Below are 57671 nucleotides of genomic sequence, written 5' to 3' on the forward strand. Positions count from 1 at the left end.
TGGCCACCATCGGTGACGAAAACGTGGCCGTCCTTGGCCTTACGGAGCGCCATTTGCCCGGAAACGCCGGATTGCGCAAATGCCTTCTCGATCGCCCGCCGTGTCGCGCCAAGCCCGAACGGAATGACCTCCACCGGCAGCGGAAAACGGCCGAGCGTCGCGACCCATTTGCTGTCATCGGCAATCACGATCATACGATCGGAGGCAGCCGCGACGATCTTCTCGCGGAGCAGCGCGCCGCCACCGCCCTTGATCAGGTTGAGCTCGGGGTCGACTTCGTCAGCACCGTCGACGGTAATGTCGAGGTGGTCGATCTCGTCCAGCGTGGTCAGCGGAACGCCGCAACGGACCGCGTCGGCACGTGTGGCCTCCGAGGTCGGCACACCAATCACCTTGAGGCCGGCGCGCACGCGCTCGCCGAGCAGCTCGACGAAATGCTTGGCCGTCGATCCGGTGCCGAGACCGAGCTGCATGCCGTCGCGCACCTCTTCCAGGGCACGTGCAGCCGCCTGTCGCTTCAACTGATCCATGTCCACGTTCAGACCCGCCCTTTGTGTGTGTCTTAAAGGTCTCACTTGAAATCTCTTTGGCGAGACCGCCGGAAATAGGTCGTTTTCGGCGGCCTATCTAGCCCCGTTTTGGCCCGGAGAACAGGCCTGTGGAACGAGGTTATAAGCCGATCTTATGGCGGCTCCGCTTGCAGAAGCCCCACCTTGCCGGTAGCGCATGATCATGACCGCTCACACCATCGTCTTCGATCTCGACGGCACGCTCGTGGATACGGCGCCCGACCTGATCTCCGCGCTGAATCACGTGCTCGATCGCGAGGGCCTGCCGCCCGTGCCAGTGCAATCGGCCCGCAACATGATCGGCGCCGGCGCCCGCAAGCTGATCGAGCGGGGCCTGGAAGCCGAAGGCCGGATCGTGGGCGTCGAGGACATCAACCGGATGACGGCGGATTTCATCGCCTACTACGCCGACAACATCGCCAATGAATCGCGCCCGTTCGAGGGGCTCGAGTCCGCGCTCGACCACCTCGCGGAGCGTGGCCACCGGCTCGCGGTCTGTACCAACAAGCTCGAATGGCTCTCCAAGCGCCTGCTTGACGCGCTGGGCCTCTCCCCACGCTTTGCGGCCATCTGCGGCGCGGATACCTTTGGGGTCCAGAAGCCCGACCCGACCATCCTGCGCGAGACGGTGGCCCGCGCCGGCGGACAGCTCGCCGCCAGCATCATGGTCGGGGACGCCGGAACCGACGTCGGGGTCGCCCGGCGCGCCGGGGTTCCCGTGATCGGCGTGAGCTTCGGCTACACCGATGTGCCGATCGAGGAACTCAAGCCGGACCGCCTGATCCATCACATGCGCGATCTGCCGGCTGCGGCGACGAGCCTGATGGGGCGCCTGAGCGCCCTGGCAAGCAATTGATATCAATAAATAAATTATCCATTTCACCCGCGTTAACCATTTATTAACTATACGCGCCCGCCTGGTTGCGTGGCCCAACCGACGCCCATATGGTCCGCTCGGGATTGTGGCGGTTCGTCGCAGTGGTGGATGTCATGCGTCGTGTGATCGCGATTGCGTTTGCGGGGGTGAGCCTGGCCGGCTGCTCCTCGGTCTCGTGGGACATGCTCAAGTCGACGCCCCCTGCCGTGCAGGTCCGGCTCGAATCGAACCCGCCCGGCGCCGAGGCCGCCACCTCGCTCGGTCCGGGCTGCAAGACGCCCTGCGAGGTCTCGGTTCCGGCGCCCGATGCTCCCTTCACCGTCAACTACACGCTGACAAAATACCTGCCGGCCTCAGTGCCGGTGAACGTCATCAAGACGCCCGGCGATTTCTCCACGCCCGCTTCGGTGACAACAGACCCCAATCCGGTATTTGTCGAGTTGCAACCGGCCGTGCCGCCGAAACCGGTGAAGAAGCCCCATCGGCCGAAGAAGCCGAAGGTGCCGAAGGCGGCAGCGCCCGCTACGGCAGGCTCTCCGTTCCCCGATCCGAACTCGGCCCCGCCGCCTCCCGGAGGCCCCGCCCCCACGCGCTAATACGGTGCAGCGCACGATTGTCGGCGATGGCGGGGATGCTTAGATTGGATCCAAACGCATTGTCGCTGCGCAAAGCGCGGTGATCGCGATCGTGACAAGGCTTGTTGAATGAACGGACCTGCTGTGAGTCCCCTGTCCCCGCTGTCGAGCCCGATGACCGATCCGTTCGGCCGGACCATCACCTATTTGCGGGTCTCCGTCACCGATCGCTGCGACCTGCGCTGCTTCTATTGCATGTCGGAAGACATGACTTTCCTGCCCAAGGCGGATCTCCTGACGCTGGAGGAGCTCGACCGGCTCTGCTCGGCCTTCATCGCCAAGGGCGTGAAGAAACTGCGGCTGACCGGCGGCGAGCCGCTGGTCCGACGCAACGTGATGTCGCTGGTGCGCTCGCTGTCGCGTCACCTCGATACCGGCGCGCTCGGCGAACTGACGCTGACCACCAATGGGACACAGCTGGCCAAGCACGCAGCGGAACTCGCCGATTGCGGCGTCCGCCGCATCAACGTCTCGCTCGACACGCTCGATCCGCAGAAGTTTCGCGAAATCACCCGATGGGGCGAGATCGACAAGGTGCTGGAGGGCATCGAGGCCGCACGCGCGGCCGGGCTCGCGGTGAAGATCAACGCGGTGGCTCTGAAAAACCTCAACGAGGACGAGATCCCCTCGCTGATGCGCTGGGCTCACGGCAAAGGCATGGGGCTGACGCTGATCGAGGTGATGCCGATGGGCGAAATCGGTTCGGGCCGCATCGACCAGTATCTGCCGCTATCGCTGGTGCGCGCGCGGCTCGCCCAGCGATTCACGCTGACGGACTTGAGCGAGACGACCGGCGGCCCGGCGCGTTATGTCAGCGTCACGGAAACCGGCGGCAAGCTCGGCTTCATCACGCCGATGACCCACAACTTCTGCGAAGCGTGCAACCGGGTGCGCATCACCTGCACGGGCACGCTGCACACCTGCCTCGGCCATGAGGATGCCTCCGATCTGCGCAAGCCGCTGCGGGCATCCGCCGATGACGCGCTGCTTGCGGCCACGATCGACCGCGCGATCGGCCTCAAGCCCAAGGGGCATGATTTCATCATCGATCGCCGCCACAACCGCCCGAGCGTCAGCCGGCATATGAGTGTCACCGGCGGCTAGAGCATGATCGGGACGCCAGGGGCACGTTCGTGCGAGGCGTGAAGCGGTTTTCCCTCGCGACAAGCGCTGAACGCGTTTGCGCGGAGATCATGCGCAAACAATAATCCCGATCTCGAAGCGTAGAATCACGGCATCCTCGGTTACCCTAACCCCCTGACCGCGCGTCAATTTGCCCATTTTTCCGATTGACGGCGCGAGAAGCCGCTGAAATGGTGCATCCGCCTTGGCCGACCCGGCAGGATAAGCCGGCGCGCTTCAGCGAGCGCGATCAAGACGGCAAGGCACGAGGGGAGGACTTTCGCTGCAATCGCTCTGGACGTTGAGCCGTCAGGGTCGCGCGCTTCTTGCCCGCGCGCCAAGCGATGCGCGCGAATGCCCCCAATGAATTGCGCCTCAATGAATAAAGGCCGCGGCGGAGAAAAGTAAGATGCGTCCCTTGTTGGCGGTGAGCAACGCCATCGACCTCCTCAATGAAAAGATCGGCAACATCTGTAACCTGCTGGTTCTGCTGGCGTGCCTGGTGAGCGCCGCCAACGCCATGATCCGCTACGCTTTCAGCTACTCGTCGAACGGCTGGCTGGAATTGCAGTGGTACATGTTCGCCGTGCTCGTGATGTTCGGTGCGTCCTATACCTTCAAGCGCAACGAGCATGTCCGCGTCGAGATCTTCTATCTGATGCTCTCCGAGCGCGGCCAGCTCTGGCTCGACCTCATCGGCACGCTCTTCTTCCTGATCCCCTCCTGCCTCCTGCTCGCAAAACTCTCCTGGCCGTTCTTCATGCAGGCCTACGACGTCGGCGAGATGTCCGGCAATGCCGGCGGCCTGATCCGCTGGCCGATCAAGTTCGTGATCCCCGCAGGCTTCGTGATGCTTGCGCTGCAGGGTGTGTCCGAAGTCATCAAGCGAATCGCGGCTCTCAAGGGCTACGTGACGATCGACGCCAAGTACGAGAGACCGACTCAATGACCATTACGCTGGAGATGATGCCGCCGATGATGTTCGGCGGCCTGGTGGTGGCGATGCTGATCGGCTACCCCGTCGCGTTTACGCTCGCGGCGCTCGGCCTCTCATTCGGCTTTCTTGCGATCCATCTCGGCTTCTTCGACCTGAACTTCCTTCAGGCGATTCCGGGCCGCGTGTTCGGCAGCGTGCTTGCCAACGAGCTGTTGCTGGCGATTCCCTTCTTCACCTTCATGGGCGCGGTGCTGGAGCGGTGCGGGCTTGCCGAGGACATGTTGGATTCCATGGGCCAGCTCTTCGGCCCGATCCGCGGCGGCCTCGGCTACTCCGTCATCATCGTCGGCTTCATCCTTGGCGCCATCACCGGCACGGTGGCGGCACAGGTCATCGCCATGGCGCTGATCTCGATGCCGGTGATGATCCGCTACGGCTACAATATCCGCTACATCACCGGCGTGCTGGCGGCGTCCGGCACCATCACGCAGCTCGTGCCACCCTCGCTGGTGCTGATCGTGCTCGCCGATCAGCTCGGCAAGTCCGTCGGCGACATGTATCTCGGCGCCTGGGGCCCCTCGATCTTCCAGATCGTCCTGTTCGCCGGCTACACTTTCGTGCTCGGCATCATCAAGCCCCACCACGTGCCGGCGGTGCCGAAAGAGGCGCGCACGCTGAGCGGATGGGCGCTGTGGAAGAAATGCCTGCTCGGCATCATTCCCTCTGCCGTCCTGATCTTCGTGGTGCTCGGCACCATGATGCTGGGCCTTGCGACCCCGACGGAAGCCGGTGCAATGGGCGCGGTCGGCGCCATCGTCCTCGCCGCCATCCACCACAAGGACTTCTCCTCCACGGGACGCAAGATCCTGATCATCGGCGTCATCACCGCCGGCATCGGCACGATCGTCGCGATGCTGTTCAGCGAGAACATCGTCTTCAAGATCGCCTATGCGATCACCTACCTCGCGGTCGCCTGGATCTGCATCGAGGCGGCCCGCATCCCCGACCTGCGCGACCTGATCAAGCAGGGCTACGAGACGACCATGCGCATCACCTGCATGGTCACCTTCATCCTGATCGGCTCGACCTGCTTCTCGATCGTGTTCCTGGGCTGCAACGGCGGCGTCTGGCTCGAGCACCTGCTCACGTCACTGCCCGGCGGCGTCTGGGGCTTCCTGATCTTCATCAACCTCTTCATCTTCTTCGTCGCGTTCTTCCTCGACTTCTTCGAGATCGCCTTCATCATCCTGCCGATGATCGCGCCGATCGCACAGAAAATGCTGGCGCCGGTGGTCGGCCCCGACGCCGCGCTGATCTGGTTCGGCGTCATGCTCTGTGTGAACATGCAGACCTCGTTCCTGCATCCGCCCTTCGGCTTCGCTCTGTTCTACCTGCGCGGCGTCGCGCCGCGCTCGGTGAAGAGCTCGGACATCTATTGGGGCGCGGTGCCCTGGATCGGATTGCAGATGATCATGGTGCTGCTCGTGATCGTCTTCCCGTCCGTGGTGACGGGCCTGCTCGACAAGCCGGTCAATGTCGATCTCGACAAGGTGAAGATCGAAGTGCCGCAGATCGACCTGCCCCCGCTGGATCTGGGACCGCCGCAGAAGTAGCGCGCAAGCACGACTGCTTTCCCTTCTTCTAGGAGGGGAAAGGTGCAACGCTCTTGTCCGCGAGCTTGAAGCACAGCGTGAACTGCGCACCGCCGCCGGGGAGGTTTTCCACCGCGATGCTCGCGGCGTGATCCTCCGCGACGCCGCGCACGATCGACAGCCCGAGGCCCGCACCATCGCTGCGCTGTCGATCGGCGCGCCAGAAGCGCTGGAAGATCAGCTCGCGCTCGGCTTCCGCGATGCCGGGACCGCAATCGCGCACTCGCAGCACGCCCGCGTCGCTGACTTCGACGTCAACAGCGGTATCCTTCGCGGTGAACTTGATGGCGTTCTCCGCGAGATTGAAGATCGCCCGTTGCAGCATCTCGGAATTGCCGTGGATCAGGACCGGCGCATCGGTGCCTTTCAGCGCGATATCCTTGTTCTGGGCAAGCGCCAGCGGCGCGATCGAGCCGATCACCTCGGCGCAGACGGCACGCAAGTCCGCGGTCTCGCCGGGATCGAGCACCAGCGTATCGAGCTCGGCGATCTCCAGCAACTGCGCGACGATCCGGCTCATGCCCTCGATGTCGGCATGCAGTGCCTCCCTTGCAGCGCCGTCGCCCAATGTCTCGATCCGGGTACGCAGGATCGCAAGCGGCGTACGCAGCTGATGCGCGGCGTCCGCGGTGAACTGCCGTTGCACGCGAAAGCCATCCTCGAGCCGGTCGAGCGCCTGGTTGACGGCGGTGACCAGCGGCATGATCTCGCGCGGAATCTGCTCCGTCGGCAAGCGGATATCGGTGCGCGCCGGACTGATATTGGTCGCCTCCTCCGAAGCCTTCAGCAACGGCGAGATGGCGCGGCGGAAAATGATGATGTCGGTCGCGAGCAGGACCAGGAGGATCGGAATCGTGATCCACCCGACACGTCGGAAGAAGTTGGCGACGATGTCGTCGATGATGACGTCGCGATGGGCAAGATCCTCGGCGACCTGGATGCGCACGGTCTTGTCGTCGATGCTCCGCGTGACGCCGGCGCCGGAAATGGTCTCCGAGGCTGCCGCGCCGGTCTTCTTGTGCGAAGAGAACAGCACCCTGCCGTCGGCATCGCTGATGTCGTATTGATAGCGGCCATAAGCCTCCGAATAGAGGCCGCGCAGACTGTCGGGCAGGTTGAACGTGATCCTGCCGTCCGGCTGCACGGCGATACGTTCGGCGAGCACTTCGGCCTGCGCGCGCATGGCAGCGCGATGCAGCTGCCCGATCTCCGAATTCAGCAGCCAGAACAAGACCAGGGGCAGGAAGATCGCGACAACGGCGACCGCGACGATGTGCAGGAAGACGATACGCCAGATCAGCGATTTGAATATCGGCGACCTCAGGCGCAGCACGCTATTTCTCCTCGGCCATCAGGTAGCCGACACCGCGAATGGTATGGATCACGACTTTGGCGCCGTGCTCGGCAAGTTGCTTGCGCAGCCGCGAGATGTACACTTCCACGGCGTTGGAGGCGACCTCGCCCTCGAGCCCGAAAATGTGGTCCTCGACGTTCTTCTTCGGCACCACCCGCCCCTGCCGCCGCAGCAGGATCTCCAGCACTGATGTCTCGCGCGAGGAAATGATCCGCGGCTGGTCGTCGACGAAGATCTGCCGGCTTTCGGTGTCATAGACGAGGTTGGCAAGGCGCAGCGAACGACCGAGCAACTGGCCGGGACGGCGCAGGATCGCCTCCAGACGCGCCACCAGCTCCTCCAGCGCGAACGGTTTTGCGAGATAATCGTCGGCGCCGCTGCGCAGGCCGTTGACCCGATCCTGCAAGCCGCCGCGCGCGGTCAGCACCAGCACCGGCAACGGGTCCATGTGGCGCCGCAGCTCGCGCAGCACGGCAAGACCATCGCCGTCGGGCAGGCCGAGATCGAGGATCATCGCGGCATAGCTGACATTGCGTATCGCCTCGCGCGCCTCGGCCGCACTGCTGACGATGTCGCTCTCATAGCCTGCCGCGGTCAGGCCGTTCGCGACGAGCCGCGACAGCTCGACATTGTCCTCGACGATCAGAAGACGCATTCGTAAAATCCGCAACTGCAACAGGCCCGAATTGCCTGAGCCCCATGACCGGTGTCTCCCATCATTCGCTCTCTTCGGCCAGCAAAAAAGCTGGCCCTTTCGGCCTGCTGCGGCGCGTAAGGTGGGCGTCAGGCAAGCCTGATAACAGAGTTCCGCCTCTTGCCACGACCATCGCGTCGCCGCGTCTCCGTTGCACGGCGATGGTTTAGCCGTGAGCAAATGCATCCGGAACAACCAAGGTGGGCATCACAGTCATGGCATTTCGCATCAAGCATGCGGGCTTTGCAGCGAGCATTGCCGCGGCGGCCGTGCTCGCCGCCGGGGCGTGGCTATTGACGCGCACGAACGAGGTGCGTCCGGCCAAGGCCGACCAGCCGGCCGCCGACAGCGATGTCGATATCGCACAGCAAGCCGTAAACGTCACCGGCAAGCAAATCGAGGGCTTCAAAGTTCTGCCCGCCGAGCCGCGCGCCTTCCGCGTCATGAAGAATGCGGTCGGATCGATCGACTTCAACCAGAACATGCTGGTGCAGGTGTTCACCCCCAATGCAGGCAAGATCGTCGATACATTCTTCAATGTCGGCGAGACCGTGACCAAGGGGCAGACGCTGTTCACCATCGACAGCCCCGACCTGCTCCAGGCCGAGTCCACCTTGCTCGCAGCCGCCGGCGTGCTGGAGCTCCAGACCCGCACGTTGACGCGCGTGAAGCAGCTTCTGAAGACCGGCGGCGGAGCGCAGAAGGACGTCGACCAGGCGACCTCCGATCAGCAGACCGCCGAAGGTAACTACAAGGCCGCGCGCGATGCCGTGCGTATATTCGGCAAGACCGACGAGGAGATCGACCGCATCGTCGCCGACCGCAAGGTCGATTCCATCCTGATCGTGCCAAGCCCGATCTCGGGCCAGATCGTCGCGCGCAACGCGGCGACCGGGCTTTACGTTCAACCAGGCAACGCGCCCGCGCCCTTCACGCTAGCCGATCTCTCGACGATGTGGATGGTCGCCAACGTCATCGAGATCGACGCGCCGGCCTACCAGATCGGCCAGCCGGTTACCGTCAGCGTCCCCGCCTATCCCGACGAGGCGTTTCGTGGCCACGTCACCACGCTGGGGCTCAATATCGATCAGAACACGCACCGGCAGCTTGTCCGCTCGGTGATCGAGGATCCCACTCACAAGCTGCGCGCCGGCATGCTGGCGAGCTTCACCATCGAAATCGACGGCCCCAAACTTTCGGTCGCCGTGCCGTCGGACGCCCTGGTGCGCGAGGGTGACGGCACCATGACGGTCTGGGTCACCGCCGACCGGCACCGCTTCGAGCGGCGCAGCGTGAAGGTCGGCATCGCCCAGGACGGCTGGTGCCAGGTCCTCGACGGCCTGAAGCCGGGCGAGCTCGTCGCCTCGACTGGCGCCATCTTCCTCTCCAACAAGCTCGCCACCGCGACAACGGGCTGAAACGCCTGTCCGTCAACCGCGCCCTGCGGCGCCAAGTACAAGATCTTGGTCAAGAGCATCATCAATTTCGGCCTGACCCGCAGCGCGATCGTCGTGCTCGGCCTCGTCGTGTTCTGCGCCGCCGGGCTTGCCGCCTTCAGCAAGCTCAACATCGAGGCCTATCCCAATCCTGCGCCCGTGATCCTGGAGATCACCGCGCAGGCGCCAGGGCTCTCCGCCGAGGAGATGGAGAAATACTACACGATCCCGATGGAGGTCGGGCTTTATCCGACGCCCGGCGTCGTCAACATCCGCTCTACCTCGTTCTATGGCCTCTCCTTCGTCCGCGTCACCTTCCGCTACGGCGTCGACTACTATTTCGCGCTGACACAGGCTGCCAACAGCATCCAGCAGAACATCACCCTGCCCGGCAATCTGGTGCCGACCATCCAGCAGTCGAGCCTGGTCGGTGAGATCTTTCGCTACCAGCTCGTCGGCCCGCCGAACTTCGGCCTGACCAATCTGCGCACGCTGCAGGACTATGTCGTCACCCGCCGCCTGATGACCATTCCGGGCGTGGTGCAGATCAATTCCTGGGGCGGTACGACCAAGCAGTTCAACGTCGACGCCGACCTCGCCAAGCTCGAGGCCTACAACATCACCGTTCCGCAGCTCGTCACCGCGCTCGGCAATGCCAACGTCAATGTCGGCGGGCGCGAGATCGCGATCGGCCAGCAGTCGGTCAACATCCGAGGTATCGGCCTGATCGACTCCGGCGGCGCCGACGACATCACCAAGGGTTACAAGGTCGGCGACATCGAGAACATCGTTCTCACCCAGTCGGGCGGCCTGCCGATCCAGATCAAGGACGTCGCAAAGGTCTCGGTCGGCTACGTGCCGCGGCTCGGCATCGCCGGCAAGGACAAGGATGACGACGTTGCCGCCGCCATCGTCGTCATGGGTCGCACCCAGCACACCAACGACATCCTCCCTAAGGTCGAGGAAGAGGTCGCCAGGATCAACAGCGACGGCACCCTGCCGCCCGGCGTGAAGGTCGTGCCCTATTACGATCGATCTTCGCTGGTCGGGGTCACCACGCACACCGTGCTCCACAATCTGGTATTCGGCTGCCTGCTGGTGTTCGTGATCCAGTGGGTGTTCCTGGGTGACTTGCGCAGCGCGCTGATCGTCTCGGCCAACATCCCGTTCGCGCTGTTCTTCGCCATCATCATCCTGGCGCTGCAAGGCGAGGATGCCAATCTGCTGTCGCTCGGCGCGGTGGATTTCGGCATCATCGTGGATTCCGCCGTGATCATGATGGAGAACATCTTTCGCAACTTCCAATCGAGCCCGGAGAGCCGCGCGCGCGTGTTGCAAAATCTCGCGGAGGGTTATTGGGGCACCGATCCGACCGCTCCCGTCCATGGCCAGCCGTCCGCCGCGCGCTGGACCGAGCGGCTGCGGATGATCTTCGTGAGCGCGCTCCAGGTCGACAAGGCGGTGTTCTTCACCGCTGCGATCACCGTCACCGCCTTCGTGCCGCTGTTCACCATGCAGGGCGTCGAAGGCCAGATCTTTGGTCCGATGGCGCGCACTTATGGCTATGCGCTCGCGGGGGCCCTGCTCGCGACCTTCACCGTGACACCGGTGCTTGCCGCCCTGCTGTTGCCAGAGCATATCGAGGAGACCGAGACGGTCATCGTGCGGTGCTTGCGCAAAGCCTATACGCCGATACTGCGCTGGGCTCTGTCGAGCGTCAAGCTCGCGGTCATCGCCGGTGTCGTCTTCCTGGCCATCTCGACGCTCGCGGCGAGCCGCCTCGGCAGCGAATTCCTGCCCGCGCTCGAAGAAGGCAATTTCTGGATCCGTGCCGCGATGCCGCCGACGATCTCGCTCGATGCCGGGACCGAGGCGACGCGCAAGATGCGCGACATCCTGCTCCGCCACCCCGAGATCATCACGGTCGTCTCCCAGCACGGCCGTCCCGACAATGGCAGCGACGCCTCGCCCTTCTCCAATGTCGAGCTGTTCGCGCCGATCAAGCCGTTCGACGAATGGCCGAAGGGCCTGACCAAGGAGAAACTCACCGAAGAGCTCCAGAAGGAATTCGACGAGGAGCTGCCCGGCGTCATCTTCAACTTCTCCCAATATATCCAGGACAACGTCGAGGAAGCGCTGTCCGGCGTGAAGGGCGCCAATTCGGTCAAGATCATCGGCCCGAATCTGGACGTGCTGGAGCAGACCGCGACCAAGGTCATGGACGTGATGCGCGACGTCCGTGGCGTCGCCGATCTCGGCGTGTTTCACCTCGTCGGCCAGCCCAACCTCAACATCAGGGTCGTCAGAGAGAAGGCTGCGCGCTACGGGCTCAACACCGGGGACATCACCGCGGTGGTGCAGGCCGCACTCGGCGGCACCATCGCGACCAACGTGCTGGAGGGCGACCGCTCCTTTGCAGTGGCGATCCGGCTCGATCCGAAATTCCGCGAGAGCATCGACGCGGTGCGCGACCTCAAGGTCGCCTATTCGACACCGTCGGGCACCAATGCCTACATCCCCCTGAGCGAACTGGCCGACATCACCCTCGATACCGGCGCGCTGTTCATCTACCGCGAGCGCAGCCAGCGCTACATCCCGATCAAGTTCAGCGTGCGCGGCCGCGATCTCGGCGGCACGGTCGCCGAAGCGCAGCAGCGCGTTGCGGAAAATGTCCAGCTTCCACCCGGCTATCGCATCATCTGGTCCGGCGAGTTCGACAACCTCGAGGCGGCGAAGTCCCGCCTCATGGTCGTGGTGCCGGTGACGCTGCTCCTGATTTTCGTCTTGCTCTACAGTCTCTTCAATTCGGTGCGCGACAGCCTGCTCGCGCTCGCCGGCATTCCCTTCGCCGTCGGCGGCGGACTGATTGCGTTATACCTCGCCAATCTTGATTTCAGCATCTCCGCCGCGATCGGGTTCATCTCGCTGTTCGGCGTCGCCGTGATGGACGGCATCCTCAACATCACCTATTTCCGTGAGCTGCGCGCCTCCGGAATGAGCATCGCCGAGGCGGTGTTCAGCGGCGCGGAGCAGCGCATGCGGCCAATGCTGATGACCGCGCTCTCCGCCGGCGTCGGACTCTTTCCGGCGGCGCTGTCGCACGGCATCGGCAGCCAGGTGCAGCGGCCGCTTGCGACCGTCGTTGTCGGCGGCATGTTCATCGGCCCGCTGTTGCTGCTGGTGGTCGCGCCTGCGCTGCGCAAGATCTTCCTGTCGCGGGAAAGCTCCGTGCTGCACGAGAACGGCGCGCCTGCATCGCCGCCTGAAGTGGCTCATTAGGACGGTTGCGATGCGTAGCGTAATGATCAAAGCACTTTTCGCCGGCGCCTCGAGCCTGTTTCTCGCAAGCTGCGCCGTAGGGCCGAATTTCAGTCCGCCACCCGCGCCCGACGTCTCCCGCTTCACGCCGGAGCCCCTCGCCTCGCCGCGCGCCGATGCCGACGGGCCAAAAGTCCCGCGGCAGCAGTTCATGGAAGGCGCCGACATCCCGACGCGCTGGTGGGCGGCGTTTCGCTCAAAACCACTGAACGAGCTGATACGCCTCTCCGTCGAGCACAATCCCTCGCTGCAATCGGCCGAAGCTGCGATCAAGGTCGCGAACTTCAACGCGCTGGCGCAGCGCGGCCTGTTCTTCCCGCAAGTGGGCGTCAACTACACGCCGTCCGACCAGCAATTCTCCAATGCGACACAGTCCAGTCCGATGGACGCGCCGCAGTCGCGCTACACGCTGCACACGGTGCAGCTCAATATCAGCTTCGTGCCCGACATCTGGGGCCAGAACTTCCGCGCCGTTGAAAGCCTCGATGCCCAGACCGAGCAGGCCCAGTTCCAACTCGAGGCGGCCTATCTGGCGCTAACCGCCAATGTCGTCACGGCGGCCATTCAAGAGGCCTCGCTGCGCGGCCAGATCGCCGCGACCGAGCGCATCGTCAAGATCGAACGCGACATCCTCGGCATCCTCAAGACCCAGTTCGAGGCCGGACAAGCCGCGCAGGTCGACGTGCTCACGCAAGAGACCGCCCTCGCCCAGGCCGAGCAGACCCTGCCGCCGCTGCAAAAGCAGCTCGCGGTGCAGCGCGATCTCCTCACCGCACTCGCCGGACAGTTCTCCGCCGACGAGGTGCTGCAAAAGTTCGACCTCCAGCACCTCGTTTTGCCGGCCAACCTGCCCGTGAGCCTGCCGAGCACGCTGGTTGCCCAGCGCCCTGACGTGCGGGCAGCCGAAGCCAACATGCATTCGGCGAGCGCTCAGGTCGGCGTCGCGATTGCGGCGCGATTGCCGAACCTCACGCTGACCGGCAATCCGGGCACCAGCGCCTTCAAGCCGGCCGAATTGTTCACGCAAGGCACGCTGTTCTATACGGTGGCCGCAAGCGCGACGCAGCCGCTGTTCGATGGCCTCACGCTCTATCACAAGCAGAAGGCCGCCGAAGCTGCGCTCGACCAGGCCGAAGCGCTCTACCGCCAGGCCGTCATCACGGCGATGCAGAACGTCGCCGACGCGCTGCGCTCCCTGCAAGCCGATGCGCGCGCGGTGCAGGCAGCGATCAAGGCCGAGACCGCGGCCAAGGCGAGCCTCGACATCGTGCAGAAGCAGCTCGTGCTCGGCCAGATCACTCAGGTCACGGTGCTCAATGCGCAGCAGGCCTATTTCAACGCGGCGATCACCCGTGTGCAGGCCGAGGCGACGCGCCTCTCCGACACCGCGGCACTGTTCATGGCGCTCGGCGGCAGTTGGCCGGCACAATGCACGACGGCCATCTGGCGCGATTGTGTGTTTGCAGACCGGCCTGCTCCTGCCATGAAGGTCAGCGAAGCCAGGTTGTGGCCTCGGTGATGCGGCAAGGATCCGATACCTGATATGTCGGTGCCACACTGGTCTGGTCCACGAGGAAGCCGACCGCAAAACCGGGATTTCGCGATGGAAGCACGCATTCACGTCTTCAGGTTCGCACTCTTATCCGCGTTCTGCCTGATGGCGACGCTTGCCGAAGCGGCCGGGTTTCGTTTGATCGCGGTGCCAGCCGAGTCGGGTTTTCCAGAGATCAGAGCAGCCGTGTGGTCTCCCTGCCTGGGAAAGGCGGGCGAGGTGAAATTTCGCACGATGACCCTGCCGGCGACAGCGGACTGTGCTGTGTCCGGTGAAAAGCTCCCGCTGATCGTGATCTCACATGGTTACGGAGGATCTTTCGTCGGCCACCATGACACCGCCGAGGCGCTCGCGGATGGCGGGTTCGTCGTCGTCGCGCTCAACATCCGGTCGATGCAGGGGGCGGCGATATGAGCCGTGCAGACACTCTTGCCGCGTTCACCGAGCGTCCGGCCGATATCAAGAGATTGATCGACTACATGCTCGGCGCATGGCCTGATCATGCGAAGCTCGATCCGCAAAATATCGGCTTCTTTGGTTTTTCGAGGGGCGGCTACACCGGCCTTGTTGTTGCGGGCGGCAATCCCGATCTCCAAAAGGCTGTCGCATTCTGCCCCGAGGGTTCTCCGAAACCCGGCTGCGCAGAGCTGAGACGAAGCGAGATCCCGACACGAGCATTCGTGCATGACCAGCGCGTAAAGGCCCTTGTCATTGCCGATCCGGCTTTCGGTCCTTTGTTCGACCCGGACGGCCTTAAGAACGTGAAAATCCCGACTCAACTTTGGGCGTCGGAGCTGAGTGGAGAAGACAGAACCGGCGGCGAAGTCGCGCTAAACTATGTTTCAGCGATTGATCGCGACCTGCCGATCAAACCCGATGACCATCTTGTGCCGGGTGCCGGTCATTTTGCATTCCTTCCACCCTGCGCGCCGGATCTGGCGAAGAGGCTTCCCAATATCTGTACGGACAGACCGGGGTTCGACCGGGCCTCCTTTCATACGGAGTTCAACGCCGCCGTGCTGGCCTTCTTCCGAAAGCATTTGGCAAGAACCGATCGTCCCTGAGGGAGACGGGTCTCGGCCAGCGAACAGTTGAACGCCATCCATCGCTCTGTCTGCTGTAAGCTTCATGTAAGCATTGCGAATGAACGGCCGCCGCGATCTGATCTGCCCACGCGCGCCCGATCCTCTCGGCAGCTGACACCGACACGAATATACGGCATCCTGGATCCGGCATCGGTGCCTCATCGTCTCGTGTTGCGGTGATGCAGCAGAACTTCAGCAGACGAGTGCTCTTGATGGGGTAACTCATGAGACGGCGCGACTTTGTTCTCGGAACCGTCGGTGCGCTGGTATCTCCAACCTTCGTCGCTGCGGACTCGCGAAGTACCGTTCATAAAATTGGTTTTCTGTTTCCCGGCCCCGAGGACGTGTTGAAGTCACGCCGGGTCTGGCTGTTGGAGGGACTGAGCAGCGAAGGTTTTCGCGAGCCGGGCCAAATCATTCTTGTCACCCGGGCCAACGGCGCAGACGAAGCGAGCATCGTGCCGCTGCTCAAGGAATTGATTGCTGAGGGGCTCGACGTTCTGATTACGACCGGCCCGTCAAACATGAGAGCGGCTCATGCCCTGACCCGCACTACTCCCATCGTGACATTCGCACTGGACGGCGACCCCATCGAAGCCGATTGGCTTGCCAGCTATGCCCATCCCGGCGGCAATATCACCGGCGTTTTCGCCGACTTCCCCGAGTTCAGCAGCAAATGGCTGGAACTGCTCAAGGAAGCTATCCCCGGCTGCGCAAACGTTATCGCCCTCTGGGACCCGACAACGTCTATCGTGCAGCCAACAGCCGTTGCCAATGCCGCCCGATCCGTCGGGATCAAGACCGAGACCATTGAAATCAAATCGTTTGAGGATCTTGAGGGAGCTTTCGCCGCCGCCAGTGCACGCCATCCAGATGGACTTCTCATTCTGTCGTCCCCGATCGTATCCATCAACGCAAAACGGATGGCCGAACTGTCTCTCAAATATCGGCTGCCGGCAGTTTCACCGTTCGCAAATTTTGCCCGTGCCGGCGGGCTGATGTCTTATGGGCCGAATTTGGAGGCCATTTATCGGCAGACCGCTGCAATGGCCGGAAAGATACTGCAAGGAACAAAGCCCGCCGACCTACCGGCGGAGCGCCCGACCCGATTTGATCTCGTCGTGAATTTGAAGACGGCAAAGGCTCTGAATTTGACCATGCCGACATCCATGCTCCTCCGGACCGACGAGGTTATCGAGTAGCTCGCATGCCGAATTGAACAACGAGGTCGGCTGCGAGAATTGGACTCGTCGCAAATGAGACAGCGCGCGGTCAGGCGCGTTTGACCACCTGGAGGCTTGATGGGCTTCGCCGCGCCCTACCCATCCGACAGTCCAACGAGCGGTCGAATGTGCTTTATCAGTTGCGTTAGAAATTCATCGGGACGATCCAACGGAATAAAGTGGTCGGCGCCCTCGAACAGCACGAATTCCTTTTTTGGCGCCTTCAATTGTTGAAAGTATGAGTAGACGGGCTCAATCGGCGTATTGAAGTCCTCTGTGCCTTCGAAAAAGAATACAGGAATCGAAAAATCAGTGCCCAGAGACCACAGGTCGCTCCTAAGCATTGGCCCGTTCCTCCCGCGCAGTTGCGTCGCTGAAAATGAAAGGCCTCTTCGCCAATAGTACCAATCGAGCAGCGAAAAATCCGGCATGAAGGGCGGCGGGATGGGGCTGACGAGTTGGAATGCTTCGATCGAACGAACGGGCAGCAGTTTTTCCCACTTCTGCATGATGTCATGCTTGGTTGGATCCCAACCTGGGGACGGGGAAATAGATGCCAGCTCCGTCAACGCCACCCTATTGTTTGCGGCCTGCGCTAGCGCATTCAGATGAGTAACTGTGAGTTCGAATTGCTTTTCGAAGGTTTGCTTGCCGACCACTTGCCCGGTGCCGACAAACGCATAAAACAGGTCCGGACGTTGTTTGACAATATGAACGCCGAGAAACGAGCCCCAGGAATGCCCGATCAGGATAATCCTGTCCTTATGAAGATGCGCGCGAAGATACTCCGCCACTTCGACGCCGTCCTGCGTCATTTGCGCCAAAGTCATGGTGGCTGCGATCGACTCGCCGTTCATACGAAAGGTACGTCCAGCGCCACGCTGGTCCCATTGAACGACCGTGAAATATTTTTCCCACGGCTGCCAGCTTGACGAGATCGGAATGGTCGAACCACCCGGGCCGCCGTGAACAAAGAGGATAACCGGATTGCCGCGATCTTCGCCGCGAATCTGAATCCATTGATCGATGCCGCCGATCTTGACGTACATTCCCTCCTGGATGCCGTTTGGAGATTGAATTGCGAGGACACGTGCGCTGACGTTCTGGCGATAAGCGCGAAATCCAAGCCCTGAGCCTACCAGGGCCACCAAGACGGCCGCCGCAAGCAAGCTGGCCTTGGCGATTCTCGGAATCCATCGCTTCATCGACGCGCCGCCCTTTGGCTATGAGCCCGCTAAGCACACAGAGATTCGACATGTCTGTCGACGATCGGTGCTGAAGACATTACCGCAGGAAGGGCCCCTGACCTACTCAATCATCGCGTTGAATCGCATATTGCGTCAATGCACGGTGATGGTTTCGCTTTGCCCAACCTTCATACAGATCCGGCCATCTCGTCGATCTCGGATTATTCGGTAATAACCTTTTGCCAATGATTTGCCCGGCCTCCCCTTGCGAGACCGGGCTTTCGCCGCTGACCAAACGACCGCGGTGCGATCAGCCCTGCGCGTGACGCGCCATGAAGATGTCGTAGCCGACCTCGGCGACCTGGAACCAGGCATAGCCGTCGTTGGAGAACTTGGTCAGGGACTCGTAGACCTTCTTGAAGTTGGGGTTGGTCGCGCTGACCTCGGCGTGCAGCTCCTTCGCCGCCTTGAAGCAGGCGTCCATGATCGGCGGCGGGAAGGCGTGGAGCTTGGCGCCGCCAGCAAGCAGCTTGCGCAGCGCCATCGGATTGGCCTGGTCGTAGCGCGACATCATGTAGTTGTTGGCGTAGTGGCCGGCCTGCTCCAGAACGCTCTGATAATACTTTGGCAGCGCATTCCATTTGTCGAGGTTGACGAAAGCGAGCAGCATCGGGCCGCCTTCCCACCAGCCCGGGTAGTAGTAGTGCGGCGCGATCTTGTAGAAGCCCAGCTTCTCGTCGTCGTAGGGGCCGACCCATTCTGCGGCGTCAATGGTGCCCTTCTCCAGCGCCGGATAGATGTCGCCGCCGGCAAGCTGCTGCGGCACCACGCCGAGCTTCTGCAGCGCGCGGCCGGCAAAGCCGCCGATGCGGAATTTCATGCCCTTGAGATCGTCGGGCGTGTTGACCTCCTTTCTGAACCAGCCGCCCATCTGGCAGCCGGTGTTGCCCGCAAGCAGCGAGATCACATTGTAGCTCTTGTAGAACTCGTTGAGCACTTCGCGTCCGCCACCCAGCATGTACCAGGCCTGGTTGATCCGCATATTGGGACCAAACGGCACCGACGAGCCGAAGGTGAAGGTGGGATCCTTGCCGAAATAGTAATAGGACGCCGTGTGGCCGATCTCGCAGGTCGCGTTCTGCACGGCGTCGAGCACCTGCAGGCCCGGCACGATCTCGCCGGCTGCGAAGATCTGGATCTGGAATTTGTTGTCGGTCGCCTCCGCGACCATCTTGCACATCATCTCGGCGCCGCCGTAGAGCGTGTCGAGCGATTTCGGCCAGCTCGTCGGCATGCGCCATTTGATCTCCGGCATCGATTGCGCGATGGCGGGAGCGGCGAGCGTGGCGGCGCCCGCGGCGCCAAGTCCAGTGACTTTGATGAAGTCCCTTCGTTTCATGTTTCCTGCCTTCATGGTTGTGACTGTGCGCGCCTTCTTGACGAGGCTGTTGTGGCAAGCATGGAACAACCCGTTACCGATTTCCATACGCAAAAGCCCGGCCTCGCGAACGAGGCCGGGCTTCCCGACTAAGACTTAAGACCTAGGATTGGGGCTCAGGGCTCCCTGATCAGCCGCGGGTGCGCGAGCGGATCATGAAGCTGTCGTAGGTATACTCGGCAACCTGCCACCACAGATATTCATCCGAGCGGTAGGCCTGCATGGCATCGATCGACTTCTTGAAGTCGGGATTCTTGGCCGAGATCTCGGCCCACAGCTCGTTGGTCGCCTTGAGGCAGGCTTCCAGCACCTCGTTGGTGAAGGGACGGAGCTGGGTGCCGCCGGCAACCAGGCGCTTCAACGCGGCCGGGTTCTGCAGGTCGTAGCGCGCGGCCATCCAGCTATTGGCGTTGGCCGTCGCGTTGGTCAGGATCGCCTGGTAGCTCTTCGGCAGCGCATTCCACTTGTCCAGGTTGACGAAGGCGTGGACGGTCGGACCGCCCTCCCAGAAGCCCGGATAGTAGTAGTACTTGGCGACCTTGGCGAAGCCGAGCTTCTCGTCGTCATAGGGACCGACCCACTCGGCCGCGTCGATGGTGCCCTTCTCCAGCGCCGGATAGATATCGCCGCCGGCGAGCTGCTGCGGCACCACGCCGACCTTCTGGAGCACCTGGCCGGCGATGCCGCCGATGCGGAATTTCAGGCCCGAGAGATCGGCGACCGTCTTGATTTCCTTGCGGAACCAGCCGCCCATCTGGGTGCCGGTATTGCCGCAGGGGAAGCCGATCACGTTCGACTTCTTGAAGAACTCGTTGCCGAGCTCGGCACCGCCGCCCTGGTACCACCAGGAGTTTTGCTGGCGCGCGTTGAGGCCGAATGGGACCGAGGCATAGATCGCAAAGGTCGGGTCCTTGCCGACATAATAGTACGACACGGTGTGGCTCATCTCGACCGTGCCGTTCGAGGTCGCATCCAGCGCCTGCAGGCCCGGGACGACTTCGCCGGCCGCGAACACCTGGATCTGGAACTTGTTGTCGGTCATCTCGGCGACGTACTTGGCCACCTGCTCGGCGCCACCGTAGATGGTATCGAGCGATTTCGGAAAGCTCGACGTCAGGCGCCACTTCACCTCGGGCGAGGACTGCGCAATCGCCGGCGAGGCCACCGCGGTCGCCGCCGCTCCTGCTGCCGACACTTTCAAGAAATCACGACGCTTCATCTTCAGGTCTCTCCTTGCTGGGGCGTTTTCCCCGACGTCTCTTTTGCCGCCACTAAAGCATGATCCGGAAAAGTGCGAAGCGGTTTTCCGAAAAGATCATGCTCAAACAATAACCTAAAAGCGCGAGAACGATTCATCCCAATCTCATCGCGCTTTAGTCTCGGCGATGCGTGATGGCCGCGTCGAACCGAAGGCGTTTGACTGCCGGGGCGTTTAGCACGGAAGCCCGGCTTTCGGAACGCGACAATGGCATGACGGGGCTGTACGATAGTCGCATGCCTCGACGGGAGGGCGTTAGCCCGCGGAAATTACGGGCTTGAGCTGGTCCCGGATCTGGCCCGCAATGGCGCGATAGATCGCCGCATGGGCCCCATCCGGCTCGCTGTCGACCACTGGTTTTCCGGCGTCCGAAGTCTCGCGAATCGCCATGTGCAAGGGGATTTCGCCCAGGAACGGGACGGCGAGCTTCTCGGCCTCGTGTCGCGCTCCGCCATGGCCGAAAATGTCCGATTTCGTGCCGCAATGCGGGCACTGGAAATAGCTCATGTTCTCGACGATGCCGAGCACGGGGACATTCACCTTCTTGAACATGGCAAGGCCCCGCCGCGCGTCGATCAGCGACAAATCTTGCGGCGTCGAGACGATGACCGCCCCCTTCAGCGGCACGTTCTGCGCGAGCGTGAGCTGCGCATCGCCGGTGCCCGGCGGCATGTCGACGACCAGGATATCGAGCTTGCCCCACTCGACGTCGCGCAGCATCTGCGTCACCGCCGACATCACCATCGGACCGCGCCAGATCATCGCGGTCTCTTCCTCGACCAGGAAGCCGATCGACATGATGGCGAGGCCGAAGCGGCGAAGCGGGATCATCTTGCGCTCGTCGTTCAGCTCGGGCTTTTCGTGGAGCCCCGTCAGCCGCGGCACCGAAGGACCATAGATGTCGGCATCGAGCAGACCGACCTTGAGGCCGAGGTCCCGCAGGCCAAGCGCAAGATTGAGCGCAGTGGTCGACTTGCCGACGCCGCCCTTGCCGGAGGCGACCGCAATGACGGCGGCAACGCCGGGAATCTCGGACTGCCGTGACATCGGCGAGGTGCCGCCCTGCGGCGGCCGGTGGGCATGAGCCGGCTGTACCCCCGGCGCGCCGCGGCTCGGCGGCGGCGGTGGTGCGCTGCCCGGCTTGCGCTCGGCGGTCAGCGCCACCATGACGGTGGTGACGCCCGGAATAGCGCGCACGGCGGCCTCGGCCTCGGCGCGGATCTGCTCCCAGGCCCGCGCCTCCGCGGCATCGACGTTGATCGAAAAGAACACCTTGCCGTCACTGGCACTGATCGCGCTCAGCACATTGGCATTGGTGAGCGCGACCCCGCGCGGCGACTTGATCCGGCTGAGGCTGTCGAGAACCTGTTGCTGCGTCACGCTCAAAGCGCATCTCCTAAAGTCACGATGCGACCCATTAGAGCGGAAACGCCCAAAAGGCTACTGCCTGCCGATATCCCCGGCCGTCTCGACCGGGGCCGCCCCCTGCTCCTTGGCCGCCTCGTAGTTCAGCTCGATCATGACCCCGTTGGGGTCGTGCACGAAGATCTGCCAGAGATCGCCGCCGGGCACCTGTCGGGAATCGAATTTCATGCCCTTGCCGCTCAGCCGCTGCCTCATGCCGTCGAAACCGTGGCTGGCGAAGGCAACGTGGTGGACAACGCCTGAATCGGGCTTTTGAGCCTCGTCCGTCGGGGAAATATCCACGAGGTGCACCACCGGCTTGCCCTCGCTGTACATCCACGCACCCGGGAAAGCGAAATTGGGCCGCGGACCCTTCTCGAGGCCCAGCACGTCCTCATAGAAGCGGACGGTCTCGGCCAGCTTCCGGGTTCGGATGTTGAAATGATCGAGCACCCCAACGCTCACGGCCATGCCTTTCACTCCCTTTTTTGTATGTTTGGCCACTTATCCTAGCACAGGAGCCCGGCAAACCTAGCCGTTGCCCTTCGGCCTCAAGGGTTTATGGTGCGCGTCCGATCCGTCCATTTAGGAGCGGAACCGCCCAAACCTTTTCTATGCCCCAGCAGCTTCAAGGCTGGTCAGAACCGCAAGAACACCCAAGCACAAGCAAGGTCACCCACATGGCTAAAGTCGCTTTCCTCGGTCTCGGCGTCATGGGCTTCCCCATGGCCGGCCACCTCGTCAAGAAGGGGGGCCATGAGGTCACCGTCTACAACCGCACCGCGGCCAAGGCGAAGGAATGGGCGGACAAGTTCGGCGGCAAGACCGCCCCCACCCCGAAGGCGGCCGCCGAGGGCCAGGATTTCGTGATGTGCTGCGTCGGCAACGACAATGACCTGCGTGCGGTGACGATCGGTCCGGACGGCGCGTTTGCCGGCATGAAGAAGGGTGCAACCTTCGTCGACCACACCACCGCCTCCGCCGAAGTCGCGCGCGAGCTGGACGCCGCCGCCACCCAGGGCGGCTTCAAATTCGTCGACGCCCCCGTCTCCGGCGGACAGGCCGGCGCCGAGAACGGGGTCCTGACCGTGATGTGCGGCGGCGCAGAGGACGCCTACGCCGGCGCCGAGCCGGTCATCGCGGCCTATGCGCGGATGTGCAAGCTGCTCGGACCCGCGGGATCCGGACAGCTCACCAAGATGGTCAACCAGATCTGCATCGCGGGTCTCGTCCAGGGCCTCTCCGAAGGCATTCACTTTGCCAAGAAGTCCGGCCTCGACGTTGCGGCCGTCATCGACACCATCTCCAAGGGTGCGGCGCAGTCCTGGCAGATGGAGAACCGCTACAAGACCATGAACGACGACAAGTACGATTTCGGCTTCGCGGTCGAATGGATGCGCAAGGACCTCTCGATCTGCATCGCAGAAGCCCGTCGCAACGGTGCAAACCTGCCGGTCACCGCGCTGGTCGATCAGTTCTATGCCGAAGTCGAGAAGATGGGCGGCAAGCGCTGGGATACGTCGAGCCTGCTGGCGCGGCTGCAACGCTGATGGCCGCTTAGTCCCGGACCAGCCTTGCTAATCGCGATCGCCGTCATCTTCGTCATTGCCTACGCGGCGATCGCGCTCGAACATCCGCTCGGGATCAACAAGAGTGCAACCGCGCTGATCGGCGCGGTCGTGCTCTGGACGGTGTATGCGGTCACGATCGGCGACCACACCATGGTCGCCCATCAGCTTGACGAGTCCGTCGCCGCGACGGCGCAGATCGTGTTTTTCCTGATCGGCGCCATGACGATCGTCGAGGTGATCGACGCCCATAACGGCTTCGAGGTCATCACTGCGCGAATTCACACCACGAGCCAGGTTCAGCTCATGTGGCTGGTCGGATTCGTGGCATTCTTTCTGAGCGCGGTCCTGGACAATCTGACGACCACCATCGTGATGGTCTCGCTGATCCAGAGACTGATCGCCAGGCGCGATGACCGCCTGCTGTTCGCCTCCCTCATCGTCATCGCCGCGAATGCCGGCGGTGCCTGGACGGTGATCGGCGACGTGACCACGACCATGCTGTGGATCGGCGGACAAATCTCGCCAGTGAACATCATGGGCGCGGTGCTTCCCGCCTCGATCGTAAACCTGCTCGTGCCACTCGCATTCATCAGCTTTTCGCTGAGAGGCAAGACCATTGCGCCGCCGCCGAAGGAAGACCGGTTGCAAGGGATCGAGCTGTTCGAGCGCAACCTGATGTTCTGCCTTGGCCTTGGCGTACTGATCGCCGTGCCCGCTTTCAAGACGCTCACGCATCTGCCGCCCTTCATGGGCGTTCTGCTCGGGCTCGGCATCGTCTGGCTGGCCGGCGAGATCGTCCATCGCGACAAGGACGAGCACTTGCGGAAGCCTCTCACGCTGGCGCATGCGCTGACCCGGATCGACATGAGCTCGATCGTGTTCTTCGTCGGCATCCTGCTCGCCGTCGCCTGTCTCGAGCATGCCGGCCTCTTGACGATGCTGGCGAGATGGCTGGAGACCACGATCGGCCGCCAGGACATCATCGTCGTCCTACTGGGCCTGCTCAGCGCTATCATCGACAACGTGCCGCTCGTCGCTGCGACCATGGGCATGTACGACCTCGCGCACTACCCGCCGGACAGCTTCATCTGGGAGTTCATCGCTTACTGCGCCGGCACCGGTGGCTCGATCCTGATCATCGGCTCGGCCGCCGGGGTTGCCGCCATGGGGCTCGAGAAGATCGAGTTCTTCTGGTACGCCCGTCGCATCGCAGGACCGGCGCTTGCCGGATATCTGGCCGGGGCCGTGGTCTATATCGCTCAGCACGCGGCGGCGCATTGAGCCGGCCGTTCGCCACAGTTCGACACACCGGATTAACCCCGCGTTAACGTAATTCTTTAGCTCCTTAAGTCAGCTCTTAAGGATTTGTTGCCAGAGATAGAGAATGCAGAAGGCCCGCGTGCGGCGTGGGCAGGAATTCGTGTTTCTTGATGAGTAACCCCGCTGAAAAGCCCGAGGTCGTGCAGCTTCCGGCCGAGCCGGCAAGCGTGCCGTCGGCCAGCAATCGCCGGGCTGCGGCGCAGCGGGTGCGCGAGGCGCGCGACAAGTTAACGTCGACCAGCGGAACACGGCCCGCCTTCGACAGCGAAATGCTGCGCCAATATGCGCAGACACGGCTGTCGGCATCCTATGTCGTGATGCTCCTGGTGGTCGCGACCGGCCTGCTGTTCGGGCTCTGGATGCAGCCGGTTCCGGCGGCGCTCTGGACCGTCGGCATGCTCTGCATCCATTCCGCCATGATCCGGAGCTGCCGCCGCTATCTCGGCACGCCGGCCTCCCCCGCGGTCACCCGCAGATGGCGCACGCGATTCGTCGTGCTCGACCTGCTCTATGGCCTTTGCTGGATGGCGATCCTGATCCATCCCGTGTTCGACGTCGTCACGGAAACGCTGATGATGTTCCTGATGCTGCTGGTGATCGCAGTATCGAGCATGCTGGCGGCCAACTTGCCGATCGCCGCACTCGCGGCCACCGCGCCCGTCGCGGTCGCGATGGCGCTGAGCTTTGCGATGAGCGGCTCGCTTGACAATTACATTCTGGCGGCGCTGTCGCTCGCGGCCGAAGGCTATTTCGTGCTTCTGGCGTACCGGCTTCACTCCTCCACCTTCGCAACCCTGGAAGCGCGCGCGGAGAAGGATGCGCTGATCGGCGAACTGGAACAGGCAAAGGCAATCTCGGACGAGGCGCGGCACCGCGCTGAGTCCGCCAATGTCGCCAAGTCGCGCTTCCTCGCACAGATGAGCCACGAGCTGCGCACGCCGCTGAACGCGATCCTCGGTTTCTCCGAGGTGATGAAGAGCGAGATTTTTGGCGCGCATCAGGTCGCCGTCTACAAGGAATATTCCGCCGACATCCATAATTCCGGCGTACATCTGCTCAATCTCATCAACGAGATCCTCGACCTGTCCCGGATCGAGGCCGGCCGTTACGAGCTGAATGAAGAAGCGGTGTCGCTGGTGGGCATTGTCGCCGACTGCCATCATCTGATGAAGCTCCGCGCCTCGAGCCGCGGCATCACCATCCACGAGGTCTATGAGCATGCAATGCCGCGCCTGTGGGCCGATGAGCGCGCGATCCGCCAGGTCGTGCTTAATCTGTTGTCCAACTCCATCAAGTTCACCCCGCAGGGCGGCGAGATCTGGCTGAAAGTCGGCTGGACCGCCTCGGGTGGGCAATATCTCTCGGTGAAGGACACCGGCTCGGGCATTCCCGAGGACGAAATCCCGGTCGTGCTCGCCTCCTTCGGCCAGGGCTCGAACTCGATCAAATCGGCCGAACAGGGCGCGGGCCTCGGCCTTCCCATCGCCAAGAACCTCATCGACCTGCATGGCGGCACGTTCACGCTGAAATCGAAGCTGCGCATCGGCACCGAGGTGATCGTCACCTTCCCGCCGGAGCGCGTGATGAGCGCGCTTGCGCCGATGACGGAAGAAGCTCCGCCGCTGCAGCCCGACGGCTCTGGTGTCACGGACGAGAAACGACGGCCACGCCACAAGCCGATCATGAGCGCGGGCACGGGTTCCTGAGAGATGCTTGCAGAAGAGCCCAGCAATCCTTCACTATGCGGGAATGAGCAAAGACACGCCGTGCGTCGCCGTCTGCATGATCGATCCCAAGACAAAGCTGTGCTTCGGCTGCGGCCGCACGCTGCCGGAAATCGCGCGCTGGCACGCCATGGAACGTGCGGAACGGCTCGCCCTCATGGAGCAGCTTCCCGCGCGCATGGCGGATGCGGGACTTTCGCCCATCGCGGGGCTGCCGAAGCGCGCTTGACCGGTGCGCGCGCTCACGGAGGCGCACGATGATCCGGTTTCTGCTCGTTCTCGTCATGCTGGCCGGCACGGCGGGTGCCGTCGTCGCCTATGGTGATCCCGATCAGATCGCGCGCGCGAGCCATACTGTCTCGCATTTTTTCCGAGCACACACTGCATCGTCCGCTCCCGCCGTGCAGATTCAACGCGGCCAGGGCGGCGAATTCGCACTTCGCGCCAAGATCAATGGCGTGACCGCGCCGATGGTGATCGATACCGGCGCGACCTCCGTCGTGCTGACCTGGGAAACCGCGAAGGCTATCGGGCTTCCGCTCGAGATGCTCGAATATGACGTCGATCTCGAGACCGCAGGCGGACACACCAAGGCGGCTCGGCTCACGCTCGATCGTCTCGCCGTCGGCCAACTCATCGAGAAGTCGGTGCCGGCACTGGTCGTGCAGCGCGGACAGATGAAGACCAACCTGCTCGGCATGAGTTTCCTCGATCGCCTGGAGAGCTGGGGCGTTCGCGCCGACAAGCTGATGCTTACCGGTTATCCCGAGCTGCAAAGCAGCCACCGCCGCCCGCGCACGGCAGTCGACTAGCGGATCTGGATCCCCAATTCGATAAGATGATTTGGCTAAAGGCTCTTCCGAAGGCCACTCGTCCCCTTCCGGAGATAGAGCTTCGAAAGGCGAATCTATAGCCATTTCCTATGCATTCGCGAGGATCCATTGCTATTCCGCGGCTTGCGCCACCGCGCGATCGTCAACGCGCGCGATCGCGTCGCGAAGGACATCGAGCCCGGCGCCCGGCCTCACGCCATGCTCGGCAAGATGGCGGCGGAAGGCACGCGCGCCGGGCACGGCATGGAACGCGCCGACGAAATGCCTCGTGATGGCGTGCAGCCGCGTACCGCGCGCAAGCTGCTCGGAGATGTAGGGCATCATGGCTTCAAACGCGGCCTGCATCGTCGGATGCGATGCGGCCTCACCAAACACCTCCGGATCGACCGCGAGCAGCCGCCACGGATCATGATAGGCGGCGCGTCCCAGCATCACGCCATCAACGTGGGCAAGATGGGCTTTCGCCTCATCGATGCCGATGATCCCGCCGTTGATGATGATGGGCACGTTGGGCATCGCCTGCTTGAGACGATAGACGCGATCGTAGTCGAGCGGCGGGATGTCGCGGTTCTCTTTCGGCGACAGGCCGTTGAGCCAGGCTTTTCGGGCATGCACGATCAGCGCATCGCAGCCCGCTGCGACCACCGCGCGCGCCAACCGATCGAGCGCGACCTCCGGATCCTGGTCATCGATGCCGATGCGGCACTTCACCGTCACGGGCACGCGCACGGCTCGCTTCATCGCATCCACGCACGAAGCCACCAGCTCGGGCTCCGCCATCAGGCACGCCCCGAAGCGGCCGTCCTTGACCCGGTCGGACGGGCAGCCGACATTGAGATTGATCTCGTCATAGCCGAAGTCGGCACCGATCTGCGCCGCGAGCGCAAGCTCACACGGATCCGACCCGCCAAGCTGAAGCGCCACCGGATGCTCGCTAGCGTCGAAGCCAAGCAACCGCGCCCGGTCGCCATGGATGACGGCGCCGGTCGTCAGCATCTCCGTGTAAAGCAGCGCGCGCCGGGTCAAATGACGGTGGAACACCCGGCAATGCCGGTCGGTCCAATCCATCATCGGAGCCACAGAAAAGCGATAGTCTTGCGATTTCAATGATTTACCTTATGTTCTCAATGGGATGAACCCGGAACATGTGCACTCCAAACTAGCCGAATTTGCACACGTTTGTACCTGTTTTGACCTCTCAGTGCACACGTAGCGCACACGAATTGGGGAGTGCACACGACCGTGGCCACCTTCATTCAATTGCCTTCCGGGAACTGGCGTGTCCAGGTCCGCCGCAAGAACCGCTACGTGTCAGAGACCTTCCGCCGGCGCAAGGACGGCGAAGACTGGGCGCTCGATATGGAGCGCAACATCGACCGCAGCGGATCACCCAAACCACGTGCCGCCGTGCAGGCAAAAACCTTCGGCGACATCATCGATCTGCATATCGAGGACATGCACGAGGTCGGCCGCCCTCCCCGCCGTTCCAAGGCCGCCGTGCTGGAGGCACTAAAGGAAGCCTTAGGGACGGTAAAATTGCCCAAGCTCAATCGCGAGCGGCTCATCGAATTTGGTCGCCAGCGCGCGAAGGAAGGCGCGGGCCCAGCTACCTTGGCAATCGACTTTTCCTTCATCAGAACCGTAGCGACGCACGCCGCAGCCGTTCACGGCATCGAAGTCTCGGCTGAAGAGGTTCGATTAGCGCGATATGCGATGAAGCATTTGGGCCTCGTGGCAAAGTCGGAAGAACGAGACCGACGCCCAACTGAAGATGAGCTCGGCGAGCTCATCGAGTACTTCGAGACCAATCCTCGACAGGTCATTCCGATGGGTCGGATCGTTCGGTATGCGGTGGCGACAACGATGCGGCAGGAAGAAATATGTCGCCCGGATTGGCCAGACGTAGATATGAAAACGCGGGTGCTCGTCATCCGCGATCGCAAGGATCCGCGAGCGAAGGATGGCAACGATCAGAAAGTGCCGCTTCTCAATCTAACAGGCTTCGATGCTTGGGAGATCTTGCTCCAACAGCGGATCATCACGAGGGGCTGGGGTCGCGTGTTTCCGTACAATCACCGCTCGATAAGCGCGGCCTTCACGCGTGCCTGCGACGAGTTGAAGATTGACGACCTGCATTTTCACGACCTGCGTCACGAAGGTACAAGCCGCCTCTTTGAGGCCGGGCTTACGATCGAGAAGGTCGCACTAGTTACGGGTCACAAGGATTGGCGGACGTTGCGACGCTATACGAAGCTAAAACCAGAAGAGCTCCACAAGCTTCAAACCGCACCGCAACCGTCTTTGGAAGAATTCATGGATGGTCTCATCACCTCCGCGCGCGGCCGCTCGGATGTCAGCTTTTTGACCTAAACGCCGCACGTCCTTTTGTGGTTGTCTGATGGTGTGTGCAGGCCTATCACGGTACATTTCCGAGACATGGGGACCGAGCGTTATGAGAATGAATGAATTCGCCCTCACGTTCCGTGGTCTCGCTCTACTCTTATGGCCCGGGTTGAGCTTGAGGGCGTTCGTTGATGACGACTACGCCGCGGAGCTGGAAGCAAACAAACATTTGGCCGCAAAGTCGAAAGCCGAAATCGACCAGCAACGGCGTGACTATGAGCCAAGGGTGCGAGAACGCATGCGGACTTTCCGATGGGGAGTCTGGGGCTCATTTCTATTTCTTTTGACTGCGGTCATCTCCGCAATGCTTGCTACAGAGCTGCCTTGGCAGGCGTCGCCCGCATCCAAAATTTGGCTGGGAGGCGCCTCCATTTTCGTCTTCGCCTGGTCAACGCTGGCTCGCCTTGGGAGGAGCGCCACATCGATCGGTGGCAACACCGCCCTTGAACGGGTGGATCTTCGAGTTCTATGGATCCTCTATTGGATCGGAACGCTACTCGGTATGCTAGCGCTAATCTGAGTTAGTACGCAGAAGCAGCGGCATGCCGCCTGCAGCCCTACCCTCTCGCCGAGTAATCCGCGAGCGCTATCTGATGCATTGTAGAACATCCTAGTCGAGATTGCGCGGCTGCCTTGCGCCGTTCCTAGCGACACTGGCTGCCGCTAGAGTATCGCGCCGCGCTCACACCAGATCACGCATGGCCTTAATCAGGTTCGCGATCACTCTCGCCTGAGCTAACGATCCGTCCCAGGATGCTCGCAGCGCTTGCCGTATTTTCTTCTCGCCCAGAGGGCTCACAGCCCCTCTCTCGAAGATACGAACGTCGGCATAGGCGGCTAGCTGACGGACCCGCTCGGTGGGCCTCCTAAACTCGCCGCGGACGATCCGACTTACCCACGATTGCGTCAACGAAACACCGCCACGCAAAGAGGCTCGCTCCGCGAACTCTGCTTCGGTGAGATCGTGCCGCGTCATGAAGCCGCGAAGATCTCGCCCAATATCACTTGGTTTTCGCATTCTCATATGCTGATTTTATTAGCATATTAGCATAGACTGCGCTAGAGTGAATTCATGTTTGAATCGACAACCTCCTCGGAACGAGGCAACGCTAAGCGCCTAGCTCTCCTGATGCGCGATGTTCACGCCGGAGACCGGATGACTGCGAACGCCTGGTTCGATCAAATCGCACGAAGATCGGCGGCCTCCAGCAATGTCGAGGCACAGGAGCTTCCGTTCCAGCGATGGTACCGATTCAAGGAAGCGTTCAGTCCAAGGTTTGTATCGACTGCTGTCGCGTCCTTATCCAAGCGACCGCGAGTGTGCATCGATCCGTTCGGGGGATCGGGAACGACATCCCTCACTTGTCAGTTTCTCGGCGTGAAGCCGATTACTGCCGAGGTGAACCCTTTTTTGGCCGACCTGATTGAAGCAAAGCTCCAACGTTACGACCTTCCGGCGCTCGTGCGCGACTACGTCAAGCTGGAGGCCGCGATAAAGGCCTTCAAAGGCCCGACTAGCTTCATGCTCGACGGCGCGCCCGATACGTTCGTCGAGCCAGGTGTCAATGGGCGCTGGATATTCGATAAGACTATCGCCAGGCGACTGCTGGTCCATCGGGAGGCCATTTCGGGACTATCATCCGAACCTCACCGCCGGCTTTTCCGTGTCCTGCTCGGATCTATCGCAGTGCCCCTCAGCAATGTCGTGATCAGCGGCAAAGGCAGGCGGTATCGCGGAAATTGGACGGCTCGCGAAACGAAGCCCGACCAGGTTGACCTTCTTTTCCGTAAAGCAGCGGAACAGGCGATTCAGGATATTTCTTACTATGGCAGGAGAGCAGAACAAGACTATCTCCTGATGCGAGGCGATTCTCGAGAGTTGGTGGGCGACGCCCCCGAAGCAGAGTTTTCCTTATTTTCTCCGCCCTATCCCAACTCTTTCGACTATACGGACATTTATAATGTCGAACTGTGGTTGCTTGGCTATCTAACCTCTACCGCGTCGAACCGCTCGCTGCGCGAGTCCACGCTTAGGTCCCACGTGCAAATCAAACGATCCTACGCTGGTGAGGTCCCGCCCTCACCGACACTGAAGAAGACGGTCAAGTCCTTGGAACGTCATGTAGGGAGGCTCTGGAACGACGACATCCCCGCGATGGTTGGGGCCTATTTCAGCGATATGGCGAATATCATGCAAGGCCTCTCGAAAAGCATGGCATCCCAAGCTGACATTATGATGGTGATTGGCGACAGTCGGTACGCCGGCGTCCGGGTCGATGTCGCAGCGATTTGCGCTGAGATTGCGCCAGCTTTCGGCTTCTCCGCCAAATCAGCTCGACCGATTCGGGCGATGCGCGCGAGCGCGCAACAAGGAGGAAGTCAGATACTCAGTGAGACGCTGCTTCACCTCCGGCGCCAGAAGCGCTCCCCTTCGAGATAGCGAGCTGCGCCTCCTGTAGAGCTTCTCCTGAGCGATACATAAAATACCGCTTGTTTCTTACTTCGCGCGTAGCGGCAACCTTTTGTACCTCTGGTATATCCACATCGTCCTCGCGAGCATCGAAACAGCATAAATAAGCCACGCTGGCGAAATAGTCTTTACGATACAGGTCCGCTTGAATGACGCCCTTGCAAGCCCACCATTCGTTGAACTCTGCACTGACTTTTACGCGGCTTCCTTTGCGTCGCCGATGGCTTCGAAGTACCTTGACCTCGACTACGCCCGATCCTGTGGTGAGAACGCTCGGGGTCAAGTAGACGTCCATCCTCCCTGAGCTCGTTTCGACTTCAGTCAGCACACTCCCTCGAGCGAAATTCACATCCAGCGCCCAAGCCAGCGATTTGCTGATTCTGTTTTCAAGCCGGTCGACCGTGATGCCATTGTCCGCGCTGCTCCACGGAAGCAAGACACTGTTCGGCGTGCGCGTAAACGAGGCGTGGAAGTTGGCCAATTCTGTTTCCAGCCGGTCGAGCGTCCATGGCGCGTGTTGGCTACTCGGCTTGATGATGATTGAGCGCGTCGCGGCACCCGGACGATTTACGATCAAGTTTCTCTGGGATGGCTCCAACACGCCGTAAACGCGGTCATGGCAGCCGCACCCCGAAACCGCATCGAAAAGAGACTGGGCGTCGGTCACTACTCCCACCTCCACGACGACGGCCTGCTCGAAATTCATGGTGGCGAAGATCAAACGCCCGGTAATTTCATTTCCCTTTTGGTGCCTGAAAGCATCGTACTTTTTTCCGACAAGCGTCGTCTTAGCGAGCATCTCCAGATCGTCGATGATCGAACGTGACAGCACAAACGCATATGGCTTCGAGTCCGAGGCCGTATCCTCGTGACTATCAAGCCACTCGGTCACGTAGCGCTGAAGTTCATTCTCGAACGCCAAGTGATCAGTTTCCGGGTCAGACGGCGCCGGAGTACTTCCCGCAAGGGGTGCCTGCTTTACGACGGCGATGGCCTCCGCGTTCATCCGATTACGAACAGAATTTAGCTTCTCGTCAGGAGGCATGCCGCTGCCCCTGACGGTGCTTCCAAGCCTGCTCCAGGTATTGCAGGTACCTGCTCAATCTCAACCGACGGACCGAAAGGTCAATGGGACTTGAGACGACAACGGAGGCTGCAGGAGCCAAATTATCGTCACCTTCTCCGAAGCGTACGGCGGAATTCTCTGCCACCGCATCATAGTTCACATCGACTAAGGCAGCACCGTCACGATCGGACGCTTCGAGACCCGCGAATGCGAGTGCAACCTCTCTAAGGTAAAGGGCTTTAGGGCGTACGGTTTCGATAGAAATAGCCTCATCGACGACCCGCATGCCATTCTTGTGAAGGCTATAGTTCGCGGAAATCCAATATCCGAGGTCATCCTTGACTGGTTTCGAGCCGGTCGCCCTGACCATTCCCTGAGCTACGAGGCGCCCGATATCGTAATGCACCGCCGGAAAGAACGGACCTCGCCGATACTTAAGGATGTAACCATCCGGAACTAAGAGATCGTACACCGGCGCCAAAGTATTGGCGAGATACACTAGGCGATGCAGCCTTTCGACCGATAGCGGAGATATACCCGAGCGCTCGCATGCGTCGAGCAGCAAGAGGATCCACATTCTGGGTACTAGTATCGCCCTGCCTGACTGGTCCGCCATACCTAACGCCCCAAGGCGGAATTGAAGAGTCGTTTGTAGTAGGCTCGATAGTTCCTAAGAGCGGCATTTGGCGCCGCCAGCTCGAGGAGGTTGATTATTCTGCTAAGCCGTTCGGCTCGTGGTACAGCTGGCGCGACTACGGCCTCAGCGACCCGCTTCCGACCCAATTGTGGGATGGCGGCTGAAGTCTTGTCGATTTTTGGGGGCTTGAGTGCCCCGAGCAGCGCGCCCAACATCTCCTCGTTGTTGAGGTTTGTACTCGCGATAAAGACGTTTCGGCGCTTCGGATCCTCCGCGTACTGCCGGAATGCTTCACCGGCCTTGAATACAAACAAGCTATCGAGGCTGGACTCGGGTGTCTCCAAAACAAGCATGGAATCGGACTTCCCCCCGGTCACTGTTGCGATTAGAGCGAGCCTGAAGGCAATATCCAGGAACTCGCGTTGCGACTCCGAGACCGCGGACGCGTCATCCCTGGCGCTCGGGCTCTGGCTAAACACCCCAGAGGTCATCGCCACCTCAAAATACGGAAAGTCGAATTTCTTTCCCTCTTGCCCGATAGCGCGAGATTCGTTTTCTGCGATCAATTCGCAGTGCTCTGCCAAAACCATCCCGGCAAACTGCCGGAAACGCTTTCTGATTTCCTCCGTCGCTTCCTCGATCCGAGCCTTTTGTCTCCCGACAATCCGTCCATAGCGCCCTTCCCACAAATTGCGTTCGGCAAGTGCTTCGTCCATCTGTTTTCGGCCCTGAGCGATCGATGCGCGAAGCGCCTCAACCTCGGCTTCATCTGGGATGGCAACGGGACCAAATTTTGTGAGCTCGTGACGCAGCCTGCGGATTTCCTCACGGTCACCTTCGCGACGTTCGACAAGCTGGGCGTATTCCTTTTCAGCGTTTTCAATCGCAGCGGTCAGAGAAGAAATACTTACCCGAAGCTTGTCCACCGAAACGCGAAGCCTACCGAGCCTTGCTTTGCTGAACTGCGCCGGCTTAACAACGTTTTCCTGCTGTTCCTCAGCCGAATTGCAGATCGGGCATCGATGCTGATCAAGCTTGTCGCGGAGATAATCAGCAGCGTTCGACGATTCATTTCCGCAGACGAAGCAGGCTCCGCCGCCAAGAAGATTCAAAAAGACGTGGCGCGCAGTTTCGCCGAGATCTGGAAATAGATGTTGATAATGCGCTTGCTCTTCGTGCTCGACAGCGCTGCGAGCCTCCTGCAGGTCCAGCAAAGCCTTTTCGCGACTCAAACGAGTCGTTTCTACATTGCGTCTCGCTTCCTCAATTGCGGAAGCCTGCTCCAGATCTTTGGCCTCCGCTTGAGATAGCGCGACTTGTAGCATCCGGTATTCGGACGCTTGCGTCTGACCCAAAGCAGCCTCCAAGTCGGCTAGCCGCTTCGTGTCATTGTTTACAATAGTCCGCATCGTACGAAAATCGCTGTCAGCCGACTGAGCGCTGTCGTAGGCCTCCGACGCGCGCCTAGCCGCTTCCGTATCAAAAAGAAGGACCCTCATCATATCGAATTGGGAACGGCGGTCCCATATGAGCTCGATCCGGTCCTCAAGGTAGAATACGAGGTATCTCAAGATCGCGTAGAAATCGAAATAGGTCGCCGCTCCCGACAACGCTAAGATCGTGCTTTCATATTCTTCTTGGGACGCTTCTATGGGCTCACCATCAAGCGACAGCGATACAACCTCTAGGTTCGTGAGCTTGCGACGTACCGTCACAGCTCGTTTGCCGAACTCGATATCCACCTCAACAGTTGCCTTCACTGCGCGGTCACTGACTCGTTCGCGGAAGAAACCCTTCTGACGCCAGTCGCTGAGCTCGTGCTTTGAGCTTAGAAGCCCCGCGTCGTCACGCTTGCTCTGATCGTAGGGCCCGATCAGAGCTCTATAGAGCATTGCGAGAAGCGTAGTCTTGCCCAGCCCGTTGATACCGACGATCGCATGCACACCGCGGTCAAAACGGTGCGATATTCCAGACGACTTGTCGTTCTGGAATAACTCGTACCCCTGCACCTCTACTCGTCGGATGATTGGAAATTGAATCACTCTCGCGAAGACCCGCGAATTGCGCTGCCAGCCACCGCTCCCCCCTTCGCTGCCCGATTCCCACTGCGACCTAACTAGATATCATTCCGCAACGGGATAGATTTCGCAAGCATCAGTTGAGCCACTTGGCGAGGTAGACTTTAGGCTGATGTTACCAGTTGGCAGGGTGGACTCGTCGTCCATGGCACCGCGAAGAGGGCCATCGGACGCGATATTGCGATCCAATCGTCGCTCTCCGGGCCAGTGGCTTCAACAACGGGCAAGCAATGTCACTCTGACAAAGGGGTACTCGCTGTTCTTCAACTCCGGTGCAGTCCCATGATAGTAAGGCACGCTCGCTATTTGGAGATGTCGATGACGAGAACGTTTGAGGTGTTTGGTCCTTTCGAAATCGATCGTGTCAAGGTTTTTCAGGTCGCGTGGCAAAAGGAAGGATGGGAATACGTAAATCGGACTGCGGGGGGCAGGCTGTCTGACGCTATCGGAATCTATATCTTCTCTTTGCGGAATGGCCGTAGCTACAAGCCAATTTACGTCGGCCTTACGACCAAACAAGGATTCAAAAAAGAGGTCTTCAATCAACGCAATTTGCGCATGATTTCGCAGATCGATAGTCGCAACGGTTGGATGAAGGGCACGATTTGTCTTCACCTTCTCGGAAAAAGGAAGGAGAAGCAGGTTGGGTTTGCCCGGCCACGCAAAGATTGGATGCAGGCTTTGGAGGCACTGATGATATTCATTTGCCGGCGGAAGAATCCCAACCTGCTAAACCGGAAACACACAGCATGGCTGGATGGGGTTGGAATCGGCGGTATCACTTCGGCCGCAGCGACGCGCGGCAAACCGTCCAACGCGATCAGCACTTTGCGCAACGCTATGGATTGGTAACCGTTCGTGAGCCGCACCAAGCCCGCGCCAAGCGCCTCCGATACAACCAGATCAGTGGGTTGATCACTGACACGCGCTGTTGTTAGGAATTTGGCCAGTACTTATACCGATTGGGAAACAGATTGACGCCGTTGATTGCGTCATCGACAAGCTTCGCCATCACACCCTTCCGTAGCCCCCACCTGTGAACTGTGAGCCAAGCATAGGCGTCAGCAAGCTGGATCAAACGCGAGTGGTGTGATTTAGAGAAGTGGACCGTATCGACGACGGTCTTAATGTCGATGCCGTGCGCCCAAGGCGTGCCTCGCGCCCGAAATTGCGCGAAGTCACGGACCATGTTTACCGCCTCGGCGTCGTCTTGGTCACCAATTAGAACGCATGGCCTATCCCAGACGCACATCTGCACTCTCTCGACGAAATGTGCAAACGCAAATTCTGCAGCTTGGTCCGGATTGTAAATCTTTGCACTGTCTATGGCCGCAAAGACTTTGGCGACATACTGGTTTTCCCCAATGAGCTTGGCTAGCCGACCAAGGATTGTCGCGCGCTCAGCCATCGACTTACCGCGAAAGTTGTCCTTGGCCCTGTAAATCGAGTCAGCATGAAATTCGGTTTCTTTTGTCAGCTCTCGCGAGCCGAACAGCTCGACCGCCAAATCCGTCATCTGTCCTTCGACAATACCGATTTGGTCCATTGGGATGACGAGGCCCGCGACCAGGTAGTTGTCCCTTCCTTGCTGACGATCAGCCTTCACCTCGTCGAAATAGCCGACATACATTCTCAATCCGCCTTAGATGAAAGTGTGCTTTGGCTTAGACCGCAGAAAAATTGGCTGCCGAAGGCCGCTCGATCCTCTCTTGGGTCCCGCGCTCGATCGCGAGAGAAGAGCGATCACCCGCTGCTAAGGATCCCGAAACAGAATGATGGGGTCAATCCCGAGCGCAGCCGAAATTTGTTCAAGGGCGTCAACCGTCGGCGAATTTTCCTCGCGTTCGATCATCCCGATGTAGTTGCGGTTCAAACCAGCGCGATCGGCCAATTCCTCCTGGGAAAGGCCGCCTTGTTTCCTTAGGCGCCGAAGATTTCTGGCTACCAGCCGCCGCAACTTCATGCGGCAAGACGGCACAAAACGTTACTTGATCTCCACCTAGTATACTAGGTATTATCGGCGGATCTTAGGGTGACTCAGATGGCCAATGCGCTAGCTCGATCGGTCGAACCGTTCATCGACCGTGTATCATCTGGCCAAGCTTCTACCGACGGCAATTTCTTTCGGGTCGGCTATCGCACGGAGGGAATGGGTCACGCTCTTTCGGCAATCAGCCTACCTGTCCAGATTCTCGAAGAAGAGATCGCCTCAGGTCTACAGCTAGTCATCAGGGTTAGCCCCTCTGGCGAGGTGATATCCCAAATTCTCGGATCCTCGGGTTTGGCCTTGTTAGGCCCGCGCGTGACCGCCTCTATACACGATTTAGTTTCTCAAGCCGTTTGCAAGGACAACCTTCATCTGGAGGAAGCATCTGCAAACGAACTGTCCAATCTCCTCACAACACTCGAATTTGCTATCGAGCATGTGAGGACTGCACTCGCCCAGGCGAATACCGAGGCCCATCTTGAGTGTTAGCCGCGAAGACCGCTAATCGTATCGATTGCCTGACGGTGATTCTGCGTCAGATTTTTTCCTTCCTCTCTTGAACGCCGAATCGCTCTCGAGAAATGCCTCAAGCATGAACGGTATCAGTTCAGCCACTTCTTCCTTGCTGCCGTAGGTTTCAGCATAGAAATCAGCATACTCTCGCAACCGCTGTGCAAGTCCCGGCGTAAATACAACGCCCATCTTCACCGGCGTCCGATCAGGCAGTTTCGCAAGCTTCATCTCTCACTTGCCCTTCGCTACCGTCTGAACGTCCTGGTACGGATTCAGCACCAGATCCTTCGAAACAATCACCCGCAGGGGCCAACCTGGCCGCACCGTGATTGTCGGCTGCACATCGAGCTCGCGCTCCACCAGGCGCTGCCCCGCCCGATTGGTCGTTTGCTGCGTGCTTTCCCGCAACGCCTTTACAAGGTCGCTCTCGTCGTTGCCGATCGATAGCTGTGTTCCCACTCCGATCAGGGTCGCCAAGGCCACGCCCTTAAGCAACTGCCAGGTATGGAAATCAACCTCATCCTCAAGCCCTGCGTAGCCAGCTACGTCGGTCGCCGGAAGGTTCTCGATCACGATTGAGTTTCCGTTTGGTAAAATGAGCCGCGACCAGACGACGAGCGCCCGCTTCTGACCAAAGGCGACCACGCTATCGTACTTGCCCACAATCCTTGTCCCCTGCGGGATCAAGAGATGCTCACCTGTGACCGTGTCATAGACGTTCTCGGTAACCTGGCCGATGGTCGCCCCAGGCAAGTCTGAATTCAGACCCGTGACGAGGCTCGCCGGGATGATGGATCCCGCCATCACCGCGTAGGTGGATGGTGCTGCTTTAAGCGCATGGGGATTGGTGGTCTCCGTGTCGGCTTTCGCTCCCGCGAAGGCTAGCTTGCGCGCCTGCGACGAGGGAATGATCTCGCTGGAGCGGTCGATCATCGCCTGCGCCGTCTTCGCGAGTTCCGCAGCAGATGGACCGGTATCGGGAGTTGAAGGCCGGAATGCTGATGGAGCAGCAGCCGGAGCTTCGGTCGCGCTTGCCTGCTTGCGCTTGTCCTGTTTCTCCGACAGGCGGACGAACAAGCCCGACTCCTTTGCCTGCAGGGCGACCCGCGTCTGCCGGATCCGCTCAGCCCGCTCGGCGTCTTCCTCCGGGTTGGAGCGGAAGCCAGAGTCCGATGCTAGGCCAGCCTTCTTCTCGTTTTCGGCAAAGGCCCGGCCAATATCCCCAGGCGACGGCGGTCCAAGCCGCGGCGTCGATGGCGGCAACTCCTCATAGGATTTTGGCAGCTTGCTCAAGCCCTCGGCCGTCTGCTTGCGGTCGGTGTTGTAGAGCTCCGTCCGCTCCGATTGCTTGAAGGAATACGGCCGGAGCGCAATGAGTATCGCCCCACCGACGAATAGGGCCGCGACAGCGCAGCCAATCATGAGAGCGCGCCTGTTGAGGCGCCGAACCGGCCGCGGCCGTGCCCGCAATTCCAGCGGTTCGGGATCCTGATCCAAGCTCGTCATGAGTTGCCCCCGGCACTGAAGGTCTGCGACACGGGCCGCGCATCGATACGGATGATCCTGACGATGCGCTGCGGATTTTCGCCGAGACGAAGTTCGGCGGCGCCGAACATCCGATCGACGATGTAATAGGATCCGCGGACCCGGTAATTGACGAGGTTCGGCCGGCCATCGGCTCCGGCAACAAAAAGCGGCGGCGCCTCGCCTTGCGACAGGCCGGACGGCATCTGGATATAGACCTTGCGGCCGTCGTCGAAAGCGCGCACGGGATGCCAGGGCGGATCGTCTCCCTCAATGCGATAGCGGAAATTCAAGCTATCGAGCCGTACGCCACGATCGGCGGTTCGCTCCTCGCTTTCTTGGGCTGCGACATTCTGCTTGTGGAGGGCGACGAGCGTGTCGGTCGGATAGGTCCATGAGATGGACGCCATGTAGGTCTGCTTCGTCGAGACGAGCTCGAGGTGATAAGCTCGCCGATCGGTCAGGACCACGAGGTTGGTCTGAATATCCGGCAACGTCGGCTTGACCAGGATGTGCACACGCCGGGTGGCACCCTGCCCGCTCAAGGTGTCCCCGACCACCCAGCGAACCGTATCGCCCGTGGATACGTCGATCAGTTCCTCGCCCGGTTGAAGTGCAATCGTCGAGACCTTCTCGGGGCTTGCATAGAGCCGGTAAAGCGCGCCTTCAGTCCAGGGATAGACCTGAATGGCGTTGATGTACCCGGCGCGCGTCGGCTCCATCCTAGCCGCCTTGTTCGCCTTGGCGATCGCCTGCTCCGGCGGTAGTTTTTCCTCCTTGGTGCCCTTTGCCGGAAGCGGTTTCAGCTGGCCGGGCAACGGGAGGACCTTCGGCGTCTCGACGACTTGCACCGGCCCCGGCGGATCGGCCTCTGGAAACCCCTTCTCGAAAACCATCTCGTCATAGGGCGCTTCGAGGTTGAGCTTGGTGGCGCATCCGGCAAGCCCAAACGACAAGGTAAGAACGCTGGCCGACGCGAACTTGGTGAGGACTTTGGAATTCATTTGGCGTCTCCGATGAGGTCGCGCGACCAGTTGACGGAATGGACGTAGAGGCCGAGAGGGTTCTTTCGCAGTGTTTCGGCATCCGCGGGCGGCTTGAGAACCGTGGTGACGAGCCCGGTGAAGCGCTCTGTCTTTGCGATCGTGCCGTTCTCGTAAGCGTTCTCTTTCCACCGGATCTCGAAGCTGTCGCTCGACGCACGCACCACTGACGTGACTTCAGCCGTCACCGTTTTAGAGCCGATCTTCGTGAACGGGTCCGCTTCTCGCGCGTAATCGTTCAAGGCCAGCGCGCCGCGGTCCGTTACAAAATCGTAGGCGCGCAACCAATTCGCTCGAACGATGACCGGATCAATCGACAACGAGCGCACGTTCTCGATGAATCGTGCGAGAAAGTGCGCAATCTGCGCGTCTGACGGCTGGTAGGCTTCGAGTGCCGGCCCGACTGCCCGCACTTCGCCGAGCCGGTCCACTTCGACAACGTACGGCACAACGCCGGAGCGAGCGATCTGGGTGAAGATCGTCAAACCGAGGACGCCGGAGAGGCCGATCGCCGCCAGGGCCGCCAAGCGCCAGTTGCTTGCCTGCACGCGGGCAGATCCCACCCGCTCGTCCCAGACTTGGGCTGCCTTCTGATAGGGCGTGACCGGCTCTGGCGTCTCGCCATAGCGAACAGACACGCGCTGAAAGGGATGACCTGCCATATCTTACTCCTCCCCCAGCTTCGGACCCGAAGAATGCCCACCTTTGTCACCCTCCTTCAGTGTGTGGACAGCCATCTGGGCCGCTTCTCTTGCGTGCGCCCGTCCTGACGAAGCCGCGGCACGCCCCGCACCTGAAGCAGCCGTTCCGCTTGATGCGCTACCTGCACTTGGACTTGAGAGCTGATCCGCGGTTGAGGCCCGGGCTGCCGTGCCCGCAGCCGAGGACGCTCCGCTGAGCGATGCTGCGGAGCGAACCGCAGCCACTGAGCCGCCTGCCGCAATGCGCAGCCCGCCAGCGGCTACCGCTCCGCCGCCGATCGCGATTGCCGCAGCCCCCGCAATCGTGCCTGCCGCCGCGCCGGCGCCAAGCTGAGGCGCACCTGAGACCAATCCCGCTGCGATTCCTGGGCCGAATATGCCGAGGCCAAACAGCGAAAGCGCCGCCAACAGCAAGCTCATGGCCGAGACGATGTCGACCGGCCGCGTCAACGTGCTTGCGAGCTGTCCAAAGATGGTGGAGCCGATGCCGATGATGATCGCAAGAACCATCACCTTCACCCCCGAAGCGACGACGTTTCCGAGGGTCTTTTCCGCCAGGAACGCGGTCTTTCTCCACAGGGCGAACGGCACCAGAATGAAGCTCGCGAGTGTCGTCAGCTTGAATTCGATCAGCGTGACAAAGAGCTGCACCGAAAGGACGAAGAAGGCGAGCACGATCAGGATCCAGCAAAACAGCAGAATCAGGATCGTGGGCAGGTTGGTCAGGACATCAAAGCCCGAGAACTGGCCGGTCTCCTCGAGAAGCGGATGAGCAGCCGTAAAGCCGGCGGAGGCTACAAAACCCGGACGCGCCAGGTCGGCGGCGCTTAAGCTCCCGCCGGACGCCTTCAGACCGATGGAGGAAAACGATGCGAAGACAATATCGGCCAGACTCTTGAAATTGCCGATGATGAATGCGAAGGCGCCGACGTAGAGCACCTTCTTGGCGAGCGTGACCATGATGTGGTCGTCCGCGCGCATGCTCCAGGCAAGACCGGCAAGCGTCAGGTCGATGCCGATCAACGTTGAACTCAAGAACGAGACGTCACCGGACAGGAGACCAAATCCAGAGTCGATGTAGCGGGAGAAGGTCTCGGTAAAACGGTCGATAACGGAGAGATCAGCCATGGTCCTTCCCTCCTACTTGCCGCTGCTGTAGGCATGGCCATCGCCGATAAAGCGAGTAAACCGCTCCTTGGCGGCAGCCGACGACGCTTGCTGTTCGGCAGCACGCAATGTGTCCGCGCGCGCTTGAGTCGCCAGGAGTGCCTGGGTCTGCAATGACTGCTTGATCTGGAGGCCTAGCAGCTCGTTACCGGACTGCTGGGCCTGTAGCGAGCCGACCGCGGCGGACGAATTTGCCATTAGGGTTCTGAGCGTCTGGCCGTCCTGATCCAGAGAGCCGACGATGGCCGACTGAAGTGTGAGCGACTGCTTCAGTCCGTCGTAGCTGTTGTCCCACCGCGACGTCGCGTCCTGCACCATCTTGTCGGACAAAACAGCTGCCGCATATTGACGAGGATAGAGCCGCTCGAAATCCTGCTGGGTCTTCTGAACATCGAAAGAGATGTTCTTCGCTTGACCAATCAGGGTGTTCATCTGATTGACCGTCGATGTAAGCTGACCGACCACGCTTGTGGGCAAGCTCGTAAGGTTCTTGGACTGGTTGAGCAGGGACTGCGCCTGGTTTTGCAGGCTCCTGACCTGATTATTGATCTGCTCGAGCGTGCGAGCGGCTGTGAGCAGATTCTGGCCGTAGTTCGATGGATCGAAGACGACGACTTGCGCTCCGAGCCGTTGGGATCCGTTCAGGGCAACGACGAGGGCAAGCGCTACAACTGCGGTCACCTTCAGAGATGGGCACGCGACAGGCGCGCCGAAAATCTTCAGCATGGATAGCTCCTTAAACGTTGGGATGGGGTCAGGCCTTCTGGGCCTGTTCAAAGGTGCTGATCAGGTTCGCCGCCCAGTGCAGGTCTCGCTCAGTGAGATAGCGCTTGGCGAAGTGGTGACCGCCGGTGCGAGACAGGATCGCATCGATGATCCGTTGATCCTCAGGCGATGACGCCGCGACGAGCGCGAGCGCCACTGGACCGAGGCCAAGCTCGAACAGCCGGTTGCCGGCGCGGGACTGCAGGTAGTAGTCGCGCTTTGGAAACGCTTCCGCGATCAGGCGCACCTGCGTGTCGTTCAAGCCGAACCGGCGATAGGTCTCGGTCTGGGTCGGCTCCAGCGCACGGGGGTTCGGGAGGAAGATGCGGCTGGGACAGGATTCGATGATCGCCGGCGCGATCTGGCTGTCTGCGATATCGGCCAGCGACTGGGTCGCAAAGATCACAGATACGTTTTTCTTCCGCAGCGTCTTCAGCCATTCGCGAATCCGGCTCGAGAACAGCGGGTCGTCCAGAAACACCCAGGCTTCATCCAACACGAGCAAGGTGGGCCGGCCGTCAAAGCGCTCTTCAAGGGTGTGGAAGAGATAGGTTAGAACTGGCGCCACCAGGCCCGGCAAAGCCATCAGTTCTTCCATCTCGAAGGTCAGCACATCCGCGCCGGAAAGACGGTCGGCGTCTGCGTCCAGGAAACGGCCGTAGGGTCCTTCGAGTGTGTAAGGCTGCAGCGCCTGCCGCAGCCCATCGCGGGCAAGCAGCGCCACGAGCCCGGTCATCGTCCGCTGCGAGACGGGCGCAGACCCGAGGCTCCTGAGCGCCGACCAGAGCGTCTCCTTGACGTCAGGTGTCACGGTCACGCGCTCATGGGCGAGCACGCCGCAGAGCCAGTCCAGCGCCCAGAGTCTCGCTCCCTCCTCGGCTACATCCTTGAGCGGCTGAAAGGCGATACCGCCCTTGGCGCCGAGCTCATACCAGGATCCGGACAACGCCAGCGTGGCGACCCGTGCCGATCGCCCCTTGTCAAACGTGATCAATTGGGCGTTTGGGTAGCGACGGAATTGAAGGGCGAGCATCGAAAGCAGGACTGACTTACCCGCGCCCGTTGGACCGACAATGATGGTGTGCCCGACGTCGCCGGCGTGGAGCGATAGTCGAAAAGGTGTCGCTCCCTTCGTCTTGGCGACGAGAAGCGGTGGTCCGGCAAGATGCTCGCACCGCTCAGGTCCTGCCCACACCGCCGACAATGGGCACATGTGGGCCAGATTCAGCGTGTGAACGATGGGCTGACGGATGTTGGCATAGGCTTGGCCCGGCAACCCGCCAAGCCAGGCTTCCACGGCATTGACGCTTTCACGGATCGCCGTGAAACCCCGGCTATTGATAACCCGCTCGACCGCGCGGATCTTCTCGTCCACTTGGTGCGAGTCCTCGTCAGTTACGGTGACGGTCGTGGTGATATAGCCGAAGGCAACTAGATCGTCGCCCAGCTCGGAGAGGGCCGCATCTGCGTCGAGAGCCTTGTTGCTGGCGTCGGTGTCGAGCAGCGCGGCCTGCTCGTTGAACATGACCTCCTTGAGGATCGCAGCGAGCGACTTTCGCTTTGCAAACCACTGCCGCCGGTAACGCGAGAGCGTCGCGTTTGCCTGGGTGCGGTCCAGCGGAATGAAACGGGTGGCCCAGCGGTAGGCAACGCCAAGCCGGTTCAATTCGTCGAGCAAACCCGGAAATGTGACGTGCGGAAACCCAAGGACGGTGAGCGCGCGAAGATGGCTACGCCCGATCGCCGGCGATAATCCGCCGGTCAACGGTTCATCGCTCAGGAAACAATCGAGATAAGCCGGAATCTTGGGAACGCTGACCGGATGGCGCTTGGTCGAGACGCAGCTATGAAGATAAGTCAATGTCTCCGCATCGTTGAGCGACCAGATCTCCGGAAAGACCGAAGACAGCAGATCGATCGCCCGGTCGGTTTCCTGGATGAATCTTCGGAGATGATCGCGATAACCGGGCTCCTCACTGTCAAACCTTCGTTGGCTATCAGCCTCGCCCTCTTGAATGTCGTGCCGAGCGGGATCTTCGTCCCTGCCGACCTCTTGGCCGCGCCGAACGCGCTGTCGTTGTTCCTGCGCGCGTCCCCTCTCCTTTGGGCGCTCGAGAAACAAGCCCTCGAGGCGCGAGATCCGTTCGGCCGGCGGCAAGTACATCAGGGTCAGATGCAGCACACTCTCGAAGTGCTGCCCCCCGGGCCGCGACGGATCTTCCCATGCCACTCCGGAGGCGCCTTCGAAAGCGGCCCGACGCTCTTCATCCACCAACCAAGATACTGCATCAGGGAATTCCGACCGCGGGTACTCCGAGGCGGGGATGCGCGTCGCGTCAAAGAAGAGAGCCCAGCCTGAGCCAAAGCGCTTGAGGACGTTGTTGACGCGCGATGCGACGCTCATCAGCTCGGCCTCGGTCGCGCTGTCGAGGTCCGGTCCCCGGTAACGTATCGTCCGTTGGAAGCTGCCGTCCTTGTTCAGGATGACGCCCGGCGCGACCAGGCAGGCCCATGGCAGCCAATCAGCCAGCCGATAAGCGTTGCCGCGAAATTCTCTCAAGTTCAGCATGCGAGCCGGCCCTTGTGCTTGGTGTGGCGGATTGCGACTTCGACGAAAGCCGGGTCGCGCTTGGCGAGCCAAACGGCAGCGCTGTGGCCGATGACCCAGAGCACGAGACCTGCGAGCCAAAGGCGCAGGCCGAGCGCCAGCACGGCCGACAGGGTCCCGATCAGGATGGCGGCGGCCCGAGGGGCGCCGCCGATCAGGATCGGTTCGGTCAACGAGCGGTGGAGTGCGAGTTCAAAACCTTCGGGGCGCATCAAATCAGTGCTCCGCCACCGAACGAGAAGAACGAGAGGAAGAAGGAGCTCGCAGCAAAGGCGATGGAGAGGCCGAATACGACCTGGACCATCTTGCGGAAGCCGCCGGACGTATCGCCGAACGCAAGCGAAATGCCGGTGACCGTGATGATGATTACGGCAACGATCTTGGCGACGGGCCCCTGCACGGACTCCAGCACGCGCTCGAGCGGCGCTTCCCACGGCATGCCCGAACCCGCGGCATGGGCGGCCGTGACGCTGAGGAGGATGCAGGCCGAGGCCGCGCCGAGTTCGACCAGAGGCAAGCCGCTAATCGAACAGAAGCTGCGAAGGCGCGAGCGCACGTTTAGTTTCAGTCGAATGGACATGTTGCAGTCTCCTTCAAGTCATGGGCGGTGGGAGAGGTTTGGAAGTCCGGGCGGAGTCTCGAGCAGGTAGTCGCCTGACGGGTCGAGGCCCTTGAGCTCGGCGACGGCCTCGATGCGCCGGGCCGGGCCTCGCCCCTTGATGAAGACAACAAGGTCGATCGCCTCGGCGATGAGCCGGCGCGGCACCGTCGCGACCGCCTCCTGAATCAGTTGCTCGATCCGGTAGAGCGCAGCTCGCGCCGAGTTGGCATGGACCGTCGCAATTCCGCCGGGGTGGCCCGTATTCCAGGCCTTCAGCATGTCGAGGGCTTCGGCGCCCCTGACCTCGCCGACGATGATGCGGTCGGGCCGCAAGCGCAGCGTGGAGCGGACGAGATCGGCAAGGCTTGCCACGCCCGGCTTGGTCCGGAGCGTCACGGCATCCTTTGCATCGCAGCGCAGCTCACGGGTGTCCTCGATGATGACGACCCGCTCTTCGAGGCCAGCGATCTCCGCAAGCAGCGCATTGGCAAGCGTCGTCTTGCCTGAGCCGGTGCCGCCGGCGATCAGGATGCTGCGCGCCTCGGTGACGGCGGCCGTCAGCGCCTTCGCCATCAATGGCGACGCAATCTGCGCCTTGACGTAGTCGGACAGGCGGAAGGTAGTCGTTGCCGGCTTGCGGATAGCAAAACACGGCGCGAGCGAGACCGGCGGCAAGACACCTTCAAAGCGTTCGCCGGTTTCGGGGAGCTCCGCTGAGACGATCGGAGATGAACCGCTCGCTTCCGCCCGCACATGGCTGGCGACAAGCCGAATGATCCGCTCCGACTCCTGCGGCGTCAAAACAACGCCGGTGTCAGCCCGGCCCGTTCCATGCCGATCGAGCCAAAGCCTTCCATCGGGATTGACCATGACTTCGACGACATCGGGCTCTTCGAGAGCCACGGCGATGGCCGGTCCCATTGCGGTCCGCAGCATGCCTCGACGTCGCTCGCGGGTTTCTGGCGAGAGGAGATCAGACATTGTCGATCTCCTCTCGCCCTGCCGGAGAATGCTCCGGCGGCTCACCCGTCGCGCTCGGCGCACGGGATCCAGTGTCGCTTGATTGGGCGGCGCCCAAAGGGGCGCCCTCCTCGAGGTTCCGCATGAAGAGATCGGGCTTCGAGGCGCTGACACGGTCCATGACGTCAGCGACAAGCCGGCCACCGGAGGCGACGCGTTTGCCGACCTGGGCGACAAACATCTCGAAACGCTCGCGTCCCAGCGCGCGTGCTGCGTCCTGATCCTGCGACGGCAACGGCGGGGTGATGGTCAGGTAATAGCGGATGAAGAGCGCGATGGTCTCCGCGAGGACGCCGAGGTCTCGGTCGGCGCGCTCCACTTGCCGGCTCATCCGGTCCAGCCTTCGAATGAGCGCCGCATCGCCGCTCGTGTCCCGCTCAGGGTTGAGGAAGCGATCCAGCGCCGCATCGACAATGGCTGACTTGTTCGCTCCGGGACGCTTGGCTGCGAGCTCGAGGCGTTGCGCCACGCTATCGCTGACATAGGCCGACAGTTTCGGTTTCATCGGGGAATGCTCTTCAGAACGAGGGAAGAAGGTCGTCGTCGTCGCGGGTAACGGCGTGGGCTCGGCGTACGGCGCTGGAAGCGTTTGCGGCCTGCTGCATCTGGCTGCGGTCGGCTGCGACGTCGGACTCGTCGTCCAGCAGCCGCTCCTCGAAAGCGCGAGCCTCGCTCACAACAGGTGCTGCTTCATCGAACAACGCCAGTTGCTGCTTGAGGCTGCCCTCCTCGCCTCCAGCCTGCATGAGCTCGCGATAAGGCAGCGTCGCGAGACGAAGGTCGGTGGTGCGCACCTCGCCGCGCCAGTCGTCAGCGCGGGCCGGCGGCCGGTCGGCATATTCCTCGCCTGCCAAGGTTGGCGGCTTGCGCAGGCGGTTGACGAAGTTTGCGTCCTCATAGTGCCGGAGCTTGATCGCCCGGACCGGTGCGAGGCCAGAAACCAGCACGATGGCCTGATCAGGCGGCAGCTGCATCACTTCGCCTGGCGTTAGCAAAGGCCGCGCGGTCTCCTGACGGCTGACCATGACATGGCCAAGCCAGGGAGCCAGCCGATGGCCCGCGTAGTTGCGTTGCGCACGTAGTTCGGTCGCTGTCCCTAACGCGTCCGAAATCCGCTTGGCGGTACGCTCGTCATTGGCGGCAAAGGCAATACGGACATGGCAATTGTCCAGGATCGCATTGTTCTCGCCGTAGGCCTTTGCGATCTGGTTGAGCGACTGCGCGATCAGGTAGGCGCGGATGCCGTAGCCGGCCATGAACGCGAGCGCACTTTCGAAGAAGTCGAGCCGGCCGAGCGCAGGAAACTCATCCAGCATCATCAGGAGCTGGCGGTGCTGGGGGCCACCTGCCTTGGTATTCAGCGTCTCGGTCAGCCGGCGGCCGATCTGGTTGAGGATCAATCTGATCAGCGGTTTGGTGCGGCTGATGTCCGACGGCGGAACGACGAGATAGAGCGTGACCGGCTTGTCGGCACTCACGAGGTCGGCGATGCGCCAGTCGCAGTTCTCCGTATTGCGGCTGACGACGGGATCGCGATAAAGTCCGAGAAAGCTCACGGCTGTCGATAGAACTCCGGAGCGTTCGTTTTCGGATTTGTTGAGAAGCTCTCGTGCGGTCGCGGCGACGACGGGGTGTACTTTCGGCTCCGCCTGGGTGCCAAGATGATTGGTTGCCAGCATGATCCTGAGCGTCTTCTCAAAGGACTGCGCAGGGTCGGCCAGGATCTCGGTGACGCGGGTGAGCGTCTTGTTCTCTTCGGCATACAGGACGTGAAGGATGACGCCGACCAGAAGCGAATGACTGGTCTTTTCCCAATGGGTTCGGCGTTCGAGCGCCCCTTCCGGGTCGACGAGGATGTCGGCGATGTTCTGGACATCTCGGACTTCGGCCGCTCCTTTGCGCACCTCAAGCAGCGGATTGTAGCGGGCGCTCTTTGAATCCGTGGGATTGAACAGCAAGCAATGCGAGAACGTCGAACGCCAGCCAGAGGTCAGTTCCCAGTTTTCGCCTTTGATGTCGTGCACCACCGCTGATGACGTCCACGACAGCAATGTGGGCAAGACGAGGCCAACGCCCTTGCCCGACCGTGTCGGAGCAAAGCACATGACGTGCTCCGGTCCATCGTGGCGCAGATAGTTGTTCTCAAGACGGCCTAAGAAAACGCCTTTGGACGCGAACAAGCCGGCCGCACTGATCTCCTTCGCCGTCGCCCACCGCGCCGAGCCGTAAGTCGTCACCATCTGGCTTTGACGCGCGCGCCACACCGAATTGACGATCGCAAACAACGCGCCCGCGATGCCGCCGGCGGCGGCGATGGCTCCGCCCTCCTCGAATACCTCGGGCGCATAGGCCTCGTAAGCGAACCACCACTCGAACAACCGCCAGGGTAGATAGACGCGATAGCCGACGATCAAGAACCAGGGCTCACCGAGCCGCTGCTGATAGCCGAGAGCTGCTGCGGTCCACTGCGTCGCGCCCCAAGTCGACACGACGACGATGCCGAGCACGACGGCGATCTGACCGACGTAGATTTTTGCAGGAAACATTTGGCCGCCCCACTCGCCCGCGAACGCGGACGGCGAGATGAAAACGGCGAAAGCGAACGACCTTCAATCGAAATAAAAAACTGCGCTTGCAGCAAGCGCGAGTGAGATCAAGGTCGATCAGACGAGGCGATTGAAGATCAAGGTCGGCGCAACATGATCGAACGCTTCAACTGCGCGTGAGCTGTTGGCGCAAACAATATCTCGTTGTCGGCTCGCTAATCTGACGGGGCTGATTTGCCGTGCGATGCCGGAGATACCCTGCGCGAGTCGCTGCGAGGCAAGCCGCTGCGATGCGGCGCCGTATGATCCAGCTTGCTCTCATTGTACTCAGAGGTGGATTAATTTGAATCGACGGGATCGCTGGTCGTTGCCGGAACGCGATGCATGCCGTGTCGTTCGTATGCTTGGTCATGGCGCGGCGCAGTTGCGACTTGCCGCCGCAGTGATCGACATGCCGACGTCGGCATCATCATCGTCGTCGGCGTCATCTTCGGCTGCAGCACCGCTGCGATCTGAGGTCCATCATGCGCATGGAACTCACCGCCGCTGCTGCTGCTGGCCAAGTCAAGCCGCCGGCAGCTCCAGGACCGGACCTGCGGTCTTTCAACCGCAATTCATTCCGGGCCGGGGTTGGAGCTTTCCTTGTCGGAGGGCTTATTCGCGAGATCGTATTCGGCGGGATCGGAGCCGAGCTCGCTTACGCCCTTTGCGAGTTCGGTTCGGAGCGAGTTCCGGAAGTCGTCGTCGTAGGTCGCAATGCTGGTGCGGATCGCGGCTTTCCATTGATCGCCGCGGTTCCACGCTTCGGTAAACGCAGAAGCCAGGTCAGCATGCTGCCTGTTCGCGATCATTGCCTCGATGATGGATTTGGCCTGGAGCCGGTCCTTCGAGCTCTTTGCCGTCGCGTCGCGATCCTCCTTCCGGCGGGATCCGACGATGAGCTTGTGGATGGCGTATCTTTCTGGCGAAGGAATGAGAACCGGCACGCCGGCGCCATGCAGCAGCACCGCACGGATGGGCTGGTGGATCAGGTAGTCAAGGAAGCGAAGCGGCAGTGCTGCCGCGCCGCCGAGTGCCGGCATGGGGACAGGCTTGCCGGCCTGGTCGTCGGACCACTGGTTGGGCGTGAGAAACTCCACCTTGAAGTTGTCCCTCGATACGAACTGGGTGGAGACCCTGCCGTCGGCCTGGCTCGGCACCTCGCGAAAGGTCTGGTCGACCTGTCGAAGCACCTCGAGGATGGGAGGCATCGAATCCTTGATGGCCACAGAGATTTCGTGGAATTGCGCGAAGTCGGCATCGCCGGTCTGCATGGCGACTGCATCGAGCCGTCTGCCGAGCACGGCGGAGTAGCATTGGTAGGCGACGGTCCCGACCAGCACTCCCCTCATGCGAAAGAAGCCAGCCTTCGCGAGCGCTTCCACGACCTGGCCGGTCGTCGGCAAGGGGCGCGGCAGATAGGCCTCACGGGTCAATGTGGAAACCAGACGGCGACGTCCTTTCAGGTCGGCCTTCAGATCCTTGAACGCCTCGACCCTTTTTGTGATCTCGGGATCGTCGAGGGGACCGACATAGCGGCGGTCCTGGCTGCCGCCTTCGGGCTTGGGCGTGTCGAAGTACCAATACTTTTTGCCCTTGACCTCGACGGCCACGAACCGGCCGTTCGAGGAGAACTCGGAGGTAAAGCTCTCGTCGAGACTGCGCTGGACCAGCTCGGAGTAGAGCGTCTGGTAGCTGATATCGAGACCTTGGTTCGGCGCCATGACAGGCCCTCGTTATACTATTTTCGCAAGAATAGTATAACTGCCGGATCCCAAGCAAGGTCGCTATACTAAAATCGCAAAAATAGTATAACACTCAACAATTTCATATATTTATATGGACAATAGAGAGTTTCTCACGAGGAACCTCGCGGAGAGACTCAGCTGACTCGCACGCCACACAAGGCGGAAGGTTGGGCGGCGAACACCGCCGCCCAACCAACGCCAATTACTTGGCCGCGACCTTCTCCGGCATCATCGACGAGTGCAGGTGGTCGATCTTCCATTCCCCGCCGTCGAAGCGGTAGATGAAGCTGTAGCGAGCCTTGACCTCCTGGGCGGCCCCGGAATCGTCCTTCGGCGTAACGGTCCAGGTACCCGTCCGAGACGCAGTATTGCAGTCGAGCTTGATCGTGCTGGTGTCGATCCGCGCAGACGGGCTCTTCTTCAGGAATGAGACGAAGTAATCCCGCACCCCTTCCGGACTGGTGCGCGGCTGGTTCGACACCGTTGCGAGCAGCACGGCATCACGCGTGAACAGCGCCGCGACCTTGTCTGGATCCTTCGTAGCCCAAGCCGCATTGAACGCAGCAAACTCGCGCTCAATCTGCGCTGCCGACGTGGCGTGACAGCTTGCGGGCGTCTTCGCAGCCGCAGATCCCGCGATCGAGAGCGCGGGGATGAGCACGGCGGCGAGGATAGTCAACTTCATCGATATCTCCATTCGTCTGTCAATGTTAGCCAGAGACGAAAGAAGCGGGACGATATCGAAGCCATCCGGAATCGATCGACACGCAGCTTCCGTCTCACGGCGGAAGTTTGCTCGACAGCGAGGGGAGAAAAGAAATCGCCGGACCCGCAGCATCGAGCTAACTCGATGCGGTCCGACATCGCGACCATTCAGTCGCCAGAGGGGCCCGTCCCGCGCCTTACATATTGGAACTCGGGTTCCCGTTCGCAAGGACGACGCTTGCATAAAGTTTATGCACTGCGGCGGACTACCGGCCGACACCACGTTTGATTCCGATCGACCACGATATGCCCTCGCCGCCCACGCTGCCGGTGACCAATTGTCCCCGAGCCCTCTCCAGCACGGGCCGCCAAGGCACCAACGCGAAGTCGTGAGACCGCTCGATCAGCGCAAACCGGCCGCTGTTGAGCGTAAGCGTCCGACGATAAACACCCGTGAGGCTATCGCCGGTTCTGACGTCGCGATGTTCAAGCCCTGTTCGAGCAGAGATCTCTGCAGCCGCCTGCCTCAGCTCACGAGCCTCGAGCGTCCGCACCAGGTCCCGAGCAAAACGCACCTGTCCCCCCTGTTCGCGCGCAAGCCCCTGCTCGATTAGCCATTGTCGTCTCGCTCGCAATGCCGACTCGACCTCGGCGCCCATTCCACTCGGCCCAAGCACCAGGGACGTCTTGGCGACAAGCTGACGATCAAGCCAGGTCGCGCCAACAGCTTGGGGAAGATCTTCGAGCCTTTGCCATGACAGCACCGCGACCCGCACCGGATTGCGGGAGCGCTGCCGGTTCTCGTACTCCAGCGCCCGATCAAGGTAGTCTTCCCCAACTGCCCAACTGCCATCGGGCAACCGGCTCGCCATTCCCTCCTGCCGCATCGCTTCCAGGCGCCGCAGATGCGACGCGACATATTCTCCCGAGGCTTGAGGATCGAACCTGCGATGAAGGTCGTCACTGTACCGCCCATGATGGGCGGCAGCGATCTTCGCGATGGTTCGATCTGTCTCGCGCACCTCTAGAGGACGAGCCCCGACCTCGACTAGGGTGTTGCGGACGAGCGGCTCGTCGCGCCCGGCCAGACTGCCGATCTCAGCGTAGTGCGTCCGCCCGTCGACACCATCGAGCACGATGTAGCGCCGTTCTCTCAGCTCATCCGAAAATCCCTCGCCGACGATGCGTCCCACCAGGCGCTTGCCGCCCTCGCCCGGATCGAAGATCGTGTAGCCGCCGGCGGCTCTGGACAAACCGGCGGCGGCAAGCTCCCGATGCATGGTCTTGATGATGTCGCCGCGCTCGCCCATGCGCCTCAGCGTCACCTCGAGCCCGACATCAATTCGCCATTGGCCGGCATTCACCTCCTCCGCCAGTCCCATCCGCTCGAGCGTTCGCAGCCGTCCCATTCTGGCAGTGCGCCAGACGGAATCCCCTCCCAGTTGCGCACTGAGCTCAAGAGCGCCATTCGGCGCATCGCGAAGGATGGCCCGATCAACGCGAGTGAACCGCTCGGCTGTGATCTCCTGCTGAAGCTTGCGCGCGGCCTCGATTTCTGTCTCCGGGCCCAACTCGCGGGTGATCAGATCCCCAGCTCTCGCCCGCAAGCCGTGAGAGATATAGTCGCGAGCGATCACAAGGTCCTGTCCTTTGTCATCCTTTCCGCGCACGACAACGTGGCTATGTGGATGGCCCGTGTTGAAATGATCTGCAGCAACCCACTCGAGCCTGGTGCCCAAGTCGCTCTCCATCTGCCGCATCAGATCGCGGATGAAGGGCTTTAAGTCGGACAGTTCCGCACTGTCCTCCGGCGCGACGATAAACCGGAACTGGTGACGGTCCCCTGAACTTCGTTCTGTGAAGGCTGAGCCGTCGGCGCGGTCGCTTCCAGCATCGTATAGCTTGCCCGGCTCGCCATCGCGCGTGACGCCGTCGCGCTGAACGTATCGCAGGTGCGCCCGAATGGCGCCCGGATCACCCGGCTTAATCCGAACGATGCGGGCCTTGATCACGACGCGACGCTGGCCTTGGCTTCGTCGCTGTCCGGCGAGCACTGTCCCTTGCGCGTGACCGCGGCCAATCCGACCGCCCGAAAAGCTCGAAGCGCGAGACACGCTGACACCGGCCTTGTCGGCCGCCTGCCGCACACGTTGAAGATAGCCGGATCCCTTCCTGGCTTTGCGGTTGCCAATCCGGCCAAGCTTTACATCGAACTCATCGTCATCGACGCCGTGCATGATGCGGGCTCCCCTCGAAGAGACCGCGGATATGTGGATCGGACAGGCGGACGCCAAGCGCAGACGCATTCGAAGAGTAATAGCAGCGCCTTGAGGCATAGTTGGCGACAACGCGGCCTTCGGTATCGACAAAACTGGGATGTGCAGACAATGGCTTAGGCGCCCCATAGCGCCGGTGCTTTTATCTTGCTCTCCCGTGTCTTGCTCTCCCACGTCTTGCGCAACTTCCAAGGCAGACTCTCGGTGCTCGCGGCGATCTGCGACAAAATGCAGTTCGGGTCATTGCGGTGGATCATCCAATAGCGACTGCCCGAACACATCGGCTGGCGGCCGGTTCATTACGAAAGAGCCCCAGTTGACTTGCGCAGCCCCCGCTGTTTGAGAGCGATAGCGATCGTTACCCGAAGGGCCGAGACACCCGTAGGGTGGCTCGGTGAGGAGCGAAGCGACGAATAGAGCGCGGGCCGAAGGCATCGCCCGTATCTGCACTTCTTTGATAATTACCCTCACAAATGTCTCATTTGAACGGCCGACGAGCGTGGTCTTTCGGATCAGGATTTGCGGTGCGAGCGACCTGCATCCGAGACAAATGGATCGAGCCCGTCAGGCTTGCAGCGCTATATTCTCGGCTCAACCGAGCGCCACAATGCGTCCGCCAGCGCCTCTCTTACTACCGGATCGCCCGATTGTGCCCAGGCGATCCGTAGTCTCGTCCTTTCCTGTTCGGCACGCCCGGACTGCAATCTTGAGACCCACTCTCCCCATATTTCGGCCCAGACGGCGCGCTGTGCGAAATTGTTCGCTGCTCCAGAAAACAGTGTCGCCGGATCTTCAGCTTCCAAACCTTTTGGGAACAAATGCATACGCAACGCAGCCACCACCGCGTGAGAACTTTTCGGCATATCTTTACCTGTCTCAGCAAGGGTCAGCCCTTCCTGGACAGAGAGCACCTGATCCAATTTTCCGGGGTCGTTGTCCGACTGCAGGGCTCCGACGGAACGTTGCCGCTGGAGATTTTCAAACACGTACCGAAAGAGAAAATTCCACGCGGGTGAGCCAATTTCGTGCTGACGTGATACGTCGGCGAGAATAGTCGCATCGACATCTACATCGTCAAAGTTGGTTGAGTAGGGACGAAACAATACTGCCGACCGCGCCCATTTTGGCACCAGCATTTGGCTCGCGACATCGCGTGGTATCGTCAGCTTGCCATAAAGTCGCTGTTCATCGCCGCTACCTGCGGCCAACAGCGGAGCCTTGGCATGTTCAAGAAATCCTTCGGCGAGTTTGCTCTTTTCATCGTCTAATCCCTCCTGAAGCATACGGACAACGAGAGCCAACAGCTCATGCGCCGAATGCAGCGGACCAGAAGCAGACTGTGATTGCTTGAGGTAGCCGGCCAAGAGCGCGTTAGTCTCGAAGCCGGAAATTGCGGGTAGGAAGCGGCTCAGGAACAGCCGTTCATACGTATTCCGTGTTTCGTCGGAAACCCAGATCATTGATCCGGCCAACACCTGCTTTGCGTCGGCAATCCCTGGATGATGATCTGTAGATAGACGCCCCGACCTCGACAATGCGGCAAATTCCATCAGACGAAGCGTAAGGATCAGACCATCAATGTCGGTTACTTTCACTCGATTGAGAAGGTCAGGTGACCAGCCAGTCTCATTTGCGATATCGACTGGCTTGTCGCGCGACGCGTCCATCACGGCCAGAATGACAGCGGCCCAGGGAGCGCATGCGTAATCGAGCCAGTTCGAGATCGATGCGATCTGTTCGCTTTCCTCGTTTGCTACGACGCGTCCGTTGGCCGCTAAGCGGCGGGCCCGGATGGCGTCAGACAATGCGATTAAGGCCTCGGGGGTTTGGGATGAGCCCCATCTCGACGAGAATTCGTATGGAGCCAATCGCTCGGCAACCTTTTGAAGAAGGTCGGAGGGCAGCCGGTCCGATACGCGCGCGGCTCTTGCAAGAAGCCGCGTGCTCACAAGAGGACGTTCAAAGATGGGCTTGTCGTCTATACGACGAGCCGCCTCCCCCAGATCTCCCGGCACGCCCCCTGCACACTTTGCGGGCTGCGGAAATGATCTTTCAAATTCTCGGCGAAGAACGATCTCCGGGATAGTCCGCGTGGGATCGAGGACCTGGGCCATTACGTGCAGCGACAATGGATCGTCGAGGGTTGTCTCACCTCCTAACTTTATCGCCCACGACCTTGCATCGTAGGGCCGAAGCAGACCAGATCCCGCGTCGCTGAATCGCGCGGCCCAGGCTAGAACATGTTTATTGCCGCCCGCGCCCCAGATGCCCCATTCATTTCCACCCGTGACAGCTTCTCGCGCCGCCGGCTCCTCCCTCACCCTCGAGAATTCGAAGCTCGTCTCTGCCCGGACGATGGGATGGCCCAAGGTGATAAAGGAAAGCGCCTTCGGGCCTAGACGTAGCTCGACCCGACCATTTCCGTTCAACGCAATATGATAAGTCGTTGTAAATGCGACTCCGACTGCGACTATAGCGACGAGGGCAGCCATGGCGGCCGCACGGAGCACCCCTTCCAATATTGCCCGTGAAGCAAGCTGCCGCGCGAGGCGTCGCGGCGACACCGGTCGTTGTGGCAGCAAGAC

General features: G+C 61.1%; 50 protein-coding genes (2 of these 50 running past the window's edge). 20 read left to right on the forward strand and 30 right to left on the reverse strand.

Annotated features, from left to right (window positions below; genetic code table 11):
* Positions 1–536, reverse strand: partial view of a ribose-5-phosphate isomerase RpiA gene (gene rpiA, locus ACV1FX_RS04725; protein WP_027523613.1) — the 5' portion only. It extends 178 nt beyond the left edge of the window; only the first 536 of its 714 coding nucleotides appear in the window; the start codon lies at positions 534–536; its stop codon lies off the left edge, out of view.
* 190 nt (positions 537–726) lie between these two features.
* On the opposite strand from rpiA, the gene ACV1FX_RS04730 reads away from it, so the two are divergent.
* The 5 genes from ACV1FX_RS04730 to ACV1FX_RS04750 all read left to right on the forward strand — a co-directional run bounded on the left by ACV1FX_RS04730 (position 727) and on the right by ACV1FX_RS04750 (position 5753).
* Positions 727–1425, forward strand: coding sequence for an HAD-IA family hydrolase (locus tag ACV1FX_RS04730; RefSeq protein ID WP_473116383.1), 699 nt, complete (start codon positions 727–729; stop codon positions 1423–1425).
* Between the two features lie 134 nt (positions 1426–1559).
* Positions 1560–2042 (forward strand): hypothetical protein, encoded by a 483-nt coding sequence (locus ACV1FX_RS04735; protein ID WP_473116384.1) that lies wholly within the window; start codon positions 1560–1562, stop codon positions 2040–2042.
* A gap of 108 nt (positions 2043–2150) precedes the next feature.
* On the forward strand, positions 2151–3185 hold the full coding sequence (moaA, locus tag ACV1FX_RS04740) for a GTP 3',8-cyclase MoaA (RefSeq protein ID WP_473116385.1): 1035 nt from the start codon (positions 2151–2153) through the stop codon (positions 3183–3185).
* A 427-nt stretch (positions 3186–3612) separates the two neighbouring features.
* Entirely contained in the window at positions 3613–4152 is a 540-nt protein-coding gene (locus ACV1FX_RS04745) for a TRAP transporter small permease subunit (protein ID WP_283042184.1), read from the forward strand.
* Positions 4149–5753: a TRAP transporter large permease gene (locus tag ACV1FX_RS04750; protein ID WP_473116386.1), complete on the forward strand. Its 1605-nt coding sequence runs from the start codon at positions 4149–4151 to the stop codon at positions 5751–5753. The genes ACV1FX_RS04745 and ACV1FX_RS04750 overlap by 4 nt, the downstream gene beginning before the upstream one ends.
* A 28-nt stretch (positions 5754–5781) precedes the next feature.
* Here ACV1FX_RS04750 and ACV1FX_RS04755 read toward each other — a convergent pair whose 3' ends face one another.
* On the reverse strand, positions 5782–7125 hold the full coding sequence (locus ACV1FX_RS04755; RefSeq protein ID WP_473116387.1) for a sensor histidine kinase: 1344 nt from the start codon (positions 7123–7125) through the stop codon (positions 5782–5784).
* Between the two features lies 1 nt (position 7126).
* Positions 7127–7801, reverse strand: coding sequence for a response regulator transcription factor (locus ACV1FX_RS04760; protein ID WP_473116388.1), 675 nt, complete (start codon positions 7799–7801; stop codon positions 7127–7129).
* Positions 7802–8055: 254 nt separating this feature from the next.
* Between ACV1FX_RS04760 and ACV1FX_RS04765 the strand changes: the two genes are divergently transcribed.
* The 6 genes from ACV1FX_RS04765 to ACV1FX_RS04790 all read left to right on the forward strand — a co-directional run bounded on the left by ACV1FX_RS04765 (position 8056) and on the right by ACV1FX_RS04790 (position 16433).
* Complete coding sequence (locus ACV1FX_RS04765; protein ID WP_473116389.1) at positions 8056–9258, forward strand: efflux RND transporter periplasmic adaptor subunit; 1203 nt, start codon at positions 8056–8058, stop codon at positions 9256–9258.
* Between the two features lie 45 nt (positions 9259–9303).
* A complete protein-coding gene (locus ACV1FX_RS04770) occupies positions 9304–12555 on the forward strand; it encodes an efflux RND transporter permease subunit (RefSeq protein ID WP_473116390.1) in 3252 nt (1083 codons plus the stop codon).
* A gap of 22 nt (positions 12556–12577) precedes the next feature.
* On the forward strand, positions 12578–14113 hold the full coding sequence (locus ACV1FX_RS04775) for an efflux transporter outer membrane subunit (RefSeq protein ID WP_473116391.1): 1536 nt from the start codon (positions 12578–12580) through the stop codon (positions 14111–14113).
* 84 nt (positions 14114–14197) lie between these two features.
* Positions 14198–14560: an alpha/beta hydrolase gene (locus ACV1FX_RS04780; protein ID WP_473116392.1), complete on the forward strand. Its 363-nt coding sequence runs from the start codon at positions 14198–14200 to the stop codon at positions 14558–14560.
* The gene (locus tag ACV1FX_RS04785) at positions 14557–15210 is read left to right on the forward strand and encodes an alpha/beta hydrolase family protein (protein ID WP_473116393.1); all 654 of its coding nucleotides are present in this window, start codon (positions 14557–14559) and stop codon (positions 15208–15210) included. Before ACV1FX_RS04780 ends, ACV1FX_RS04785 begins: the two co-directional genes overlap by 4 nt.
* A gap of 245 nt (positions 15211–15455) precedes the next feature.
* The gene (locus tag ACV1FX_RS04790) at positions 15456–16433 is read left to right on the forward strand and encodes an ABC transporter substrate-binding protein (protein WP_473116394.1); all 978 of its coding nucleotides are present in this window, start codon (positions 15456–15458) and stop codon (positions 16431–16433) included.
* 116 nt (positions 16434–16549) lie between these two features.
* Here the strand turns inward: ACV1FX_RS04790 and ACV1FX_RS04795 are convergent, their stop codons facing one another.
* The 5 genes from ACV1FX_RS04795 to ACV1FX_RS04815 form a co-directional block, all read right to left on the reverse strand.
* The gene (locus tag ACV1FX_RS04795; protein ID WP_473116395.1) at positions 16550–17659 is read right to left on the reverse strand and encodes an alpha/beta fold hydrolase; all 1110 of its coding nucleotides are present in this window, start codon (positions 17657–17659) and stop codon (positions 16550–16552) included.
* A 292-nt stretch (positions 17660–17951) separates the two neighbouring features.
* A complete protein-coding gene (locus tag ACV1FX_RS04800) occupies positions 17952–19040 on the reverse strand; it encodes a TRAP transporter substrate-binding protein (RefSeq protein WP_473116396.1) in 1089 nt (362 codons plus the stop codon).
* Positions 19041–19209: 169 nt separating this feature from the next.
* A complete protein-coding gene (locus tag ACV1FX_RS04805; RefSeq protein WP_473116397.1) occupies positions 19210–20298 on the reverse strand; it encodes a TRAP transporter substrate-binding protein in 1089 nt (362 codons plus the stop codon).
* 294 nt (positions 20299–20592) lie between these two features.
* Positions 20593–21723, reverse strand: a complete 1131-nt coding sequence (locus ACV1FX_RS04810; protein ID WP_473116398.1) for an Mrp/NBP35 family ATP-binding protein — start codon at positions 21721–21723, stop codon at positions 20593–20595.
* Between the two features lie 54 nt (positions 21724–21777).
* Positions 21778–22212 (reverse strand): VOC family protein, encoded by a 435-nt coding sequence (locus ACV1FX_RS04815; protein ID WP_473116399.1) that lies wholly within the window; start codon positions 22210–22212, stop codon positions 21778–21780.
* Between the two features lie 209 nt (positions 22213–22421).
* On the opposite strand from ACV1FX_RS04815, the gene ACV1FX_RS04820 reads away from it, so the two are divergent.
* The 5 genes from ACV1FX_RS04820 to ACV1FX_RS04840 all read left to right on the forward strand — a co-directional run bounded on the left by ACV1FX_RS04820 (position 22422) and on the right by ACV1FX_RS04840 (position 27168).
* Positions 22422–23291, forward strand: a complete 870-nt coding sequence (locus ACV1FX_RS04820; protein WP_473116400.1) for an NAD(P)-dependent oxidoreductase — start codon at positions 22422–22424, stop codon at positions 23289–23291.
* Positions 23292–23315: 24 nt separating this feature from the next.
* Positions 23316–24593, forward strand: coding sequence for a sodium:proton antiporter NhaD (gene nhaD / locus ACV1FX_RS04825; protein ID WP_473116401.1), 1278 nt, complete (start codon positions 23316–23318; stop codon positions 24591–24593).
* Positions 24594–24742: 149 nt separating this feature from the next.
* Entirely contained in the window at positions 24743–26338 is a 1596-nt protein-coding gene (locus ACV1FX_RS04830; protein ID WP_473116402.1) for a sensor histidine kinase, read from the forward strand.
* 43 nt (positions 26339–26381) lie between these two features.
* Positions 26382–26585, forward strand: coding sequence for a DUF1289 domain-containing protein (locus tag ACV1FX_RS04835; protein ID WP_473116403.1), 204 nt, complete (start codon positions 26382–26384; stop codon positions 26583–26585).
* Positions 26586–26613: 28 nt separating this feature from the next.
* The gene (locus ACV1FX_RS04840; RefSeq protein ID WP_473116404.1) at positions 26614–27168 is read left to right on the forward strand and encodes a TIGR02281 family clan AA aspartic protease; all 555 of its coding nucleotides are present in this window, start codon (positions 26614–26616) and stop codon (positions 27166–27168) included.
* A 132-nt stretch (positions 27169–27300) separates the two neighbouring features.
* Here the strand turns inward: ACV1FX_RS04840 and dusA are convergent, their stop codons facing one another.
* Positions 27301–28296, reverse strand: a complete 996-nt coding sequence (gene dusA / locus ACV1FX_RS04845; protein ID WP_473116405.1) for a tRNA dihydrouridine(20/20a) synthase DusA — start codon at positions 28294–28296, stop codon at positions 27301–27303.
* Between the two features lie 135 nt (positions 28297–28431).
* On the opposite strand from dusA, the gene ACV1FX_RS04850 reads away from it, so the two are divergent.
* A complete protein-coding gene (locus ACV1FX_RS04850; RefSeq protein WP_473116406.1) occupies positions 28432–29559 on the forward strand; it encodes a site-specific integrase in 1128 nt (375 codons plus the stop codon).
* 1105 nt (positions 29560–30664) lie between these two features.
* Entirely contained in the window at positions 30665–32032 is a 1368-nt protein-coding gene (locus tag ACV1FX_RS04855; protein WP_473116407.1) for a hypothetical protein, read from the forward strand.
* Here ACV1FX_RS04855 and ACV1FX_RS04860 read toward each other — a convergent pair.
* From ACV1FX_RS04860 to ACV1FX_RS04870, 3 genes are all read right to left on the reverse strand, one after another.
* A complete protein-coding gene (locus ACV1FX_RS04860) occupies positions 31980–33107 on the reverse strand; it encodes a hypothetical protein (protein ID WP_473116408.1) in 1128 nt (375 codons plus the stop codon). The two genes, ACV1FX_RS04855 and ACV1FX_RS04860, sit on opposite strands and share 53 nt — an antisense overlap.
* Positions 33097–33627 carry a hypothetical protein gene (locus ACV1FX_RS04865; RefSeq protein WP_473116409.1) on the reverse strand — a complete coding sequence of 177 codons (531 nt, stop codon included), beginning with the start codon at positions 33625–33627 and terminating at the stop codon, positions 33097–33099. The genes ACV1FX_RS04860 and ACV1FX_RS04865 overlap by 11 nt, the downstream gene beginning before the upstream one ends.
* 119 nt (positions 33628–33746) lie before the next feature.
* Positions 33747–35774 (reverse strand): AAA family ATPase, encoded by a 2028-nt coding sequence (locus ACV1FX_RS04870; RefSeq protein ID WP_473116410.1) that lies wholly within the window; start codon positions 35772–35774, stop codon positions 33747–33749.
* Positions 35775–36161: 387 nt separating this feature from the next.
* On the opposite strand from ACV1FX_RS04870, the gene ACV1FX_RS04875 reads away from it, so the two are divergent.
* Complete coding sequence (locus tag ACV1FX_RS04875; protein ID WP_473116411.1) at positions 36162–36695, forward strand: hypothetical protein; 534 nt, start codon at positions 36162–36164, stop codon at positions 36693–36695.
* Between the two features lie 82 nt (positions 36696–36777).
* Here ACV1FX_RS04875 and ACV1FX_RS04880 read toward each other — a convergent pair whose 3' ends face one another.
* Positions 36778–37473, reverse strand: a complete 696-nt coding sequence (locus ACV1FX_RS04880; RefSeq protein ID WP_473116412.1) for a DUF3800 domain-containing protein — start codon at positions 37471–37473, stop codon at positions 36778–36780.
* Between the two features lie 123 nt (positions 37474–37596).
* Positions 37597–37806: a helix-turn-helix domain-containing protein gene (locus tag ACV1FX_RS04885; RefSeq protein ID WP_473116413.1), complete on the reverse strand. Its 210-nt coding sequence runs from the start codon at positions 37804–37806 to the stop codon at positions 37597–37599.
* Between the two features lie 78 nt (positions 37807–37884).
* Here ACV1FX_RS04885 and ACV1FX_RS04890 point away from each other — a divergent pair, with 78 nt between their 5' ends.
* Positions 37885–38319: a hypothetical protein gene (locus ACV1FX_RS04890; protein ID WP_473116414.1), complete on the forward strand. Its 435-nt coding sequence runs from the start codon at positions 37885–37887 to the stop codon at positions 38317–38319.
* Between the two features lie 12 nt (positions 38320–38331).
* Here the strand turns inward: ACV1FX_RS04890 and ACV1FX_RS04895 are convergent, their stop codons facing one another.
* From ACV1FX_RS04895 to ACV1FX_RS04970, 16 genes are all read right to left on the reverse strand, one after another.
* Positions 38332–38571, reverse strand: a complete 240-nt coding sequence (locus ACV1FX_RS04895; RefSeq protein WP_473116415.1) for a DUF2274 domain-containing protein — start codon at positions 38569–38571, stop codon at positions 38332–38334.
* Positions 38572–38574: 3 nt separating this feature from the next.
* Positions 38575–39765 carry a TraB/TrbI/VirB10 family type IV secretion system protein gene (locus tag ACV1FX_RS04900; RefSeq protein WP_473116416.1) on the reverse strand — a complete coding sequence of 397 codons (1191 nt, stop codon included), beginning with the start codon at positions 39763–39765 and terminating at the stop codon, positions 38575–38577.
* 80 nt (positions 39766–39845) lie between these two features.
* Positions 39846–40871: a P-type conjugative transfer protein TrbG gene (gene trbG, locus ACV1FX_RS04905; protein ID WP_473116417.1), complete on the reverse strand. Its 1026-nt coding sequence runs from the start codon at positions 40869–40871 to the stop codon at positions 39846–39848.
* The gene (gene trbF / locus ACV1FX_RS04910; protein ID WP_473116418.1) at positions 40868–41572 is read right to left on the reverse strand and encodes a conjugal transfer protein TrbF; all 705 of its coding nucleotides are present in this window, start codon (positions 41570–41572) and stop codon (positions 40868–40870) included. Before trbF ends, trbG begins: the two co-directional genes overlap by 4 nt.
* Before the next feature lie 3 nt (positions 41573–41575).
* Positions 41576–42739 carry a P-type conjugative transfer protein TrbL gene (gene trbL / locus ACV1FX_RS04915; RefSeq protein WP_473116419.1) on the reverse strand — a complete coding sequence of 388 codons (1164 nt, stop codon included), beginning with the start codon at positions 42737–42739 and terminating at the stop codon, positions 41576–41578.
* 12 nt (positions 42740–42751) lie between these two features.
* On the reverse strand, positions 42752–43504 hold the full coding sequence (gene trbJ / locus ACV1FX_RS04920; protein ID WP_473116420.1) for a P-type conjugative transfer protein TrbJ: 753 nt from the start codon (positions 43502–43504) through the stop codon (positions 42752–42754).
* Between the two features lie 28 nt (positions 43505–43532).
* The gene (gene trbE, locus ACV1FX_RS04925; RefSeq protein ID WP_473116421.1) at positions 43533–46112 is read right to left on the reverse strand and encodes a conjugal transfer protein TrbE; all 2580 of its coding nucleotides are present in this window, start codon (positions 46110–46112) and stop codon (positions 43533–43535) included.
* Positions 46106–46363 carry a VirB3 family type IV secretion system protein gene (locus ACV1FX_RS04930; protein WP_473116450.1) on the reverse strand — a complete coding sequence of 86 codons (258 nt, stop codon included), beginning with the start codon at positions 46361–46363 and terminating at the stop codon, positions 46106–46108. Before ACV1FX_RS04930 ends, trbE begins: the two co-directional genes overlap by 7 nt.
* A complete protein-coding gene (locus tag ACV1FX_RS04935; RefSeq protein WP_473116422.1) occupies positions 46363–46731 on the reverse strand; it encodes a TrbC/VirB2 family type IV secretion system protein in 369 nt (122 codons plus the stop codon). The genes ACV1FX_RS04930 and ACV1FX_RS04935 overlap by 1 nt, the downstream gene beginning before the upstream one ends.
* Before the next feature lie 18 nt (positions 46732–46749).
* Entirely contained in the window at positions 46750–47733 is a 984-nt protein-coding gene (gene trbB / locus ACV1FX_RS04940) for a P-type conjugative transfer ATPase TrbB (RefSeq protein ID WP_473116423.1), read from the reverse strand.
* Positions 47726–48277, reverse strand: coding sequence for a CopG family transcriptional regulator (locus ACV1FX_RS04945; protein WP_473116424.1), 552 nt, complete (start codon positions 48275–48277; stop codon positions 47726–47728). Before ACV1FX_RS04945 ends, trbB begins: the two co-directional genes overlap by 8 nt.
* Positions 48278–48290: 13 nt before the next feature.
* Positions 48291–50318: a conjugal transfer protein TraG gene (locus ACV1FX_RS04950; RefSeq protein WP_473116425.1), complete on the reverse strand. Its 2028-nt coding sequence runs from the start codon at positions 50316–50318 to the stop codon at positions 48291–48293.
* A gap of 614 nt (positions 50319–50932) precedes the next feature.
* The gene (locus ACV1FX_RS04955) at positions 50933–52081 is read right to left on the reverse strand and encodes a nucleotidyltransferase family protein (RefSeq protein ID WP_473116426.1); all 1149 of its coding nucleotides are present in this window, start codon (positions 52079–52081) and stop codon (positions 50933–50935) included.
* A gap of 226 nt (positions 52082–52307) precedes the next feature.
* Positions 52308–52790, reverse strand: a complete 483-nt coding sequence (locus ACV1FX_RS04960; protein WP_473116427.1) for an SgcJ/EcaC family oxidoreductase — start codon at positions 52788–52790, stop codon at positions 52308–52310.
* A gap of 286 nt (positions 52791–53076) precedes the next feature.
* The gene (gene rlxS, locus ACV1FX_RS04965) at positions 53077–55047 is read right to left on the reverse strand and encodes a relaxase/mobilization nuclease RlxS (RefSeq protein WP_473116428.1); all 1971 of its coding nucleotides are present in this window, start codon (positions 55045–55047) and stop codon (positions 53077–53079) included.
* 617 nt (positions 55048–55664) lie between these two features.
* Positions 55665–57671, reverse strand: partial view of a caspase family protein gene (locus tag ACV1FX_RS04970; protein WP_473116429.1) — the 3' portion only. 705 nt of this gene lie beyond the right edge of the window; the window shows 2007 of its 2712 coding nt (coding positions 706–2712); its start codon lies beyond the right edge, outside the window; it ends in the stop codon at positions 55665–55667.

The sequence above is a fragment of the Bradyrhizobium ingae genome, from assembly GCF_055791185.1.

Bases quoted from the DNA above. Each gene is read 5' to 3' on its own strand.
- ACV1FX_RS04730 (WP_473116383.1), top strand. From the start codon at position 727: ATGATCATGACCGCTCACACCATCGTCTTCGATCTCGACGGCACGCTC.
- ACV1FX_RS04735 (WP_473116384.1), top strand. From the start codon at position 1,560: ATGCGTCGTGTGATCGCGATTGCGTTTGCGGGGGTGAGCCTGGCCGGC.
- moaA (WP_473116385.1), top strand. From the start codon at position 2,151: ATGAACGGACCTGCTGTGAGTCCCCTGTCCCCGCTGTCGAGCCCGATG.
- ACV1FX_RS04745 (WP_283042184.1), top strand. From the start codon at position 3,613: ATGCGTCCCTTGTTGGCGGTGAGCAACGCCATCGACCTCCTCAATGAA.
- ACV1FX_RS04750 (WP_473116386.1), top strand. From the start codon at position 4,149: ATGACCATTACGCTGGAGATGATGCCGCCGATGATGTTCGGCGGCCTG.
- ACV1FX_RS04760 (WP_473116388.1), bottom strand. From the start codon at position 7,801: ATGCGTCTTCTGATCGTCGAGGACAATGTCGAGCTGTCGCGGCTCGTC.
- ACV1FX_RS04765 (WP_473116389.1), top strand. From the start codon at position 8,056: ATGGCATTTCGCATCAAGCATGCGGGCTTTGCAGCGAGCATTGCCGCG.
- ACV1FX_RS04775 (WP_473116391.1), top strand. From the start codon at position 12,578: ATGATCAAAGCACTTTTCGCCGGCGCCTCGAGCCTGTTTCTCGCAAGC.
- ACV1FX_RS04780 (WP_473116392.1), top strand. From the start codon at position 14,198: ATGGAAGCACGCATTCACGTCTTCAGGTTCGCACTCTTATCCGCGTTC.
- ACV1FX_RS04785 (WP_473116393.1), top strand. From the start codon at position 14,557: ATGAGCCGTGCAGACACTCTTGCCGCGTTCACCGAGCGTCCGGCCGAT.
- ACV1FX_RS04790 (WP_473116394.1), top strand. From the start codon at position 15,456: ATGAGACGGCGCGACTTTGTTCTCGGAACCGTCGGTGCGCTGGTATCT.
- ACV1FX_RS04795 (WP_473116395.1), bottom strand. From the start codon at position 17,659: ATGAAGCGATGGATTCCGAGAATCGCCAAGGCCAGCTTGCTTGCGGCG.
- ACV1FX_RS04800 (WP_473116396.1), bottom strand. From the start codon at position 19,040: ATGAAACGAAGGGACTTCATCAAAGTCACTGGACTTGGCGCCGCGGGC.
- ACV1FX_RS04805 (WP_473116397.1), bottom strand. From the start codon at position 20,298: ATGAAGCGTCGTGATTTCTTGAAAGTGTCGGCAGCAGGAGCGGCGGCG.
- ACV1FX_RS04815 (WP_473116399.1), bottom strand. From the start codon at position 22,212: ATGGCCGTGAGCGTTGGGGTGCTCGATCATTTCAACATCCGAACCCGG.
- ACV1FX_RS04820 (WP_473116400.1), top strand. From the start codon at position 22,422: ATGGCTAAAGTCGCTTTCCTCGGTCTCGGCGTCATGGGCTTCCCCATG.
- ACV1FX_RS04830 (WP_473116402.1), top strand. From the start codon at position 24,743: ATGAGTAACCCCGCTGAAAAGCCCGAGGTCGTGCAGCTTCCGGCCGAG.
- ACV1FX_RS04835 (WP_473116403.1), top strand. From the start codon at position 26,382: ATGAGCAAAGACACGCCGTGCGTCGCCGTCTGCATGATCGATCCCAAG.
- ACV1FX_RS04840 (WP_473116404.1), top strand. From the start codon at position 26,614: ATGATCCGGTTTCTGCTCGTTCTCGTCATGCTGGCCGGCACGGCGGGT.
- ACV1FX_RS04855 (WP_473116407.1), top strand. From the start codon at position 30,665: ATGTTTGAATCGACAACCTCCTCGGAACGAGGCAACGCTAAGCGCCTA.
- ACV1FX_RS04860 (WP_473116408.1), bottom strand. From the start codon at position 33,107: ATGCCTCCTGACGAGAAGCTAAATTCTGTTCGTAATCGGATGAACGCG.
- ACV1FX_RS04875 (WP_473116411.1), top strand. From the start codon at position 36,162: ATGACGAGAACGTTTGAGGTGTTTGGTCCTTTCGAAATCGATCGTGTC.
- ACV1FX_RS04880 (WP_473116412.1), bottom strand. From the start codon at position 37,473: ATGTATGTCGGCTATTTCGACGAGGTGAAGGCTGATCGTCAGCAAGGA.
- ACV1FX_RS04885 (WP_473116413.1), bottom strand. From the start codon at position 37,806: ATGAAGTTGCGGCGGCTGGTAGCCAGAAATCTTCGGCGCCTAAGGAAA.
- ACV1FX_RS04890 (WP_473116414.1), top strand. From the start codon at position 37,885: ATGGCCAATGCGCTAGCTCGATCGGTCGAACCGTTCATCGACCGTGTA.
- ACV1FX_RS04895 (WP_473116415.1), bottom strand. From the start codon at position 38,571: ATGAAGCTTGCGAAACTGCCTGATCGGACGCCGGTGAAGATGGGCGTT.
- ACV1FX_RS04900 (WP_473116416.1), bottom strand. From the start codon at position 39,765: ATGATTGGCTGCGCTGTCGCGGCCCTATTCGTCGGTGGGGCGATACTC.
- trbG (WP_473116417.1), bottom strand. From the start codon at position 40,871: ATGAATTCCAAAGTCCTCACCAAGTTCGCGTCGGCCAGCGTTCTTACC.
- trbF (WP_473116418.1), bottom strand. From the start codon at position 41,572: ATGGCAGGTCATCCCTTTCAGCGCGTGTCTGTTCGCTATGGCGAGACG.
- trbL (WP_473116419.1), bottom strand. From the start codon at position 42,739: ATGGCTGATCTCTCCGTTATCGACCGTTTTACCGAGACCTTCTCCCGC.
- trbJ (WP_473116420.1), bottom strand. From the start codon at position 43,504: ATGCTGAAGATTTTCGGCGCGCCTGTCGCGTGCCCATCTCTGAAGGTG.
- trbE (WP_473116421.1), bottom strand. From the start codon at position 46,112: ATGCTGAACTTGAGAGAATTTCGCGGCAACGCTTATCGGCTGGCTGAT.
- ACV1FX_RS04930 (WP_473116450.1), bottom strand. From the start codon at position 46,363: ATGCGCCCCGAAGGTTTTGAACTCGCACTCCACCGCTCGTTGACCGAA.
- ACV1FX_RS04935 (WP_473116422.1), bottom strand. From the start codon at position 46,731: ATGTCCATTCGACTGAAACTAAACGTGCGCTCGCGCCTTCGCAGCTTC.
- trbB (WP_473116423.1), bottom strand. From the start codon at position 47,733: ATGTCTGATCTCCTCTCGCCAGAAACCCGCGAGCGACGTCGAGGCATG.
- ACV1FX_RS04945 (WP_473116424.1), bottom strand. From the start codon at position 48,277: ATGAAACCGAAACTGTCGGCCTATGTCAGCGATAGCGTGGCGCAACGC.
- ACV1FX_RS04950 (WP_473116425.1), bottom strand. From the start codon at position 50,318: ATGTTTCCTGCAAAAATCTACGTCGGTCAGATCGCCGTCGTGCTCGGC.
- ACV1FX_RS04955 (WP_473116426.1), bottom strand. From the start codon at position 52,081: ATGGCGCCGAACCAAGGTCTCGATATCAGCTACCAGACGCTCTACTCC.
- ACV1FX_RS04960 (WP_473116427.1), bottom strand. From the start codon at position 52,790: ATGAAGTTGACTATCCTCGCCGCCGTGCTCATCCCCGCGCTCTCGATC.
- rlxS (WP_473116428.1), bottom strand. From the start codon at position 55,047: ATGCACGGCGTCGATGACGATGAGTTCGATGTAAAGCTTGGCCGGATT.